This is a genomic window from Lunatimonas sp., from assembly GCF_020832325.1.
Taxonomy (GTDB): domain Bacteria; phylum Bacteroidota; class Bacteroidia; order Cytophagales; family Cyclobacteriaceae; genus Lunatimonas.
Genome location: NZ_JAFIEU010000037.1, coordinates 1 through 57,671, shown reverse-complemented (window position 1 = coordinate 57,671; position 57,671 = coordinate 1). Strand labels below are relative to the sequence as shown.

Below are 57,671 nucleotides of genomic sequence, written 5' to 3'. Positions count from 1 at the left end.
CACGGATACAGGCACTCGGATGACCGAAGAGCAAATAGCACATATACAGCAAGGGACCGAGCAAACCACCCAAGGGACAGCGGGCGAAAAGGGGTATGGTTTTGGACTCCCCCTGGTAAAGCACCTGATTGACAGCATGGGGGGTTCCCTGAAGATCGAGTCGAAGTTAGGGGAGTATTCCCGTTTTGAGGTGCGTCTATCGATCTGATACGAGCTTTCGTTCTGTGGAGTGATACCACCAACTCCCGAAAATCTTCTCAGTAATTGCGGGAATGGGGATAAAACCCTATCTTAATCGCTTACTTTCCCGTTCGAGCAAAATTAACTTTATCCCTTATGAACAAAAAGCTACTTACCGCCTGTCTCTTCCTAGTATCTGTTGGAATATCTTTCGGTCAGGCCCTGCCTACGGGCAATCCGGCTGACTTTCGGGTCAAAACCTGTTTGCATTCTATAGGCTACTCCGGGCTGTGGCGGGGACAGGCCACCTTATCGGTGGACGAGTTTTTGGTGAAAGCTAAGGAGCTAGGGTACGACGGGGTTATGCTCATGGCAAAGGCTCCTCACCTGTCAATTTTGGAATACGATAAAGATGCCCGCAGGAAGCTCAAGGCCCGCATTGCCGAGTTGGGACTGACCTTGGTGGGCCTCGCTGGCTACTCGGATTTTACAGCAGGGATCGACAAGCCAGGTATTCCTCACCTGGAGATTCAGGCAGCCTACATCGGTCAGATGGCCGAGCTGGCCAATGATCTAGGCACGAAAATGATCCGAATCTTTACGGGTTACGAACGCCCGGGGATTCCCTACGACCGGCAATATGCCATGGTGGTGGAGGGCATTACCCTAGCAGGAAAAGAAGCCCAAAAGCACGGCGTGACCTTGGTGGTGCAAAACCACCACGACATTGCCATTCACCACGATGCCATGTACTGGATGCTTCAAGAAATCAACCTGCCCAACGTGCTTTCGGGCTGGGATGCTTGGTCACCTACCTTGGAGGGGTTGTCCAAAGAAGAAATCAGAAACTCCGTACGGAAGATGAAGCCCTTTTTGGCCAATACCATCCTGGCTGACTATGTGGCGCTTCCCCGGTATCAGTACGAGCATGCGTTGACCAACTACCGGGAGGAAAGACCCGTAATGCGCGCCACGGTGGTGGGTGAAGGGATCATCGATTACGAGAACTTCATTGGTGCGCTCAAGGAAATCGGCTATCAGGGGTACTTGGTCTATGAAATGTGCGAGGTACTGGAGGGCGGCGGATCGATCGAAAACCTGGATGCTACCGCCCGGAAGTTTTTAGAATATGTGAAGCGGTTTGAATAGGTGGAATAGAAAATCGATGGGGTGAAGGTATCTGCGTGGTCGTGTAAAACGATATCGCCGGAATACCTATGAATGTAATTTAGGTAGTAGCCTGTGAAATAACCGCATAAGAAAAAATTGTATGAGTCGGTATGGGTTGAAAATCCTGTTAACAGCGGCAATAGCCCTGACGGTGGTTGTTAGGGCCATTCGGAGGGAGTCTGTCCTACCGTTTTCGGAGGAGGTGGAGGCGGCGCTTCCCGAGGAGATCGACTTTAACCTGCATATCAAGCCGATCTTGTCGGACCGCTGCTTTGCCTGCCACGGACCGGATGAGAACAAGCGGGAAGCAGGTCTTCGTCTGGACGAGGAAGCCTTTGCTTTGGCCGCATTTGGGGAGGGGAGGAGACAGTATGCCCTCGTGCCCGGCAAACCCCATAAAAGTGCCGTGTACCATCGGATAGTCTCCACCGATCCAGATCTGATCATGCCGCCGCCGGAATCGAACCTTGCCCTGTCCCCAATCGAAATTGCCCTGATCACCCGGTGGATTGAGCAGGGAGCGAAGTATAAGCCCCACTGGTCCTTTATCCCTCCCACCAAACCGGACCTTCCGCCTGATAGCCGCGAAGGTTGGGCGGCCAACCCCATTGACCGATTGGTTTACGCCAAGATGGTTCAAAAAGGACTGGAGCCTTCCATACAGGCTTCCAAAGAGACACTGATACGAAGGGTATCCTTTGACCTCATCGGCCTGCCGCCCTCCGTGGAGGAGGTGGACGATTTCTTGAGAGATACTTCCCCTGACGCCTACGAAAAGCTGGTAGACCGACTCTTGCAATCTCCCCATTATGGCGAGCGCATGGCCTCGGAATGGCTGGATCTGGCCCGGTATGCGGATTCCCACGGGTATCAGGACGATGGTATGCGGAATATGTGGCCCTGGCGGGACTGGGTCATCCGTTCCTTTAACGGCAACCTGCCCTACGACGAATTTATCACTTGGCAGCTGGCCGGAGACCTGCTGCCGTATGCTACAAGAGATCAAGTATTGGCCACCGGGTTTAACAGAAATCATCCCCAAAGCCAGGAAGGTGGAGTGATACCGGAAGAATACCGGGTAGAATATGTGGCGGACAGGGCCAATACGCTGGGCAAGGCCTTTCTGGGGCTGAGCACCGAATGTGCCCGCTGCCATGACCACAAATACGACCCGCTGTCCCAAAAGGAATATTTCCAGCTATATGCCTTTTTCAATAGCATAAAGGAAACCGGACAAGTGCCCTACATGGGCGAGCCAAGCCCTACCCTGATTCTCACCGACGACGAGGTGGAGGAAAAGCTCGCCTATATCCGCGAAAAAATCAACGAGCGGGAACGCGCGCTGGACCCCAGTCTGGACGAGTACAGAAAGGGATTTGAAAAATGGCTGACGGAAATACAGGCCAACCCACCTGCGCCAAAGGACATCCCAGGCCGAGTAGGACATTACCCCCTAGATGCCCCCGTCGATAATCAGTTCAAAAACCTGGCGAACCCTTCCAACCCCGCCAACATGGTAGTGATCCAAACGGATAAGGACCTACAGGTGGTGGCAGGGAAGTTCGGTAAAGCGGTTAAGCTGGTAGGGGACAGTTACGTAGACCTGGGCAACCAAATTGCCTATTTTGACCGCCATGAGCCATTTTCCATCAGCCTATGGTACCAAGCCTTGTCCGACAGCCTAAAAGGGCCGATTTTTTCCAAGACCGGCGGCTTTGCCAACGGTTTCCGTGGTTACGAATTATTGGCTGCGGGAGATGGTACCCTAAGAGGCCTGATCACCCATACCTGGCCCGCCAACGGCATCGAAGTACATACCCGTGATAAGATACCCGTGGGCGAATGGGTCCACCTGGCCATGGTGTATGATGGGTCCAGCAAAGCCGAAGGGCTGGAGATTTACCTCAATGGTCGGTTGGCGCCTACCGTAATCGAAACCGACAACCTACACAGAAGTATACTATCCTACGGCAGAGAAAAGCGAAGCATTGGTAGTCCGGGCAACCTGCAGATCGGAAAGCGGGGGACCAATTTTGCTGAAACGCTGGACCGATCCCTAGTAGATGAGTTCAGTGTATTTGACCGCAGGCTCTCGGCGTTGGAAGTCGAGGCCCTATATACCGCCTCGCATCCTGCTCCCGGCCTTGTTGCCCAAAGTAACGGTAAAGCGAAAGAACTATTTCAACACTACCTGCTGACTGTTGACGTGGACTACCGGACCCGGTACCGTGAGCTGACCCGTCTCAGGGGAGAGGAGAATGAACTCCTCAGTGCCCAGCCCGAGGTGATGGTGATGCAGGAGCGGCAACATCCACTTCCCACCTTTATTCTGGCCAGAGGGGCGTACGATGCGCCCACCGAAGAAGTGTTTCCGGGCACGCCCCGCGCTGTGATGGATTTTCCGGATGACCTTCCACCAAACCGGCTGGGTCTCGCCCAGTGGGTGGTCCACCAAGACAACCCACTGACTGCCAGGGTAGCGGTAAACCGGTACTGGCAGTTGATCTTTGGAAGGGGCATCGTGTCTACGGTGGATGATTTTGGCAATCAGGGAGCCTTCCCTTCCCATCCGGAACTACTGGACTGGCTGGCAGTCCACTTCATGGAGTCCGGGTGGAACGTCAAAGAGCTGTTGAAGTTGATGGTTACCTCGGCCACTTATAAGCAGACATCGGATTGGAGCGACGAGCTGCGGGAAAAAGATCCCGACAACGTTTGGCTTGCCCGGGGACCCAGCTACCGCCTTCCCGTAGAAATGATCCGAGACAATGCGCTTGCCGCAAGTGGCTTGCTGACCAGAGAAATAGGAGGAAGAAGCGTCAAGCCTTACCAGCCTAAAGGCCTGTGGAAGGAGCTGGCTACCGCCAATGTGCGGGAGTACGTCCAAGATACCGGCAGAAACCTATACCGACGCGGGCTCTATACGATCTGGAAGCGAAGTTCCCCGCCTCCGTCCATGATCAGCTTTGATGCATCCGACAAGTATACCTGCACGGTGGAGCGCCAAAAGACGAATACTCCCTTGCAGGCATTGGTATTGATGAACGATCCGCAGTACGTGGAGGCTGCCAGGGCGCTGGCCGAGCGGATGATCCGGGCGGATGCCGATCCTCAGAAGCAGATCGGCTTCGGATTCAAAGCCATGACCAGTCGAAGTCCCACCCAACGGGAACTGGGCGTGCTGGTGAGGCTATACGAAGCGGAGCTGGAGGACTTTAGGTCGGCACCGGATACCGCCGTTGGCCTACTCGGTGTGGGGGATTCTCCCAGAGATTCGAGCCTTCCCCCCGAGCAGGTGGCCGCCATGACCCTGGTAGCATCGACTTTGGTTAATTTCGATGAAGCCGTGTACAAACGCTGATACGTTCGGCCTACCGATCCGACAGCTATTGATCCGAAGAATATATAGAAACCTACCGCTACAGAAAATGAGCCTACTGCATCACCTACACATGGACCGCCGGCAGTTTTTGACAAAGACTAGCCTGGGATTGGGGGGCGTGGCCCTTGCCTCTCTGTTGACCCCGGGACGTCTGATGGGCATGCTGCCCTCGGAGACAAAGCAAGGGGAGGGCAGTTTGGGCGGCCTGCACCTGGTACCCAAGGCCAAGCGTGTAATCTATCTGTTCCAAAGTGGCGGCCCTTCCCAGATGGAGCTTTTCGACTACAAGCCCTTGCTGAACGAACGCTTTGGCCAGGAGCTTCCGGAGTCGATCCGTGCCGGGCAGCGCCTCACGGGCATGACCTCTAGCCAAAACTCATTTCCCCTGGCCGGGTCGGTATTTGACTTTGCCCAGCATGGACAGAGTGGTGCTTGGGTCAGCGAACTGATGCCCCACACAGCCAAGATTGTGGATGAGCTGTGTTTTATCAAATCCATGCATACGGAGGCGATCAACCACGATCCGGCGATTACCTTTTTTCAGTCCGGCTCCCAGCTCGGAGGCAGGCCCTCTATGGGCTCCTGGATCAGTTATGGGCTGGGCAGCGACAACAAAAATCTTCCCGATTTTACCGTACTGCTTTCCAAGGGTAGAGAGGGCGATCAGCCACTGTACGCCAAACTGTGGGGTGCCGGATTTTTGCCCTCTCTGCACCAGGGAGTTCAGTTTCGTGCCGGTAGGGATCCCGTATTGTACCTGAACGACCCGGATGGATTGAGCAAAGCCAGCCGCAGAAGGATGCTGGATGCCCTAAAAGAACTCCATGAACTCAAGTATGAGCAGGTGATGGATCCAGAAATCAATTCCCGCATCGCACAGTATGAGATGGCCTACCGCATGCAGGCATTCGTGCCGGAAACCATGGATATTTCCAAGGAGCCTGATTATATATACGACATGTATGGACCGGACTCCCGAACACCTGGGACCTTTGCTGCCAACTGCTTGTTGGCCAGACGGCTGGCTGAAAAAGACGTGAAATTCATTCAGCTCTATCATCAGGGATGGGATCAGCACGGCAATCTGCCGCGGGATATCCGCACCATGGCCAAGAGCGTGGATCAAGCCAGCGCAGCACTGCTGATGGATCTGAAGCAACGGGGATTACTGGAGGATACCTTGGTGATCTGGGGCGGGGAGTTCGGCCGCACCAATTATTCCCAAGGGAAATTGACCCGGGAAAACTACGGACGTGACCATCATCCCCGCTGCTTTACCATGTGGATGGCCGGTGGAGGTGTGAAGAAAGGTATCACTTACGGCGAAACCTGCGAGTTTGGATATAACATTGTCAGGAATCCCGTACATGTGCACGACTTCCAAGCAACCCTCCTCCATCTGTTGGGTGTAGACCACGAAAAACTGGTTTTCAAACACCAGGGAAGGCGCTTTAGGCTTACCGATGTCAGCGGCCACGTGGTGCGGGATATCATAGCCTGATAAGCTGTGAGAAGTAGATACACAGTCGGTACCTTGCTGTATAGTCTTCGCGACCGTCAGTTTTGCTAGCCTAGCGTTTCGCCATGTAGCATTTTCGCCAATTTTTAAAACCCAAGAAAATAGCCATGATTGTAATCCATACCTACACCACCGCCGTGATTATGGTGGTCATCACCATGCTCTGCTGGGGTTCCTGGGCCAATACCCAGAAGATGACTACCCATAAATGGCCCTTCCAGCTTTATTACTGGGATTACGCCTTGGGTGTATTGCTGCTAACCTTGTTACTCGCCTTTACCGCGGGAAGTATGGGAACCGAGGGCCGTCGTTTTTTGGCCGATCTACGGCAGGCAGAAACCATGGCCTTGGGCTCCGCTTTTTTGGGAGGAGTGGTCTTTAACATTGCCAATATCCTACTCGTGGCGGCGATTTCCATTGCAGGGATGGCGGTGGCATTTCCCATTGGCATTGGACTGGCATTGGTATTGGGCGTATTGATCAACTACATCGCCACCCCACTTGGAAACCCGTTGTTGCTATTTACAGGGGTGGCCATGGTGACCACGGCTATTGTGATCAATGCGCTAGCTTACCGTAAGATACCTGCCACTACCAAGGTTACTACGGTGAAAGGGGTGGTGATTTCTTTGATTGCAGGTTTCTTGATGGCATTTTTTTATCGGTTTGTTGCGGCGTCCATGGCGACAGACTTTGTGAGTCCTGAGGTTGGAAAACTCACTCCCTATACGGCTGCGGTGATCTTTGCCCTCGGTTTATTGGTTTCCAATTTCCTATGGAATACGATTTTTATGTACAAGCCACTCGCGGGCGAAAAGGTAACTTACACGGATTATCTGACCAAAGGCAATGCCCGACTGCATCTGATCGGTGTGTTGGGTGGGGTGATTTGGAGTATTGGCATGACCTTCAATATAATAGCGGCTGAGCAGGCAGGATTTGCCATTTCCTACGGGTTGGGACAAGGTGCCACGCTGGTAGCCGCCCTTTGGGGAGTGTTTATTTGGAAGGAATTTAAAGCAGCAAAGGGCGTCAATGGCCTCCTAACAGCCATGTTTCTTTTCTTTGTGGTGGGGTTGACATTGATTATCATTTCCAGAATCTATTAAAATAGGATCATGCAAGCAAAAATTCTAGTAATAGGCAGTTCGAATACCGATATGGTGATACAAGTCCCAAGGATCCCTGCCCCCGGAGAGACCATCCTAGGAAGCCATTTTTTCATTGTTGCCGGTGGCAAGGGGGCGAATCAGGCCGTTGCAGCGGCACGAACGGGAGCGAATGTTACCTTTGTCACCTGTGTGGCAGACGATGCCTTCGGAAGGCAAGCCATTGAAAACTACCGCAAAGACGGCATCCATACCGAATATATCAAGGTGCAGGCCGGAACCCACACGGGTGTGGCGCTGATCAATGTCTCTGACGAAGGGGAAAACAGTATCTCTGTTGCGTCAGGGGCAAACAATCACCTGTTGGCAGTGGACATGGAAGGTGTCGCGGACGCTTTTGACGGCGCCAAGATTGCATTGGCACAGCTCGAAACACCCATGGAAACCATTGAGATGCTAGCCCGGATGGCGGAATCCCGAGGGATACCCTTTATCCTGAATCCCGCACCGGCTGCCAATCTGTCGGATGGGTTGCTGCGAAAAATCAGTATATTGACCCCCAATGAAACCGAGGCGGCGTTACTTACCGGCAGAAAGGAAGTAAACGAAGCAGAAATTGCAGCCATTGGCGGGGAGCTGTTGGCCAAGGGAATCCAAACCGTTATCATCACCCTAGGCAGCAAAGGGGTTTACCTTTGCGATAAGGAGCACAGGGAAATGATTCCTGGGTATCCGGTTAAGGCGATTGACACCACGGCGGCAGGTGATGTATTTAATGGGGCCCTTGCCGCGGCGTTGGCGGCAGGACAGACCATGCGGGAGGCGATCGATTTTGCCCAAAGAGCTGCCGCGATCTCGGTAACCCGTCGGGGAGCACAGCCTTCTGCTCCGTTTTTCCACGAAGTCATCAATTTCCTCTTGTAGCCTGCAAGTTCTGGTAGACAGGGCTACTAGGTATCAGACAAATAAGAAGGCTATGTGCTAAATTCATACACTTATGCAAAAGATCACCGCATTTCTGGCTATGCTTCAGTTTTTTGGATGTTCCTCTCCTCAATCCGATCAAGCCAAGTTGTCCTACGTGCTGCCGGTTAAAATCATTCTAGATACCGATATGGGGTCTGATTGTGACGATGCCGGTGCTTTTGCGGTGCTGCACCGCTACGCAGATCTTGGTATGGCCGAGATTATCGGCTGTATCTTCAGTTCGGGCAAGGTTCCCTTCGGGGCGGGGATCGTGGAGGCGATCAATACCTACTATGGGCGACCGGATATTCCGATCGGCGCGTATCACGGCACCGATGTGGGCGATCCGGTGGATAAGATGACCGCGGAGAAGTTGGCTCGCGATACGGCAGCCTTTAAAAACCGGATCATCTACAACACCGATGCGGAGGAACAGACCCGCTTGAACAGGCGGCTGCTTGCCGTTCAGGAGGATCATAGCATCACGTATGTAACCATCGGGCATACCAAAGGCCTGTACGATCTACTGGTTTCAGAGCCGGATGATGTTTCTCCGCTTACAGGCTATGAATTGGTTAGTAGAAAGATTGACCGTTGGATAGCCATGGGCGGGGTGAATGCCAATAACGAGGTGCGGGAATATTTTCCGGACTGGAACCTATTTCGGAATGGTACCGCGGCATATTCGGCCTATTTGATTGCGAATTTCCCAAGGCCGGCCTTTTTTTCGGACGGAGGTTCTCAGGTGATGACCGGAAAGTCTCTACTCCAAACCCCCGGTGGAAATATTGTGCGGACAGTCTACCGGGACTGGCTTTGGAATATGTTTGGTCACACATTGACCGATCAGCGTCCTAGTTGGGACTTGATCGCGGTTTATTTTGCGGTGGAGGGAATGGGAGAATTTCTGAAAGACACCGGCACGGGGCGGATGGAGATAGCTATGGACAAGGGGGTACGTTGGATGCCGGACGATAGTGTCAATGATCGCACCTTGATCCAGCAGGTGGAGCATACGGATGAGCGTTTTGCAGCCTACCTCAACAACCTCTTGGGAGCTACGCCAAAACATTATCAGGAGTAGCAGGTAAGGTGTCGTTGGGGGTGGTTTAGATTAACAAAAGAGAAAAAACAAGATAAATAGATGAAGAAGATTTACCAGTTGACCACAACGTTATTTTTCATTGCCCAATGGAGCTTTGGCCAGGGTGATACCAAGCCCAACGTGCTGTTTATTATTTCGGATGACCTCACGAATACGGCCGTTTCTGCCTATGAAAATGCAGCCGGACACACACCGAACATTGACCAATTGGCGGCGGAGGGTACCCTTTTTACCCGAGCTTATTGCCAGTTTCCCGTGTGCGGACCCTCCCGGGCGTCTATGCTTTCGGGATACTACCCCCATGGGAGCGGGACCTTCGGATACGTGTCGGGCAGGGAACAAATAGGTCCGGATCGTCAGATGTGGCCGCAATTGTTTAAGGACAAGGGATATTATACCGCCCGGGTAAGCAAGATTTACCATATGGGCGTGCCGGGAGATATCGAGAAGGGTTCCGACGGTACCGACGACCCCGCATCGTGGACAGAACGGTTCAATAGTCAGGGACCGGAGTGGCTGGCGGAAGGAGAGAGTGAATTGGTGCAGAACAATCCTTTCGGCCTCAAACCCAAGCAAGGCGGAAATGTGATGACCATCGTGAAGGCTGAGGGGGATGATTTGGTACATTCGGATGGAAAGACGGCAGAGAAAGCATCCGAACTCATCCGGCTACACAAGGATCAGCCCTTTTTTCTGGCCGTAGGCTTTGTTCGTCCGCATGTACCCTTTGTGGCCCCCAAAGGCTATTTTGATCCCTTTCCGTATCAGGAAGTGGTACTGCCCCCCAAGGTAATCAACGACTGGGACGATATTCCGGAGCGGGGAATCAACTACGTCACCACCAAGCATGCCAAGATGTCGGAAGAGCAAGAGAAAAAAGCGGTGGCGGCCTACTATGCGTCGGTTTCCTATATGGATGCCCAGGTCGGCAAAGTACTGAAAACGCTGAAAGAAGAGGGACTGGAGGATAATACCATTGTAATATTCACCTCAGACCATGGATTCCATCTGGGAGAACATGGATTTTGGATGAAGGTGAGCTTGAGGGAAGAATCTGTCAGGGTGCCGTTAATCATCAAAATCCCCGGTCAACAACCGCAGGTTTGCCATTCTCTGGTGGAGCTGTTGGATCTATACCCCACGGTGGCCGAACTCGCAGGCTTGCCCACTCCGGAACACGTACAAGGGAAAAGCTTGGTAAAAACCCTAGAGAATCCGGAACATCAGGTCCGGGATATGGCGTTTTCGGTTTCCGTTAGGGGTCAGGGGCATTCCTTTTTGCTCCGATCGGAAAAGTGGGCCTATATCCAATACGATGAGGACGCCGGTGGAGGGATGGAGCTTTTTGACATGCAGCACGATTCCAAGCAATACAATAACCTAGCGTACCTTCCAAAATATCAGCCGATTGTAGCTTCCTTTCAAAAGGCTCTACGGGATAAGCTCGAAGAAGTGAGAAACAATGACCTCAGGTAAACGAATGTACCCAGACATTTTCCAATTAGATACCGATCCAATGAGGTCGTTGAAATGTTTCACTGCAATAGAATTTACGGGGGGTGTCTACCAATACCTCGGCAGCAGAATCGGTTTGTTGTTTGGTAAATTTTAAAAAGTCCTACTTTTTATTTCAGTTTTCTTTGGCAAAATAAGCATATATTTGAAAAGCACTCTTTGGTGGTGTTTCATTGGTACATTGAAGTAGACTCGTTATCAATCTCCCTTAGTTTATGAAAATAATCTGCTTATTCGGTTTGCTTTCGCTGTTTTTAGGTCACTTGGGTTTCGGTCAGCACAATGCCAAGCCGAATATCCTTTTGATTATTTCCGATGATCTGAATACGAAAATCGGTCCCTATATGAATGTGGACCAGTACACACCAAACCTCGATCGACTTGCTGGGGAGGGGATTCGCTTTTCCAGAGCCTTTAGTCAGTTTCCACTTTGTGGGCCGTCCAGGGCATCGCTGATGAGTGGACTATATCCGGAATCCAATGGTGTCGTTTCAAATAATGACCAGCCCGGCAGCTACCGCAAAGGGACGCCGGCTTTGGCAAATCACCCTTCAATGGTGGGCTTTTTTCGTGAGCGGGGGTATTTCACAGCCCGCGTATCTAAAATCTATCACATGGGTGTTCCCGGTGGTATAGAACGGGGTGAGCCGGGAGGCGACGAGCCTGACTCTTGGGATTATGCCTACAATGTCATGGGACCTGAAACCATGAGTCAGGGGAGTATGGAGCTGTTGTCTCCGAAGAATAAACACTATGGCTCTAATTTCGCCCAGATGGTTCTGGCAGACAGTTTGGCCGGGACGCAGACCGATTACCTAGCGGCAAGTCAAGCGATCGCTATTCTGGAAAACCGCGCAGGAAAGATCCCGGAGGGCGCCACCAATATGCAGCGTATCAAGCGGGACGAGCCTTTCTTTTTAGCGGTGGGTTTTGTTCGTCCCCATGTCCCCTTTATCGCGCCTCAGAGCAGCTTTGCCCGTCATCGCCCAGAGGATGTAACATTACCCACCTACGTGGTCGGCGATAATGTACCTGCACAGGCATTGACGAGGCAAAATGAGAAGGTCTGGGGCATGGATGAGCTTCAGCAGAAAAAGACTGTTGCAGCCTATATGGCCAGTGTGCGGTTTATGGATCAACAAGTAGGACGCTTGTTGGACGCCTTGGACCGACTAAATTTGAAAGAAAAAACCATCGTCATCTTCATGTCGGACCATGGATATAACTTGGGCGAGCATGGAAGTTGGTCCAAAACGAGTCTTTGGGAGGGAACCGTTGCCGCGCCCCTGATCATCTCAGTACCCGGAGAAGATTTCGAAGGTGCTCGTGGCAGTACCTATTCAGGGATTACCGAGCTCATTGATCTTTATCCTACTTTGGTCGATCTAGGCGGGTTTGCGGGACAACAACCGGGTATCCTTCAGGGCCAAAGTCTCGCCGCGATACTGCAAGGGATGCGTCCCGAAAAGCAGAAAGATCACGCCTATTCCATCACCGTTGGTGGAGGAGCAACTGTTCGGACAAGCGAATGGCGATACACACGCTGGGGAGAGGAAGCGGAGGGTACCAATGAGGAACTGTATCATCACGTGACCGATCCGGAGGAGCATGTCAATTTGGTTGATAAACCGGAAATGCAGCAAGAAGTTGCCGCATTGAGACGAATCTTTGAAGCCGTGCGCACGGATGCCCGAAGCGGACCGAAACATCTGTTATAAGGCTCCTTTTCTGCTAACCACGTAGGTGGCTATGCTGCGTGCTTCCGATTAGTTAGTACATTTGATGTCAATAAGGCTATAAACTCCGATTCCTATGCTAGTCCGAATTTTGCTTAGTTGTTTATTTCTGTTTTTCCTCACGTCTTCTTTTTCACAGGATGTAAACAGACCCAACATCATCCTGATCATGGCAGATGATATGGGGTACGAGTGCTTGGGAAGCTATGGAAGTGCCGCATACCATACTCCCAATTTGGATCGTATGGCAGAGGATGGCGTCCGGTTCGAGCATTGTTACTCTCAGCCATTATGCACACCGTCACGGGTTAAGATCATGACGGGGAAATACAATTTCCGAAACTACATGGCCTTTGGATACCTCGATCCAGAAGAAAAAACCTTCGGAAACCTCCTACAGGATGCCGGATACAGCACCTGTGTGGCAGGTAAATGGCAACTCAACGGCATATCAGGCGGAAAGCTGCCGGGTTGGGACGATACCAGCCGTCCCCATCATTTCGGCTTCGACGAATATTGCCTGTGGCAATTGCACAATACCCGCGCAGAGGGTGAACGATATGCCGACCCGCTGCTGGTTCGAAATGGGCAGGCCCTGCCAAGAGATGCTAATGGGTACGGCTCGAAGGTTATTTCTGATTTTATCCTAGACTTTATAGACCGGAAAAAGGACCGCCCCTTCTTTGTGTATTACCCCATGAATTTGGTTCACGACCCCTTTGTTCCGACACCGGATAGCAGGGATTGGGCTGATCCGGACAAGCGCCACCTACAGGATACCAGTTATTTTAAAGACATGGTGGCCTATACGGATAAAATCATAGGCAAAATCATGGATAAACTGGAAGAAACCGGAGTGGCAGACAATACTTTGGTGATCTTTACCGGAGATAATGGCACCCATGTGAACATTTATTCGAAGATGAAGGATGGCCGCGTGATAAAGGGTGACAAAGGGAATATGACAGACGGCGGGACCAGAGTGCCACTGATAGCCTATTGGAAAGGCCACTCATTGAGTGGGGTGGTGAACAGTGATCTGGTTGATTTCAGTGATTTTTTGCCCACCTTGGCAGAGGCAGCGGGTATTGCCTTAACCGACTTGCAGCAGTTGGATGGTCGGAGTTTCTTGCCTCAGGTATTGGGTAAACCAGCAAACCCCAAATCCCATATTTACATGTATTACAACCCCAAGTGGGGCCGTTTTTCCAACGGGGTCTTTGTTAGAAATCAGCGGTACAAGCTATACGACGACGGTCGCTTTTTTGATATCGAAGCCGATGTACTCGAACAGCATCCACAATACCTGGCGGATCTTACGGGAGAGCTTCTCGAAGTAGCCGTTAGTTTTCAGCGGGTTATGGAGGAAATTCATTGAATCTTACGTCTTGGTTCTTACGTCCTACATCTCCGAAATATGCCTTCGTCGAGATTAAAATGATTTATGCTATGCGATGTAGGTGGAAATATGCGTTCGTCGATATGTTGGGTTGGGTTAAGGATGCTAGTTTCGTGATGTCCGATGAGGTTTTTTGAGTCCTGGCGGTTTGCTGCTGGGTGTAGTGTTTACTATACCCAAAGAGATTTCTCCGGTACCGGTGCAGACTCGTGCATTATGCTTTGTTTTATCTCCAATTTCACATATTCTATCCACTATCTATTCCCAAATTTTTCCGTTTTCGTCGATTTGAAACTCCAGCCTTTCCCGACCTTTTTCCATCCGGACGGCAAAAACTGTGGTGCTACCTTCTTTTCTGGCACTTACCCTGGTAATGGCATGATCTGGATACCGGTTTTGAAGGATCCGATGTAGGTGATCCGGCAAAGGGTCTTGGTAGGGGATCGTGTTAGCAAAACGCCTTTCAGGGATCGCTTCGGATTTCCGCTCCGTAAAGATATTTGTGCCATCGGCTTGCTTCTTCAGATCGAAGGCATCGTACAGTTCGCCAACTGCTGTGTAGGATTCGAAACTTAACTTATCTCCCGCGATACGAATAACCTGAAACAGTTGGGTGTTTTCCGCAGCATGATCCCGATCCGCTTCGTAATCGTTCCACCCGTTCTCTTTTAGTTCGTACATCTTTCCACCACTCACCGAAACGACGTATACGGTACCTGTTTTATCGCGGGCATTGACTCCGTCCAACACGTTGTCACCGGGTGATACTCGGCCCCGGGCATAGGTGTGATCGTGGCCCTGTAAGGCCAGGTCTACCTTATACTTGTCAAATAATGGTTTCCATGCCTCCCGAAGACGTGTATTATCCCTTCCTTCGGATGCAGAGAATAAGGGGTGGTGATACGTGACGATCGTCCATTTTTGTGGGTTATTAGCGAGGATTTCTTCCAGCCAAGGGATTTGCTCGGCTTGCATCACATTGCTATTTAGGGAAATAATCCGGGCATTTTGGTAGTCTGTATAGTACACCGTCTCGGCTAGTTCGTCGACCCCTTCAGGTCCATTTTCCGGAAAGGTGAATTGTGGCCTCCAATGAACCGACAGCCTGCGGTCCGCATCTGGTCCGTCCCACTCGGGGATGCTGCGGTATTCGTGGTTTCCAGGGGTAGAGATGGAGGGTACCATGCTGTGAATAAATCCTCCCGCGGTAAACCATTCGTGCCATTCCTGATCCCGGTGGGTGGTATTTACCAGGTCGCCGGCATGGATGATAAACTTGGCATCGGGAGCTTTTCTATACCCTTCCCGAATCAGCCTAGCCCAAAGCTCTAAGATGTAGTTTTGTGCGTCACCCACATATAAAAATGCGAAGGGTTCGTCCTTGTCATCGGAGGCAGTGCTGAATTGGATCCATTCACTCCAAGTCGCACCATCTCCTACCCGATAGGCGTAGGTGGTAGCCGGATGCAGGTCCGTGAAGGTCACGGAATGGTAATGGGCCTTCACCCGCGCCAATTCTACCGTGGACGCATCGAATAATTCTGTCTTAGCAGGAATTGTCTTTGCATTTCGCCAGAAGGTAGGTGCTGCATCAGCCACTGCAATTTCGGCAAAGGTCGTACTAATTGTGGTATCGGTTCGCCAGGTAACGCTTGCCTGACTTGCTGCATCCTCCCCAAAGTTTAAGACAATCCGGTCCGGATAATCTGAGGGTTTGCTCCAGGCTTCGCGAAAGGTAGGAGCTTTGTATACGCGGTACTCCTGCGCTACACTCCATTGGAAGGCGGCTAGTAGGGAGAGGGTTACAAGTAGTTTTTTCATGTAGTAAGGTACGAAAAATAGTTGGTTGTTTTGTATTTGCCGAATAGCCCCAAAGTTACGAATCCGAGGTTATGCGTAGGTTAAGAAATTGGTAAGGGATGATGAAGTATTCACAAGATACCTCCCTTCTGGCAGATGCACTTTGTAAAATATGCCGATTTCAACAGGTCGATAGCATTGAGAATGCAACCATTAGGCAATGCAGATGAGCGTAACGAGTTATACCCTACCTTTGCCGCATTTCCTCTGAATTGGGCGTGATTTTATTCAGTAACTACGATCAACTTTTTTAAAAAAATCAAAGGTTTGAGATATAAAACCTAAAAATATTTCTTTTGTGACCAGGGTTTTTTATTTTTGATTCCATCAACCAACCTAACATATCTATCATGAATGCTTTTTATCACAAAATTGTCTCCCTAGTAGCTATGGGGACTTTGGCACTGTTCACAGCAGCCTGCTCTGGGTCAGGTAGCGAAGGAAGTGCGAAAAAACTGCCCCGCGTGGCAATCGCTGGATTGGCCATTGAGTCAAGCACCTTTTCTCCTGCGGTAACCCATGAAGATGCCTTTCAAGCACGGGTAGGGGAGGAGATTTTCTCTTATTACCCTTTTATGGCGCCCGACTCAGCCAATCGCCAACGGGCCCAGTGGTTTCCAACCTTTCGGGGCCATGCCATTCCGGGTGGCATTGTGTCCCGGGAAGCTTACGAGTCCATGGTTAGCAAAACCCTGGATATGCTAAAGGAAAACCTGCCCTATGATGGATTGTTTTTTGACATTCACGGTGCGATGAGCGTACAAGGTTTGGACGACCCGGAAGGTGACTTGATAACCCGTATCCGGGAAGTTGTCGGCAAGGAGACCCTGATCTCTACGTCCATGGACCTGCACGGAAACGTTACCCGCGAACTCGCAGGGCATTCAGACATTATTACTTGTTACCGCATGGCACCCCACGAAGATGCGTTGGAATCCAAAAAGAGGGCAATGGATAACTTACTTGACCGGTTAGAGAGTGGTAAGGGAAAGCCGGCCTATAAGGCATGGATCCCCGTGCCCATCTTGTTGCCCGGTGAAAAAACCAGTACCCGCGTGGAGCCAGGTAAGAGCCTCTATGCCAAGGTGTATCCGGCAGCTGAAAGGGATGGCGTGATCGACGCTGCTATTTGGATAGGCTATGCGTGGGCTGACGAGCCCCGCAATCAAGGAGTAGTGATGGTCACCGGAGATGACAAAGCAGTAGTAACCACTACCGCCGAGGAACTGGCACGTGCATTCTGGGAGGTGCGCAATGAGTTTGACTTTATAGCACCTACGGCAACTTTGAAAGAGGCATTGGACCAAGCGGTGAAAAGCGATAAAAAGCCCTTTATGATCAGTGATATGGGCGATAACCCGACGGCCGGAGGTGCAGGTGACGTAACCTGGACCATGCACGAGATCCTAAAGCGTCCGGAGTTTAAGCAGGAATCCGGACCTACGCTGATCTATGCCTCGCTGCCGGGCCCGGAATTCGTAGAAGCTGCGGTACAGGCTGGTGTGGGAAATAGGGTTTCGGCGAAGGCCGGGGCGGCGGTGGATGACCGCTTTGCTCCTCCCGTACTGCTGGAGGGTACCGTCCTTGCCATCGAGCACGGAGACCGAAATGCGGAGACAGAGGTGGTGATAAAAGTGGGCAGTGCCCATGTGATAGTCACCAAAAAGCGAAAACCCTATCACCGGGAGTCAGACTTTACCAGGTTAGGCCTCAATCCCCGGGAAGCGGATATTGTGGTAGTGAAAATTGGATACTTGGTACCTGAACTGTACGATATGCGGGCAGACTGGATTATGGCGCTGACGCCTGGAGGCGTGGATCAGGACTTGGATCGACTGGAATACAGGCGGATCAATCGACCTATGTTTCCCTTTGATAGGGACATGGCAGACCCGGATCTGCGGGCAGTACTTATTCCACTCTCCCATGAAATGTAATGGATGAGCAAATTGGGGCAGTCCTGAGCAATCAGAGACTGCCTTTTTTTTGGATGAAGGTACAGGCAGCTGACGTTTTTTGCTGTTTTTTAGGTCAATTGGCCGTTCAATCAATGCTGGTTGAATCCGTCGAATGAAATACTTTTTCGGATTCATCCCTGCTAATGACCACTTGTCCCATTCTTTTGCTTCGTACGTGTGCACGCCCATTTTTTGAGCATGTATTTTGCAGTGGCTGGTTTTGAATTGAGGGTTTATTTACTTACTTTGTTTCCGTTAATTTGAGATTGTTCAAACCAATACTAGTCGAATTGCCTCAATCCCTTATGAAAATCATTACTACCAGATGGAAAGCTCTTGTTTCCGTTGCAGTCTTCCTTTGGCTGTTTGTTTGGATTGCGTATTCTGTCTCTTTTGAAGATAAGCACAAGTTCCTTCCGGCTTTCGTATTGGGAGAGGAGGTAGACTTCAATACCCATATCCGGCCAATCTTTAATAAGAAATGCATAGCCTGTCACGGTGGAGTAAAGAAATCAGGCGGATTCAGTCTGCTATTTGAGGAAGAAGCCTTGGAAGTAAATGAGTCTGGAGAACGGGCCATTGTTCCCGGAAGTGTGCGCAAAAGTGAGTTGATCAAGCGCATCAGACACCACGATCCGGAGTTACGAATGCCGTTGGAGAGTGACCCATTGGATGAGGAGGAAATCGACCTGTTAACCCGTTGGATCAATCAGGGTGCTAAATGGAAGGATCACTGGGCATATATTCCTCCCCAGCCTAAGGAGGTGCCAAATATTTCCTCCCCTTGGATCCAAAACGACATCGATCGCTTTGTTCTTGCCAAGTTGGACCGGGAAAAGCTGTTGCCCAATCCAATGGCGGACCGCTTTACCCTGCTGCGCAGGATCAGTTTAGACTTGTCAGGATTGCCACCTACCCTGGAAGAGACTACGGCATTCTTAGAAGACGACTCACCGGAGGCCTATGAGCGCGTAGTGGATAGGCTATTGGCATCCCCTGCTTATGGGGAACGTTGGGCCGCCATGTGGATGGATTTAGCTCGCTATGCCGATTCCAAAGGATACGAATCCGACCGACACCGAAGTATTTGGAAATACAGGGACTGGCTCATAAGGGCATTAAACACTAACAAGCCATTTGACCAGTTTGTAACCGAGCAACTTGCGGGAGACCTTCTCCCCACCCCAACCGATGAGCTATATATTGCCACGGCGTTTCATCGTAACTCGATGAATAATGACGAGGGTGGCACTGACAATGAGGAATTCCGCGTTGCAGCACTAATCGATCGGGTCAACACCACGTGGTCTGTACTTCAGGGGACTACCATGGAATGTGTGCAATGCCACAGCCATCCTTATGATCCCATTCGTCACGAAGACTTTTATCGTTCCATCGCATTTTTTAATCAAAGTGCGGATGCGGATATTCCGAGTGAGGCCCCGGTCCTAATCCAATACAAAGAAGAAGAAGATGAAGCAAAACTCGACGCCATAAAGAAGTGGGTCGGCGAAAAGACAGATTCTTCGGTAGCAAATAGCAAGGTCGACTACTTCGAAAAGCTGATTCGAATCGGCGAACCCAAAATACATCCCCACTATGTCGAACAGATTGAAAAGGGTCTGCCGGTATTGGGCACCTCCACCTTTAAAGTGGCGGATAGTGTGTATTCCCGTATCAAAGACCTCCCTTTAACCGGAAAGGATCGGCTAATGCTTCGGTACCGTGCGGACAAGAGCATGGGTAACATGGAACTGCGCCTTGATTCGAAAGACGGAGAGTTGATCGGCACCCTTCCCATAGAGCGCAAGTTCCGTACGGAATACGATAAAAAAGAGAAGAAGAATAAAGAATATACCCTGTACCAAACGGTCTCCTTTCCTGTGGACCCGACAGTCGGCAAGCGGGATCTATACTTGGTGATCAATGGTCCCGAGGGTTCGGGGTGTATCATTGAATGGATGGTATTTCATGAGTCATTGCCTGGCGAAGGTAGCGATGGGTACGAGGAAGTCGCTAGCACCTTATATGACCTACTAAATAGCACCAAGCCAAAGGTTACCACTCCCATCATGGTGGATCTACCGGAAAGCCATCGGAGGGCGTCCCATGTCTTTGAGAAAGGGAATTGGCTGGTTAGAGGGAAGGAAGTTTCTCCCGGTGTCCCGGAAAAATGGAACTCCTTCGAATCTTATCCAAGTAACCGCCTGGGACTGGCACAGTGGCTGGTTTCCACAGATAACCCACTTTCTGCAAGGGTGTTGGTAAACAGGATTTGGGAGCAATTGTTTGGGTTGGGAATTGTCGAGACATTAGAGGATTTCGGTTCCCAAGGGTTTGCTCCTACCCACCCCGAGCTGTTGGACTGGCTAGCACTTCAATTCATGCACGAACATGACTGGCAACTCAAACCATTGATCAAGCAATTGGTCATGTCGGCCACCTACCGGCAATCCTCTCACATGCGGGAGGACCTGGAAACCAGGGATCCGAACAATTACCTGCTGGCGAGGGGACCACGTACCCGGTTAACGGCCGAACAGGTTCGTGACCAAGCATTGGCCGTCAGTGGTCTGCTAAGCTCCAAGATGTACGGGCCCAGTGTCATGCCCGAGCAGCCCGATGGAATCTGGCAGGTCGTGTACAGCGGGGGCGAAAAATGGACAACCAGCAAAGGCGAAGACAAGTACCGAAGGGCACTTTATACCTTTTGGAGAAGGACCAGTCCCTACCCCTCGTTTATTACCTTCGACGCTCCCAGCCGTGAATTCTGCCTGCCGAGGCGGATAGATACCAATACGCCTTTGCAGGCCTTGGTGGGATTAAACGATCCAGTGTATTTGGAAACCTCGCTGTTTTTAGCCAAGCGGGTATTGGAGGGGTCGCAAGCAGGAGCCGCCCCTGCTGATAAGCTGTCTTTGATGTATAGCTTTGCCATGCTGCGGGGCATTGATCCGGAAAAGCTGGAAGCACTGGAAAAATTATATGCGGAAACTCAGGTATACTTTGACAACGACCCGGAAGCCATTTGCCAGTTCACGGGAGAAGAGGACAAGGAATTGGCGGTATTGACGGTCATGGCGAATGTGATCATGAACCTGGACGAATTTGTGATGAAATCTTAATGAAAAGACCCAATGAATTTACTGCAGGAACTGCAATTTAGATCTTTACAGCAACAGACCCGAAGGCATTTTCTAAAACAATGTGCAGCAGGTCTGGGGTCTGTGGCCTTTGGCTCCATGATGGCCTGTGGTCCGTCTCCAAACGAGGAACAAAAGGCCAAGCAGGTTATGGAGGGACTGGCCGCCAAGCTTCCCCATTTTGCACCCAAAGCCAAGCGCATCATTTACCTGCACATGGCAGGGGCACCTTCTCAGTTGGAGTTGTTTGACTATAAGCCCGAATTGGCCAAGCTCGATGGCAAGGATTGCCCACAATCCCTGCTGGAGGGGAAGAAATTCGCATTTATACAAGGAGTTCCCAAAATGTTGGGTCCTCAGGCAGCGTTTCACCCTAGGGGAGAATCGGGCATGATGGTATCTGACCTCTTGCCTCATTTTTCGACGATAGTGGATGATGTCAGCTTGATAAAAACCATGCACACCGACGAGTTTAACCACGCTCCAGCTCAATTGTTGTTGCAGACCGGCGGTCCCAGGCTGGGGCGGCCAAGCATGGGCTCCTGGGTGACCTATGGATTGGGTACGGACAATGAAAATTTGCCTGGATTTATCGTGTTGGTGTCCGGCGGCAATACCCCGGATGCCGGCAAATCGGTCTGGGGGAGTGGTTTTTTACCGTCTGTCTACCAAGGAGTTCAGTGTCGTTCGGAGGGGGATCCAGTCTTGTATGTATCTAACCCCGAAGGCATGAGTGGCGACCTGCGCCGACGAACCATAGATGCTATCAACCAAGTCAATGAAAAAGAATACCAGGAGGTGGGTGATCCCGAGATATTAACCCGCATTTCTCAGTACGAAATGGCTTTTCGCATGCAGACATCCGTTCCCGAAGTGATGGACATCAAAGACGAGCCGGAATACATCCATCAGATGTATGGTACCGAACCTGGAAAAACTTCCTTTGCCAACAATTGCCTCCTTGCCAGAAGGTTGGTAGAGCAGGGAGTGAGGTTTGTACAGTTGTTTGACTGGGGTTGGGATACCCATGGTGTGAGCGAGGGTGACTCCTTGGAAAATGGCTTGGTAAAGAAGTGCGGCCAAGTGGACCGTCCCATGGCTGCTTTGGTGAAAGATCTCAAGCAACGTGGATTACTGGATGAGACCTTGGTCGTATGGGGAGGGGAGTTCGGGCGTACACCCATGCAGGAAAATCGTGGAGGTCGGGTTTGGCCGTTTAAAGGCAGGGACCACCACACCGAGGCTTTCCCCATTTGGATGGCTGGAGGCGGAGTCAAAGGGGGATTCAGTTTGGGAGAGACGGACGAAATTGGCTACTACGGGATAAAAGACAAGGTGCATGTACACGACCTACAGGCAACCATTCTGCATTTGGCAGGTATGGATCACGAGAAGTTTACCTACTTTGCGCAGGGAAGGGATTTCCGGCTTACGGATGTGGCAGGCAAGGTAGTTCATAAAGTTATTGCATAGAAACAAATTACACACATGGAGGAATCAGGCGATTTGCTGCTGTTTTTGGGAAGATTTCACCCGTTATTTCTACACCTACCCATAGGGTTCTTGGTAATGGCGGTTTTATTGGAGTTTGTATCAAAGAAGGAAAAATACCGGGCACTGCGGCCCGCGGTAGGATTTACGTTGTTTATTGGAGCGATTTCTGCCTTGGTGGCGGCTATCCTTGGGCTAATGCTAGCCCGCGATGGGGGCTATAGTGAGGACCTCCTAGGAATCCACCAATGGCTTGGAATAGCATTGGTGATCTTTGCCTTCGGAACCTGGTGGCTACAGCGGCAGTACGAGGAAAAGGGTACCGATAAGCTAAAAAAGGCCTACACCGGAAGTTTGGTTCTAATGATGGTTTTTTTGGGCGGTGCTGGGCATTACGGCGGTTCGCTAACCCATGGAAGTAACTACCTGACCCAAAACATGCCCAATGGCCTTCGTGCCTTGGTAGGCTTGGAGCGATCCAAAGGGCCCAAACTGATCACCAATCTGCAAGAGGCAGAGGTGTTTGGCGATATCGTGCATCCAATTTTAGAAATGCGCTGCAATTCCTGTCACAACGCAAGCAAAAAGAAGGGAGACCTGCAAATGCACACGGTACAGGCCATGCAGCGCGGCGGAGAGAGCGGGGCGGCATTTGTAGCCGGTGATCCAGCACAGAGTTTGCTGCTCCAGCGGATTCACCTGCCCGAGACCGATGACGAGCACATGCCCCCCAAGGGCAAGACCCAGCTTACCGATCAGCAGGTAGCCCTTTTGGAGTGGTGGATTTCCGAGGGTGCTCCCTTTGACAAGAAGGTGGCTGAAGTAAATGTGGACGGTTCGATCGACGAAATTTTGCAAACATTGGTGGATCCCAATGCCAACAAATCCGAGGTGGAGATCCTATTGGCTTCGGAGCCACCTGTACCCAGTGCAGAAAAGATCAAGGCGTTTCGGGATCAAGGCGTTATGATCAAAACCTTGGCGGCGAATTCAAATTGGCTTCAAGTAGCCATTGACAAGAAGCTACCTGTGGAGGATCTGTTGGCGGGACTGGCAGAGAGTTTTCCCGAGCAGATCACTTGGCTGGACCTAAAGGAAAGTGCAATCTCAGATCAGGGGCTTGCTCCTGTTGGGAAGCTAAAAAACCTCACCAAGCTTAGGCTCGAAAAGACACCGATCTCCGATTCGGGAATGGATCATTTAAAAGGGCTGACTTATTTGGAGTTTTTGAATATTTACGGTTCTCAAGTAGGAGATCAGGGCATCGCCAAGCTCTCGGACCTGAGAAACCTCCGAAGCTTATACGCATGGGAGACCCGTGTAACTGCCGCCGGGGCAAATCAATTGGAAGGCCAACTTGCAAAGCTGACAGTTAATCTGGGGTTTGAGGTAAACGTGGTCGATTCTCTCACCGTGGAGGTGTTGCCTGTCGGTAACAAAACGCCTTGATTGCTTTGTAGAATGGCAAGGGTATGGCAGAGGTTTGGGTAAATAGTGACCTAATTCAAGGAATGGTCGAACCTTAGACGTTTAAACGATGTATGTACGCCACGTCGGTATCTGGTTGGGCCCGATTGTTTTTGGAGTTTTTTGGCTTATTTCTTCCCTCGGGCTATTGGAGCTCACCGATGGAATGAAGGTAATGGCACTCGCCGCATGGATGGTCATTTGGTGGGTTTCTGAGGCGGTACCCATTCCCGTCACGGCGCTGCTTCCGATCGTAATTTTCCCTTTAATGGGTATTTTTGATATGAAAGGGGCTACCTTGCCCTATGCGGATCCGGTGATTTACCTGTTTATGGGTGGTTTTATCATTGCCTTGGCGATGGAGAAAAACAAGCTGCATCAGCGCATTGCCCTTAACCTGATCCGTGTCACCGGAACCAAAGCAAACGGTATAATCGGTGGATTTTACCTCGCAACCGCTTTTTTGAGCATGTGGATTAGTAATACTGCCACTGCGGTGATGATGTTGCCTATCGCGATGTCCATTGTGCAGTTGATTCTTGCAGCGAACCGGGATATGGTCCACCACCAAGGGTTTGTTCATTTTTCCTTCACGTTGATGCTAGGCATCGCCTATGCTGCCAATATCGGTGGTGTGATTACCTTGATCGGCACTCCACCAAACGTGGTATTGGTGGGTTTGATGCAGCAGTTCTACGGTGTTAGCTTGGATTTTAATCGCTGGCTGTTGATTGGATTGCCGGTGGGGGGAGTGATGTTGCTCATCATGTATGTTTTTTTGGTGCGCGTATTGTATCCCAATCGCCTGGGTCAGATCGCTGGGTCAGATCAGGTCATTCAGGATCAGTTGCGGGACTTGGGCCCCATTTCCAAAGCGGAGGTGAGGGTTTCCCTCGTATTGGTGGGTACGGCATTGTGTTGGATTTTGCGAGAACCGCTCAATTTGCTGTTTCAAACGAACCTGCTAAACGACACCATCATCGCCATGACGGGTGGAATCTGCATGTTTTTGGTGCCTGCCGGCGTTGGGACGGACGCCAAGCTGCTGGATTGGAAAAGTATGAAGGAGTTGCCCTGGGGTATTTTGTTGCTTTTTGGCGGAGGCATGAGTTTGGCCAAGGGAATGGAGGCTGCAGGTATTATTCAGGCGATAGGGGCTTATGTGGCCGGAACCTCTACCATATCCCTGGCGTGGCTGATTCTGGGGTTGATCCTCGTGTGCCTTTTTTTAACCGAGCTGATGAGCAACGTGGCCTTGGTTACGATTTTTCTTCCGGTTGTTTTTGGGATAGCCGATGGGATGGGGGAGGAGGTTTTGCCCTTTGTGATTCCCATTACCATGGCTTCTAGTTTTGCCTTTATGCTTCCCATTTCTACGCCTCCCAATGCCATCCTGTTTTCAAGCGGGTTGATTTCGATTAAGGAGATGATGAAAGTGGGTATCTGGTTAAATTTGGTCGCGGTATTGGTGCTTTGGTTGGTTTCGCTGTCGTTGGTTAGGTGGGTGTTTTAGGGTCTCAATGGCTTGAAGTGGTGTGGGTTAGGGATAATTTTCAACTTTTTATTTGGTAAATTAGCTTCCTACCGTAAATCTTCTATTTTTGTACTGGAAATTTAAATCTGTAAACACTCTATCAGCTAAAAAAATGAAAAAGAAAACATGGATTGAACCAAAGATGGAAGAGGCAACCGTCGAGTCAGGGTATATGGCTGGCTCCTACGAAGGTGGTTTTTACGATGGTCCTTCTTAACAAATAGCGTGATTTGGTGCACGTTTTTAAAAAATTAGCATAGGGGTTATTTTTGTGTGGTTTTCCATTTGCTTTCTAAACGTTAACATTGATAATTCAGGAAAGTCCATTAGAACTTTGTTACCCCGTGAATCTACGGGACGGGAGGTTCTCGGATAGGTGGGTATACAAAGAGATCTTTGAGGAAGAGGCCTATAAATTGCCGGTAAAGTACCCTATTCAGACAGTTGTGGATTTGGGAGCAAATATTGGTCTGTATACTTTATTCACTAAACGGGAGCATCCGGAAGCCCAAGTTATCTGCGTAGAGCCCGATCCAGCCAATTTTGAATTGCTGAGAAAGAATACCAATCCATACAACGGAATCTACCTTGAGCAAGCCGGGATTTGGCATTCGGCGGTCACGCTTGAACTAAAGAATCCCCATGGATATCCCTTCACTATTTATTCGGAAGAAAATTTAGTCTCAGGCAATGTCCAAGCGGTATCAATGGATTGGATCGTAACCAAATACCAACTGAAACGCATCGATTTGCTCAAAGTGGATATTGAAGGTGCAGAGCGGATGCTTTTTTCCAGAGATTACCAAAATTGGCTCAAACGAGTGAAGATTCTTCAGATAGAACTTCACGACCGCCGCTTCCCGGGCTGTGGCCAGGCGTTCTTTAAGGCGATCGTAGAGGTGTTTGGTGTATTCAATTTCTATACGAGAGGCAACGTTACCACAATTGTAAATAAAAGGATTCCGTAGAAAGTATGGTTTGAGGAATACAAAGTTCATACAATCCTTTCAAAAGCCAGTTTCTTTGCCCATTTTTGAGCATTTCTGGTGTACTTTTTGTTTGCAAGCAACTCTTCTAATGCCTGATTGATAGCCTCCAAAGAACTTTGAGAGGAAAGAGATAGACCCACTTGATGGTAGACCACCCTAGCGGCATTTCCTGGATAATCAAAGACGTTCTTAGGCGGTATTACCAGCAGGGGTATTCCCAGTGCTAACGCTTCGTATACCGCTCCTCCACCGCCATGGGTGATTAACAGACTCGATTGCTTTACCAAGAAAAGTTGAGGCAACGATTTCATAAAAATGAGATTAACTGCCGTCTTTTTTACTCTTGAAGCGATGGGGACGGGTAGTTTTGCAATAAAAAGAATACGTTTAAATTTTTCCGCTAGGGCATTCAGTGAATCGAAAAATTTGACCAGGGAATCATCACTAACCAAATCCTTTATCACCGTCCCAAACGATACAGTGATCAGTTTGTTTTCGGGGTTTTTTCCCAGATGATGTGCCACCATGTTTGAAAGTAGAGGCGCCACATCTTCTGGTCTCGAAAGGTCGATGGATGGTCCTCCATAGTGCTCCCAAGGTTTGAGGGGTTGTCCACCAAAGTCAAAAGAAGCATCGTGCAGGTAGATTTTTTTAATGCCTGATACTGCCGGGTGCAGTTTATTGAACGTCCAAATCCGATGTCCCAATTCGACTATATGCTCGCTGAAAAGTGCATGAATGAGCTTTTGAGACGCCGAAATAGACTCTCCTTGTTCCTCTATGTGTTTGGACCATAAAACGGTAGCCTCAGGACCAGGCATGCCGTACCTATCTTGGGGTGGAAAGCCAGAGTTTGGAATCGAAGGGAGAAATGGTGTATGCACTTCGATTTGATCGGCAAAACCTGCTGGTATTAGGCAATGAAGCTCGATGCTGCAAAATTCATCGACAAATAGTTTATTTGGTGCGAAAGCATTTATGGCATCGAGCAGGACCGAGCGACATGTGGCCACTTCCGATAGCACGTCGTTGATAGTTTTTTGTGCTGGATAGTTTCTAAAAGCCGTGTACATAGGAAAAATCCCAAGTACCTGTACCGTGGCACCGGGTAGTTTCCAATTCGGTGGTTTTTTAGCCAGTAGGATATAATTTACTTCGTGGCCCTCTGAAATCAGTTGTTTGGCTAGGCGAAAAGTGCGGTACACGTGCCCTGCAAAAGCGGTGTAAATAAAAAGAATCCTCATACTGGAAATTCCACGATCGCCTGCACGTCTGCTAGCCTCCCACTTTTTTTACCTTGTATCCTTCCGCTGTTAGAAAATCCAAGATCTTGTCGCGAAAATCACCCTGTATCAGAATTTCTCCGTCTTTAACGTTTCCACCGACCCCACATTTGATCTTGATGGCCTTTCCCAGTGCTTTTAAATCTTCCTCAATACCTTCAAAGCCGGTTACGAGGGTGACCTGCTTGCCACCGCGTGCTTTTTTGTCCAATTGGATATGCAGACGCTGCTGCTGAGGGGGAAGGGTTACTCCATCGCCGTCTTTGTTGTCATCGAAGTCAAAATCCTCCGAGGTGGAATAAACCACTCCGTCCCGCTTCTTCCAGTCGTTGGATTTTTTTTTGCCCATGCTGCCTTATTTAAATTTCATCGTCCAAACCGGCCGGATGGCGGCATTTACCACGTCTTCGGCTATGCTGCCCCCCAATAGATGCATGAGGCCTGTTCGCCCGTGTGTAGCCATGGCGATCATGTCTGCGTCTACGTCGTCTGCATATTCCAAAATCCCCTCTTCCTCGCTACCCGAATTGAATATTTCTACTTTTACGTTGGTTAGCTCGTTTGCCTTGATAAAGGCTTGCATATTCTTTTTGGATACCAGCGTGTTTTCAAAGGAATTGGGGGTATTGATCTTAACCAGACTGAGTTCGGCACCCAATAGGCTTTGAAGGTCCTTTAGTTCCCGAATGACTTTTTTGCTGTTTTCACTAAAATCACTGGCAAACACTATATTTTTGATGTCCTCGGCTTTGGTGGGCTGTTTTACTGTGATGACAGGGCACTTGGAGTGTCGTACTACTTTCTCGGTATTCGAACCAATCAGGAGTTCCTCCAGGCCGCTCGAGCCCTTGGACCCCATCACTACCAGATCGGCCTTGATCTCGGTAATTTCAGAAGCGATACCTGCGTAGGGATTTCCAAAAGAAATTTTGGTGCTAAACTGATAAGGCTTAACGGCGTGTAGTTCTTCCAATGCCTTCATCTGTGCCTTGCGTTTGTCTACCATTTCGGCCATGAAGATCTTGTCTACGTAATTCTCTTCCAAGTTTACTTCCCCAATGGTGTTAAAATGTTGGGTGGTGGGTATTTCGACAACGTGTACTAGTTTCAGTTTGCAGGCGGCCTTTGAAGCAAGCTCTTGTGCCAACTCAAAGGCGTATTCTGCCTCTTGGGAAAAATCGTAGGGAACCAGTATGCTTTTCATATGTTTTTAGTTGTTTTTTTAAGTAAGGTCCATCCACAGACCGATAATGGTGAAACAATCACGACCGAATTTGAACGTTACGGGATACGGGAATTAATCTGTTATCCACGGTTTATTTTGATGCAGTAAGCTACAAAAAACTACTTAAAATCCGTAACGGTTGGAAGGAATAGTTTTAGAAAAACAAGTGACCAATCCCAAATGCGATCACCCACAGCAAGGTACTGAGGGCCATTTTTTTTAAATAGGGGTCGGTATTGACAGCCGATTCGGCCCGATGAACGCCACGGCCCACCACCCACATCAAGGGCAGCACTAGGAGGAAGGTGAATCCCCCAAGTGATTTCCCAGAGAGCAGAAAGACAGCCATGCTTAGATTCCCACCGATAATCAATAGCCAATTGTACCGTACAGCCGCCACTCTCCCAATACGAACGGGAATGGATTTTTTGCCGGCGACACGGTCGGATTCAATATCCCGAATATTATTTATGTTTAATACCGCCATGGAAAAGAAACCAAGCGAACAGGCTGGAAGAAGTATCCAGGGGTTAAACGTGCCACTGTGTAAAAAGTACGTGCCCAATACACCGCTTAGGCCAAAAAAAAGGAAAACAGACAGGTCGCCCAAGCCCATGTAGCCATAGGGGTTTTTGCCAGTGGTGTAATTGATGGCGGCGAAAATGGCGAGCAGTCCCAGAGCTAAAAAACCCAAAAACACGATCAGGTCCTCAAAAGCCACGTAGAGCAACCACACCCCACAAATCAGCGATAATACTCCGCAGAGTATCATGGCCTGTTTCATTTCAGCAGGACTGATCACACCAGACTGCACCGCCCGTACGGGTCCTTGGCGGTCCGCATGGTCGGCACCATGTACACTGTCACCGTAATCATTGGCCAAGTTGGATAGTACCTGGAGCAAAACCGTGGTAAGCGAAGCCAACAGCAGGACTTCCCAGCGCAAAGTACCGTCTCCCGCAGCAAGTATGCTGCCAAGAAAGATGCTCGACAAGGCCAAAGGAAGGGTTCTAAGCCGAAAGGCATGCAGCCATGCCTGTTTCTTTGAGGTTAACGTGATTTCCAAATCGGGAGAAATGCTGGGTGGTACTTCATTTTTGAGGTATTCATGGAGGCACTAACCATAAAAATCAACACCCAAAGCCGTGAACGGCCTTGGGCGCTTAGCATCATGTGACCGAATCTCTATGCATTGATCAATGCCAGAATTTCCGCATCCATAGGCTTGGTGGAGGAAGGGAAGAATTTGACCAATTCTCCTTTTTCGTTTACGAAATACTTGCAGAAATTCCAAGATGGTTCTGCATTGTTCCATCCATTCAGGTTTTTATCGGAAAGCCATCGGTAGAGCGGATGCTTGTCTACTCCCTTTACCGAGATCTTCTCGAAAAGCTGAAAGGTTACTCCATAATTTTCGGTACAGAAAGACTTGATATCTTCGTGTGTTCCGGGTTCCTGTCCGCCAAAATTATTGGCTGGAAAAGCCAGTATGGTTACTTTGTCACCGTATTTTTCATTCAGTTCCTGCAAGTCTGCATATTGGGGGGTGTAGCCGCATTTAGAAGCCACATTGACCAGCAATAGCTTTTTGCCTTTGTAACTGGAGAAGTCGACATCGTTTCCATCTATGTCTTTCAGCTTAAAATCGTAAATGGACTTTTCCATAGGGGTGTTTTCTGGATGGTTTGCGTCGTTTGGGGCAGGAGTCAAGCCCACGACCAAGGCTACAGCCAAGGTAGTAAATGAGATAAAGAGTGTGTTCATAGTTACATTTTTTCGGGTACATGTATGCCTAATAACTTCATGCCTTTCCGGATTGTTTTGGCGACTTCGTTAGAAAGAGCTACTCGGAAGGCCTGGACCTGTCCTTTGGTTTCGCTAAATATAGGAAGTTCCGCATAAAATCGGTTGTATTCTTTGGCCAAATCAAATAAGTACTGGGCAATTACTGAGGGGGAATACTCGTCGGCGGCGGTTTGTAATTTTTTTTCGTAGTCCTGTAGTAGGATGATCAGGTTTTTTTCTGTTTCTCCAATAAAGTCTAGGCCAATCAGGCTTTCCGGTCCGTAGTTTAATCCGATCTGATCGGCTTTTCGACGGATCGCTGAGATACGCGCATGGGTATATTGAATAAAGGGCCCCGTATTGCCTTGAAATTCGATGGACTCGGCAGGATTGAAAAGCATGCGCTTTTTGGGGTCCACTTTGAGCAGAAAGTACTTGAGGGCGCCCATTCCCAAGGTTTGATAGAGCTGTTCGGCTTCCTCCTCAGAAAAACCTTCGATTTTACCCAGCTCTTGGGTGTGTTCCCGGGCGGTATCCACCATCTCAGCCATTAAATCGTCCGCATCCACCACGGTGCCTTCACGCGATTTCATCTTCCCCGAGGGCAGGTCTACCATACCGTAGGAGAGGTGGTACAAGCCGTCTCCATAGGGACGGCCCAGCTTGCGCATGATCTTAAAGAGCACGTCGAAATGATAATCCTGTTCGTTGCCGACCACATACACGGACCGTGTGATGTGAAAGTCTTTGTATTTCAGGTCGGCGGTTCCCATGTCCTGTGTAATATACACCGAGGTGCCATCGGCACGGAGTACCAGTTTTTCATCCAGTCCTTCGTCGGTCAGATCCACCCAAACCGATCCATTGGGTTTTTTGAAGAAAACGCCTTTCTCCAGTCCTTCTGCCACGATGTCCTTGCCCAACAGGTAGGTGTCCGACTCGTAATAGGTTTTATCGAAATCCACCCCCATGGTTCGATAGGTGGCCGAAAAACCTTCGTACACCCACCCGTTCATGGTTTTCCAAAGGCTCACCACTTCCTCATTTCCTTTTTCCCATTGGATGAGCATTTCTTGTGCTTCCAGCATCCAGGGAGCCTGCTTTTTGGCCTCCTCTTTGTCCATACCGGCCGCCACAAGTTCCTCGATTTGCTTTTTGTATTCTTTGTCAAAAAGCACGTAGTATTTCCCGGCTAGGTGATCGCCCTTGATGCCGGCAGAATCCGGTGTTTCTCCATTGCTCAGCTTCTGATAGGCCACCATGGACTTGCAGATGTGGATGCCGCGGTCATTTACCAGATTGGCCTTGATCACGTCAAAGCCGTTGGCCTGGAGGATTTCTGACACCGCATAGCCCAAAAAGTTATTGCGAAGGTGGCCCAGATGCAAAGGTTTATTTGTGTTGGGGGAGCTGTATTCCACCATGACCTTCTCGCCGTTGGGTGCAAGCTGGCCAAAATCCGGATTGGAGACGATGCGCTGGAAAACCTCTATCCAGTGCGATTCTTCAAGGGAAATATTTAAAAACCCCTTGATCACGTTGTAATCGGAAACGATCGCTACCTGTTCCTTAAGGTACTCTCCGATGCGTTTGCCGCTCTCTTCGGGGGATAGGCGGGTTACCTTGAGAAAGGGGAACAACACAAAGGTGTAGTTGCCCTCAAATTCTTTCCGTGTAGGCTGCAGCGCCAGTTTTTCCGGAGCCACTTCGTGGTCAAAAAGTGATTTGAAAGCCGATGATATATGATGAAGTAACTGGTTTTCGATATCCATAACGGGGTTTTTGGTCAGTAAGGTGTTAATGCTGAACGTATGTTTGCTTAACCAAAAGCGGTGCAAATATAGCGTTTTCCCGTCATTTGACTGCCTTCTAGCCCACTAAATCACCCATTTGCCAATCCGGGTGGTGTTAGAAATTTTCGACCAGGGAGCGGGTAGTTGATTCCAGGATATCGAAGGCGTTTTCTGCCATGGTATTTTCGGTATCCAACGTTGGGTTGACCTCCACAATTTCCCACGCACATACCCGGCGGTCCTTGATGAGCTCGGTATTCAAGTCGATCGCTTCCTCCACGGATAGCCCGTCAGGAACAGGGGTTCCCGTTCCTTTGGAGATGGCGCTGTCCAAGCTGTCCACGTCGAAGGATATATAGATTTGATCGCAGTCTGACAGGTGTTCCAGTACAACGCGACTGCATTGTGCCACGCCCCATTCCCGTATGGATGCTACGGGGACGCGCATCATTCCGTGGGTTTCGATGAGCTGATCTTCTGGGCTCTCGGTATCACGCAGCGCAATGAAGACGATGTCTTCCGGGGCAATTTTTGGATGGGGTCCGCCCAGGTGGGTGATTTTTTGCCAATAGGCCAAAGTCACCTCATCCGGATCGTTTTGTCGGCAGGGTAGGTTGTCCATACCGAGGCACATGGCTAGAGGCATACCGTGCATGTTTCCAGACGGAGTGGTATAGGGGGAGTGGAGGTCGGCATGTGCATCTATCCAGATCACACCCAGACGTTTGTCCGGGTCAGCGGCCTTGATTCCCATGATAGTGCCAGCGGCCGTGGAGTGGTCGCCGGCAAGCACGATGGGAAATTGCTTTTTTTCCCGGATTGTTTTGATGGTATGGAACACGTTTCGGATTACTTCGTACACACCGTCCACGTACTTGGCGTGGGGAAACTTATTGCCCTTCCAAAGATAGTTGTTGGCATCCGGCACGTTGATTGGCTCAAAGCGGGCAAAGAAATTGGATTGCTTATCCAGACTGGCCACCTTGAGGGCATCTATGCCCATGCTTGCACCACGCGTTCCAGCCGCCAGTTCCGAACGCACTTCCACTAGTTTGATTTGTCGTTTGATCCCTTTCATGTGGTCCGCAATATTTTTTGCATTTCATTTCGTTTGCCATTCCGAATACATTGGGAGAAAATTTACCGGAGCGAAATGGTTCTAACTATTTGGGTTACCTGTGTCACACCCGATTTCCTAAAACAAAAATAGCAAGGAAGTCCGGATTCCTGTGCATCGAGGTAGTGGCATGGATAAATGAGCGCTAAAAAGGCATTGCAGGAAGTTTTGGAGATAGAAATTTTGTGATCAATCGAATAGCTAGCGTATAAAACTTAAAAATACATCGTTCAAGTTATTTTATATTCAAATCAAAAAGTCTATTTTTAGGTGGAGGAGGTTAAAGTAGCGGATGTTTCACTGTAACATAAGAATCGATTTTCAATTTTTTTAACTTTTTGTTATGTAAGCTGGACGAAACTGCTAGTAAGAGGAGTACTAGTTCTAGTATAGTATTTGAAATAGATAATTTTAACACTTAAACATAATAAACTATGAAATGGTATTTAAAAGTTTTAAGACAGTACGCTGATTTTAATGGTAGAGCAAGAAGAAAAGAGTATTGGATGTTTGTGTTGTTCAATATTGTTTTTGCACTTGTCGCAATGTTTTTTGATAATATTTTGGGTTTAACGGTCGCCGAACTCCCTTATGGAGTGTTTTATTTTGCGTATGTGCTGGCTGTTTTCATTCCCGGCCTAGCGGCAGCCGTTAGAAGACTCCACGATATTGGAAGAAGTGGCTGGATGATACTAATTGGTCTGATCCCGATCATTGGCGGTATTTGGTTGTTGGTATTGATGGTGACCGAGGGCACTTCTGGGGAAAACAAATACGGAAGCGATCCCAAAGCGACTTTTGCCTTAGAAATATAATTATAGCGGCTATTTCACTCCAAGGTTCAGTATATGTAGCTTTGCTAGAGGTGCACTGCCTACGTGTCAGGCAGTGCACCTATTCCGTAGGATATGATTGGGAAACAGAATGATCCCAATAACAAATCTCGGAGTTTTGAATCGGCGACTGATAATCAGGTTATGGGGTTTGATACAGTCAATTCTTTCTCCGGTCTTGGAAAATTTTCTTCAGCAAGGTGGTATCCTTAGCCCCTGCATAGGATCCTTGTTCTTCCAAGAAGTCTAAATATTCGTCTATATACCGTTGACTTATCTGGGAATTGTCGCCGTATTTTTCTCTCAGAGAATCTAGCTGCTTGTGGAGCGTTGCTCGAATTTCGGCATACGCTGGATCTTTGTATACGTTTTTTAGTTCATAGGGATCGTTTTGTCTATCGATTAGTTCCCATTCGTCGGTGTCAAAATAATAATGGACCAGTTTGTAATCCTTGGTGATGATCGCGTAGTGTCGCTTCACCATGTGGATGGATGGATACTCGTAGTAATGGTAATAGACAGCGTCCCGCTGCCATTCATCTCCCTTGCCTGTAAGAAAGGGCATAAGGCTTTGCCCTTGCATATCAGTTGGTGCAACTAGATCGGCGGCCTCCAAGAAGGTTTGTGCAAAATCCAGGTTTTGCACCAACGCATCGGAACGAACGCCTTGCGGGGTTTTGCCCGGCCAGGCCATCAGCAGGGGTGTTTTGAAGGATTCGTTGTAAACAAAACGCTTATCGTACCACCCATGCTCGCCCAGGTAAAATCCTTGGTCTGAGGTGTACACAATGATGGTGTTTTCCATCAGGCCATTCTCTTCCAGGTAATCGAGTACTCTTCCGACATTTTCGTCTACCGACTGAATAGTGCCCAAGTAGTCTTGCATGTAGCGCTGGTAGCGCCATTTCATTTGATCCTCTTTACTCATGGAAGGATACGCTTTTTTAAACTCCTCGTTAACCACGCTGTAAGCTGCATCCCATTTAGCACGCTGGGTGGGGTTCATGCGACCTACCTCCCGGTCAAAAGCTCCCTCGTCCCAGTCGGAAGTACCTTTTATGCCCAATTCCTGCATTACCTCGGGATAGATCTTGGAGTCTCCTGCCCAATGCATGTCAGTAAGTAGGTTCATTTCGGCTTCTCTAGCAGGTCTGCCGCGACCGGAATAGTCGTCGAACAGAGTGGGTGGTTCAGGAAAGGTGCGTGTTGTAAAATCCTCAAAATGGCGCTCTGCCATCAGCCATTCCCTGTGTGGTGCCTTGTGCAGGTACATCAACAAAAAGGGTTGGTCTTCCTTGCGGTCGTTTTCCAGCCAGTTTAAGGTCATATCGGTGATGATGTCGGTAACGTATCCTTCTATGCGGACTGTTCCTTCATCCTTGGTGATGAAGTCTGGATTATAGTAGGTACCCTGTCCAGGCAATATTTTGAATTGGTCAAATCCCTTGGGATTGTTGCCAAAATGTAATTTTCCAAACATGGCTGTTTGATACCCGGCCTCATGGAGCAATTGAGGAAAGGTGATATTGGTGGTATCAAAAGGAAAATGGTTGTCTACTTTCCCATTTATATGACTGTGCTTGCCGGTTAGGATGGTCGCTCTAGATGGTGCGCAGATTGAGTTGGTGACTGAGGCGTTGGTAAAAAGTATGCCCATTTTCGCAATTCGGTCGATATTTGGAGTTTCAATGAGTCGGTTGTCATAAGCGGAAATGGCCTGATAGGCGTGATCATCGGACATGATAAAGACGATATTTGGCCTAGTAGGGTGCCGTTCTGTTTCTTTCTGGTTACAGGAAAACTGTGCAATGACGGTCAGCACCAGTAGGGAAAGCGAGACTTTGTGCATGGGATGTAATTTTTTAAACAAGGGTGGTTCGAGGAGCGCAACTGCGTCGGGCAAAAGCAACTTGCATGCTCAGCGAGATTGTTCTAGTTGATTTCGGGCAAAGTAAATGTATTATTTGTGAAATACCACCGTAACTGTATGAAATATCGGTATTTTGGAGGAATCCTTTGATCTGTTTTGGATGATTCGAGAATGGTGGTTACCTTGGACCGTTCATTACCCGAGTATTTTATACCTAATTCGCCCCTAAACGTTCACGTTATCATCACCTTAAGGAATACGCAATGCATTCATCTGTCATTTTTCTTTTATGGGCTTTGGTCCATGGTTTTCTTGTAACTCCCCAGAAAGGGGCTCAAATGCCCAATGTCTTGTTTCTGTTTGCTGACGACCAACAGGCCGATGCTTTGGGTATTTCGGGTAACCCATACATCCATACGCCAAATATAGATCAATTGGCCCGGGAGGGTAGTCGGTTTTCAAATGCATATGTCATGGGAGGGCATCACGGCGCGATCTGTATGGCAAGTAGGGCCATGCTTATGAGTGGTAATAACTTTTTTCGAGTGTATGACCGTCTAAATGGTGTACATACGATGCCGATGGCCTTTGCTGAGGCGGGATATACGACCTATGGAACTGGTAAATGGCACAATGAAAAAGAAGCTTTTGAAGCTAGCTTTCATCATGGAAGAAACGTCTACCTAGGAGGAATGGCGGATCATTACGATATCAACCTCCGTGACTATGGGACAGATGGCAGGTTGGGTGACCCGGTCAAGAAAGGGTATTCGACAGATATTTTTGCACAAACCGCTATCGATTTCTTACAGGAACATACTCAAAGCCATCCTGGCAAGCCCTTTTTTTGTTATGTCTCTTTTACAGCTCCGCACGACCCTTATTCACCTGAGGCTTCCTACATCGATCACTACCCGGATGGTTCACTGCCGCTGCCTGGAAACTACATGCCGCATCATCCGTTTGAATTTGATCAGTTGACCGTTCGGGACGAGAACCTTACCGGGTGGCCTCGTCGTCCGGAAGTAATTCAAATGATCCTGTCGGACTATTATGCCTTGGTCACCCATTTGGATGCACAGATAGGCAGGATTATAGCGGCGCTTAAAGCAACCGGTCAGTATGATAATACCATCATTGTTTACGCCGCTGACAATGGTCTGGCAGTAGGTCGCCACGGCCTGCTTGGAAAGCAAAACCTATACGAACACTCGATCAAAGTTCCACTGATCCTCAAAGGGCCCGGAATTGCTGAAAACCAGGTATTGGATGCCTTTGCTTATATTCACGATATTTTCCCAACGCTCGCTCAATTGGCTGGTGTGCCCATTTCCGAAAAGTTGGAGGGGCAAAGCTTGGTGCCGGTAATTCAGGGTACGCAGCAGCAGGTCAGAAATTCCCTTTTTACGGCCTACAGACACACTGTTCGTGCGATCAGGGATGAGCGCTGGAAATTGATCCGCTACCCTGAACGGGATTACACTCAGCTCTTCGATTTAATAAGGGATCCGTTGGAGTTGAATAATCTAGCGCAGTCTGGCAGCCACAACGAGACAGTTGATAGACTCACCCAACTAATGAAAGATTGGCAGTCGGATTATGGGGATGAACATCCGCTGACTGCCAAAGAGATCAAGCCCCTGGTCTACGATCCCGACACTTTGGTCAGAAAGCCGGATCAGTGGCAGCCGGAATATATTCTTAAGCGCTATTTTGGAGAAAAGTAATATTTGTATCACTTCGGTAAAAAGAAGACGGCATTTGGTATCTATTTGAATGCGAATGTCTAAGGATGACTGATCAGATTGATCACTTTACCGATTAGCGTCACTTTATGACAAAGTCTTATAGCACCATTCGTTTTCGAAGTCAATTGGGTCCAACCATCCGTTGTTGCCTCCGTTTATCCCCGTTTTGGACGGATGCTGGATTCTCGAATCCGTTTGGGGCGCTATTTTTGCAAAAGGTATGTCTTTGGCCTACATTTATTTTTCGATAAGCCCAAAGTTCATAATTTTATTAGTCAACAGCCCTGTTTTTAACCACCTATTTGATCTCTGGACGATGAAACACCACGAAAACCGTCGATCGTTTGTAAAGAAGGCACTAGCTCTCACGGGAGCATTTTCTGCCACCAACCTGTTTACCCAACTCCATGCGGAGGAGTGGAGCAGCATGCAAACCAAACACCAACATACTTCACCTGAAGAGCTTGCCGAAAATGAGGATTATTGGAGTCATATTCAGCGGGCGTACACAGCTAGTTCCTCTCCTGTTATGAATCTGAATAACGGAGGTGTTTCCCCATCGCCTTTGGTCGTGCAGCAGGCTGTGGAGAGGTATAATCTGTTATCCAATCAGGCGCCCTCGTACTATATGTGGCGAATTTTGGACCAGGGACGTGAGCCTTTAAGGGACAAGCTGGCACTCTTGGCGGGATGTGACCCAGAGGAAATCGCTGTGAATAGGAATGCTACAGAGGCATTAAATACCGTTATTTTTGGACTGGATTTACAACGTGGAGACGAGGTGATCGGCTGCTATCAGGATTATCCCAATATGATGCAGGCATGGTCTCAACGTGCGGATAGAGAGGGTATTGTTTATAAACAATTGAGTTTTGATTTCCCCATCGAAGACGAGGACCTTATTGTAGAGAAATTTCGACAAGCTATCACTTCAAAAACAAAAGTTATCCACGTCACCCACGTGATTAACTGGGTAGGACAGATCATGCCTGTAAGAAAGATCTGTCGCATGGCGCATGAACGGGGCATAGAAGTTATTGTGGATGGAGCGCATTCTTTTGGGCTGTTGGACTTTCAAATACCGGATTTAGAGGCAGATTATTTTGGCACCAGCTTACATAAGTACCTTTCTGCTCCGATAGGTAGTGGCATGCTTTGGATAAAAAAGGATAAAATTTCAAAAGTTTGGCCCTTGTTGTGTAACGGAGATCCGAAGAGTGGAGATATCCGAAAGTTTGAAACGTTGGGGACCCGCTCTTTTCCCATTGAGCAGGGTATCGGTGAGGCGTTGAATTTTCACCAGGCCATTGGTACCAAGCGCAAGGAAGCGCGCATTCGCTATCTGAAAAACTATTGGGCCGAAAAGGCCCTGCAAATACATGGAGTTAAGCTTCACACTTCTTTGAAAAAGGAATTTAGTTGTGCCATAGCAGGAGTTTCCATAGAAGGGATGAGTACGTCCCAATTGGGGAATACGTTATTGAACGATTTCAGAATCCACACCACTTCTATCGTGTACCACAACATCGATTGTGTTAGGGTTTCTCCGCACGTCTATACGAGTTTAGCGGATTTAGATCGGTTTGTGTATGCACTAGGTAAGATCGCTGAAGGCGTGAATCTTTCAGGACTATCCACACATAATCCATAGGTTAAGAATATCTCTTAAAGGATATTAGTTTTAAAGTTTCAGCGGAGATGTGTCTCCGATTGCTGGGCCAATTGGGATTATTTCGCAGTTCCGAATCCCTATTACGGCTTCCGTATTTACCAAAACGAAGGTGATGGAAATTTTTGGGAGGCTGGGTTCTATCCGCAGTTTGGAACCGAGCGGTCAGGATGCTGGTGAGATTAGGTAAAAAAAAGCGATTGATTTAACGTAAAAAGCCCTCGAACACATCAGCGTTCAAGGGCTTCCTCCATTCCTATTTATTTTCGAGCGATCGCTTTCTTCGCGGCTTTCACGATATTGGCGGCATTTAGGCCGTATTTTTCCAACAATTGAGTCGGTGTGCCGGATTCTCCGAAAGAGTCATCTACACCGATAAATTCCATTGGTACGGGTTGATTTCGGCTAAGCGTTTGGGCTATGCTGTCGCCTAAGCCACCGTTGTACTGGTGCTCCTCTGCGGATACGGCACAGCCTGTTTTCGCTACGGATTCCAGGATCGCTTCGGTATCCAGCGGTTTGATCGTGTGGATGTTGATCACTTCGGCGGATATGCCTTCTTCTCTTAGCATGGCTTCTGCTACCACAGCCTCCCAAACCAGGTGCCCGGTAGCGAAGATGGTTACATCTTTTCCGTCGATCATCTTCCAAGCTTTCCCAATTTCAAACTTTTGGTCAGCCGGTGTGAAAATGGGCCAGCTGGGCCGTCCAAAGCGAAGGTAAACGGGACCTTCGTGGTCTGCAATGGCAATAGTCGCAGCTTTGGTCTGATTGTAATCGCAGGGGTTGATGACGGTCATGTGGGGCAGCATTTTCATCATGCCCACGTCCTCCAGTATTTGGTGGGTAGCACCGTCTTCACCAAGGGTAAGGCCTGCATGAGAGGCGCATATCTTGACGTTTTTATCCGAATAGGCGATAGATTGCCGTATCTGATCGTACACTCTGCCGGTAGAGAAATTGGCGAAGGTACCTGTATAGGGGATTTTTCCACCGATGGTCATGCCCGCGGCTATACCCATCATGTTCGCTTCTGCTATCCCAACCTGAAAAAAGCGGTCTGGGAATTCCTTCTGAAAAGCGCCCATCTTTAAGGAGCCGATAAGGTCGGCACAAAGTCCCACGACGTTCGGGTTTTTACGCCCCACTTCCAAAAATCCGTCACCGAAACCGGATCGGGTATCTTTTTTTTCGGTATAGGTAAATTTTAAATCCAATGTTTTTTCCATGATCTGTTTCTTTTTGTTAGCCCTCTGATAGGGTGGCCCATCTGCTTAGTAATCTCCCAGGGTTTCTTCCAACTGACCCAAGGCCGACGCCAATTGCTCGTCGTTTGGAGCTACGCCGTGCCACTTGTGGGTTCCCACCATGAAGTCCACGCCATAGCCCATTTCGGTATGTAGCAGGTTCAGAACGGGCTTTCCGTTACCAAGGAGGCTTTTTGCCTTTTCCAGTCCGGCTAGTACGGCTTCTATGTCGTTGCCTTGTTTGGTTTCGATTACTTGCCATCCGAACGCCTCCCATTTGGCTTTCAGGTCCAGCAGGTTCATGATTTTTTCTGTAGGGCCGTCTATTTGCTGACGGTTTAGGTCAATGGTAGCGATCAGGTTGTCCACTTGGTGGTGGGGGGCAGCCATGGCTGCTTCCCATACCTGACCTTCCTGTTGTTCACCATCACCCATTAGTGCATAGACGGTACGGTTATCGCCGTTTAATTTTTTAGCCAGGGCTGCACCAATTGCCACGGATAAGCCTTGACCTAGGGAACCGGAGGCGATTCGGATGCCAGGAAGATGCTCGTGGGTAGCCGGGTGTCCTTGTAATCGACTGTTGATTTTTCGGAAAGTGGCGAGCTCTTCGGTAGAAAAGTAACCGGATCGTGCCAATACACTATACCATACCGGTGAGATGTGGCCATTTGATAGAAAGAAAAGGTCTTCACCCACTCCGTCCATTTGAAAGTCACTATTGTGCTCCATCTGATGGAAATAAAGGGCTACGAAAAATTCCGTGCAGCCCAACGAGGCTCCGGGATGTCCGGAATTTACCCCGTGTACCATACGCAGGATGTCCCTGCGCACCTGGGAACAGATGTTTGCTAATTGTTCAGTTGAAAGCTTTTCCATGAATAGGAATTAATTGATTATTTGATTGGTGTGTTCTTTGGTTTTTACTTTATCGATGATCTGACTGATTTTTCCTTCTTCATCAATCACGAAAGTGGTTCTTGCCGTTCCCATGTATTTGCGTCCATACATGGATTTTTCTACCCAGGTGCCGTACTTTTCGTGCACCGACTTGTCTTCATCGGCCAGTAGGGTAAAAGGGAGTTCGTATTTTTCGATAAATTTTTGGTGGGACTTTTGCGAGTCAGAGCTTACACCAAGCACCACATAACCGGCTTTTTGAAGCGCCTCGTAATTATCGCGAAGGTCACAGGCCTGAGTGGTACAGCCGGGTGTATTGTCTTTGGGGTAAAAATAGAGGATTACCTTTTTGCCTTTGAAATCACTGAGCCTGACCGTATTTCCATTTTGGTCTTTTGTTTCAAATTCCGGTGCTTGTTGACCTACTTCTATTGCCATTTTTCTAAAGGTTTAGGTTCGTCGTTTCGGTTAGGGCCATAAATATCGCAATAAATTAAATCTTTCCCCTATAAATGGCCTCGTTATTTGCCATGTCCCGCACTTTTACCACTACCTCTCCTTTGAAAGGTTTGTTGGATATTTTTTCTGACCAGATCATGGACTGCTTGTGTTCGTAGCGCATCAGTACCCATTCTCCGTCCACATAGGCTTCGAAATCCCGTATGCCGGAAAGGTTGTCCCGTATGGTGAATCTGATTTCGGAGGCGTTGATCCGAATGGGCTGTAAACTGGGAGCTATGCTGTCAGTAGCGATTACAAAGGTGCCTAGGCTTCGGGTTTTAAACCGGATACGGTCACCGTCCCAAGCACCGCCCTGAAAGCTTCGGTAGCCGTTTTCATACCGCAGATATACGTGGCTGTTGGCCCGATCTCCCTCAAAGGTGCCTGCGTCAAAGGTTACCTCGATGGGTTCCCGCAGGTATTCTGTGGGGTCGTTGATGCGGATTCCTGGTGTGCCGTTTTCCCGAAAGGGCTGCACACGGAGGTATAGGTCGTCCAGAAGGGAGTTTTCTTCAAACAGAATCTCGGCAAAGCGATCTTGATAACGCACTTCCTTTCCCAGTGGAATCCGGGCATTTACCGAGGGGAAGAGGGTTTCCGTGCATAGTTGTACCGAGTCAGGCAGCCCAAGGCGCATATCCCACAAATAGGTTTGCTTGTTACTGCCCTTGTAGGAATATGGCATTTCCATCTGGTAGCCATTGACAAAAAAGGTGGCAAAATCCCCTACGCCTGAAACTGGCCCGTGTAGCAGCATCACATGACCATCGAAGTCGACAGCTTGATTGCCCGAGGTGCTGTTAAAGGCCCGAAGCTGTTCGGAGGCCTGTTCGCCTTGCAGGGTAAGCAGCAGACGGCGGGTGTTTCTGTAGGTATCCACCAACCGAACTTCCAATTCCCGCTCCTGTTCGGGATGCAACCGAAGGGCTCCGCTCCACACGGAGTCGGGCCGGTAGAAGTCAAATAGGTTTTCGGGTCGCTTGTATAGGCGGGTGAAGCGGTTCCTATAGGTATGGGAAAGGATGTATCGGCCAAGAGAAAAGTCGATGGAATTAACTGTGCTTTCAAAGAGCTTTGTCCCCTTTTCGTGGATTTCGTAGGTGGGGAATCCATTACGGTTGTACATATCGTCGAGTTGATCGTAGGCCAGCACTTCGAGACCCACCTTTCCGCTAACCGAAATGGGAGATAGAACCTGATAGGAATCACCGACAAAGGCTACCGGGAATTCCCGACGCTGAAACTGTCCGTTTACCCGGGAGTCCATATCTAGGGGACTCACCGCTACCCGCTGTACGAAGGGGGGTATTTGATCGATGATCTCCTCAAACCCAAAATGGAGCGGGTCCAAAGCGCGGTCCAGTGAGTCCCGAATTTCAAAGTGCAGGTGTGGCCCCATCGAGGAGCCTGTATTGCCGGAATAGGCAATAACTTCTCCTTTTTTCACGCGAACTTCCTGTGCTTCCGGAAATAATTCCAGCTCGTTTTTGCGTTCGGTATACATCTTTTCCCGCATGTAGTTCGCGATGTTTGGTGCGAACTCCCTCAGGTGCGCGTAGACGGTGGTGTTGCCGCTGGGATGTTTGACGTAAAGCACATTGCCATAGCCAAAGGAGGAGATTTTCATGCGGTACACATAGCCGTCTGCCGCTGCGTAAACGGGCAGTCCTTGTCTTCCTTCGGTCTTGATATCAATGCCGCTGTGAAAGTGGTTGGGTCGGATTTCCCCCATGGTGCCGGCAAGAAAATTTCGTTCCCCGGGCTTGATCGGAAATGTAAAATATCCCTGCTGTACCTGTGCATATACGGATACCTGTGTCAATAGACCAAGGAGCAAGGCCCAGAGGCTTTGGTTACTTAACTTCGACATCCAGCATTTTTTTTCCCTCAATATATCCTTCCAAGTGATCTCCAATGGCCACCTTGCCCACACCGGCAGGTGTGCCTGTGAAGATAAGGTCGCCTGTTTTGAGGGTGAAGAACTGGGATACGTATTCGATGATCACGCCAAAATCAAACAGCAGGAGGGAGGTGTTTCCTTTCTGGCGGGTTTCGCCGTTGATGTCCAGGTGAAAGTTGATATTGGCCAAGTCCGGAAAATCACTCGCAGGTAGGAAGTCTCCTAGGGGTGCAGATCCGTTAAAGGCTTTGGCAATCTCCCAAGGCAAGCCTTTTTGTTTACACTTCTGCTGTAAGTCTCTGGCTGTAAAGTCGATTCCTAATCCGATTTCGTCGAAGTATTTATGGGCAAATTCTTTTTTGATGTACTTTCCTTCCCGGTTGATTTTTAGTACCAGTTCTACTTCGTGGTGGATGTCTTCGGAAAACTCCGGGTGGTAGAAGGGCGCACCGTTTTTGAGTAGGGCGGTGTCCGGCTTCATAAACACAACAGGTTCGGTGGGTCGTTCGTTGTGGAGCTCCTCGATATGGGCGGCGTAATTTCTGCCAATGGCGATAATCTTCATGGAAACAGCTAGTTTGAGCGCAAATAAACCCAATAACGACGGATTTTAAAAGGGATTTTTCATTTATGGACAAAGTCTGTATATTGGTTAGGAAAATAGCTATAAACCAAAAATAACCATGGAACGGACGACGCAACTTGGCCTGTGGGTAGACTACGGGCAAGCAATTCTTATCGGTTACGCAGAAGGGGAAGTCAGGGAATTTGACCGAATCACCTCTTCTCTAGGCAAGGGACGCCGGGAGGAGGGTGAGGGAAACGATAGTACGCGTTTCACTCCGAACCACGAGCACGCCTCCAACAACGAATATCGGAAGCATCAGACCGAACAACAGGTAATTTCCGAATACCTAAAACAGTTGGAGCAGGAGTTGCTTCGCTATAAAGAGGTGCTGATCTTCGGTCCGGGTACTGCCAAGGAGCAACTGCGAAACCGCCTGAAGGACAACAAAGCCTTTCGCTCCACATGGGTGGCAGTGGAAAATGCTGACAAGATGACCCAGAATCAGTTGATGGCGTTTGTGCGGGACTTTTTTCGCAAAAATGAGCCGGTTTAAGCAGGATAGGTAGTTTTTTCGGTGTGGGGGTGGGTGCTGAGGTACAGAAGATTATCCCTCGGGTCTCAGAACTCGTTCGAAAAGGCTAAAATTTATTAGAGGCTGATTTTGTTTAAGTGCGTATTATTGATTTATATTTGCATCGCTTAAGCGAGCATATCTGATCTTTTTAGAGAGTTGGGTGAGTGGCTTAAACCAGCAGTTTGCTAAACTGTCGTACGTGTCAAAGCGTACCGGGGGTTCGAATCCCCCACTCTCTACTTTAAAATAAAAACCATCCCCGTAAATCAAATATTTGCGGGGATGGTTTTTTGAGGCAGTCACGAATAAGTCACGAGAATTACTCTGAATTTGTGTTTTTTTAAAATTATCCGGTCTTGGAACTACCTAGACGAGTTATATATGGCCATTACCTGTTGATAACATAGAATGGTAAGTTTGACGAGGCAAAGTTCCCGTTACCATCAAATGCATAAACATATAGTCTATATGCACCTTCATTTTTGGGTGTTTTGAATTCTATTTCGGCTTCAAAATCTTCCGGAAGCAGTTGTATCATATTGTACTGATAGGGATTGACTTCATAAAACTTAGATTCTTCTTCTCTTATTTCCCATCGAAAGGTAATAGGATCGTTTTCTCGATCTTCGACTATTGCTTCAGCGCTGTAACTGGAGTCTGCGGTTAAATAGGTATTCAGAGAAGGAACCTGACCATCCAGTAGTAATTGTTCAATCCTAGGTGCAAAGTTACCAGGCTCTTGTCCGGTCCAGGTCCATCTTAAAAATTGAACGGATTCGGATTCATATCCCTCTTCTGAAAATAAACTAAACCATGTTGGGGTAATTTCGAATTTGTTGCCCCAGTAAAAAGCGTAGGTTCCAATCAGGGCCAGAGAATCTTGGCTTATTAGTTCCCAATACTGATTTTGATATGCTGTTTTCAAAGAGTTGCTCATCTCCAAAGGTGCCCCCCATTCGGTATCCTGTACTTCCCAGTGTCCGGGTGGTCCCCACTCAGAAAGTATATAGGCCTTGCCCCATCCTTTATTGCCATAATTTTTATTACTGGCGTAAAATGGTACTATTTCACTGAACCCGTTATAGCCCAGTACGTCTATATGGGGCATTAGATACCTGGTACGACCAAAGGTCTGCATATTAATAGCCGTCATGGTAGGATGATCCGGGTCAACTTCTTTGACCATTTTGGCAATCCTATTTAGGATATAATAGACCAAATACCTTGGGCCACCCTTAAGGCTTACTTCATTTCCTACACCCCACATCAACAATGCAGGGTGATCTTTGTATTTCTCGATAGAAGGACGCAGTTCGTCAATTTTTCTATCCACAGCCCAGAGGTTCCAATAGTTAAAATCCTCTCCCCAATACGGAATGCCTACTTCAAGCCCCAAGGTAACCGTTAACCCATTTTTATGCGCCTCGTCTAGAATTTCCTCTGCGTTGTGCAGACTCCATGTTCGAATGGAATTACCTCCATAGGCAGCAAGTTTGTCAAGATGCTCCGTTCCGGCAGCGCCCTTTATTCGAAAAGGCACCCCCTCTCTGTACAAAACCGCACGCCCTTCTAGGTATTTTATTTCCACTTTAGGTTTTTTTTCAAAACTTTCGTTATTTTCGCAAGACACTATACTAACCGAAAGTAACAGCAGGAGGAGAGAGAAAAAAAGCCTCTCAGTGTAAGACTGATTTATCATTTTTAGTTACAAAATTTATCTGGTAGAGAAAAAGGGAAAATCGTACCGTGAAATTATCAAATCAAAATCAAAACTGCAAAAAAAATTAATAAATATAAAAATTTGTTCTTTAAAATAATTTTAATGTATTTTGCAACAAGTTTTTAGAAATATCTTTTAAGACTATGGGGAAGGATTTGGTTATTCAAAGGACACTTAATTTTGTGTCATTTGTGACGTTGGTGGTTTTTATATTAGGGTTTGTGTTGGAAGTGGGGATAGGGAATAAGGTACTTTACATACTTCTAACCATCTCCCTGATTTTCAAAGTAATTGAAGTGGTGTTCGAGTGGTACCACTTTTCTGCGCTTACTCCTCGAAAAAATTTGGATCCACCGCCGCGACCCCAGAGGCAATATTCGGTAGATATGTTAACCACAGCATGTCCGGGCGAACCCTTTGATATGATCGCCAGATCTTTGAAGGCTATGGTGGCTGTTAGGTATCCGCATACCAGCTACCTTTGTGATGAGGGGGACGATCCCAAGTTAAAAGCACTATGCGAAGAACTGGGGGTAATCCATGTGACGAGAGAAACGCATGAACATGCCAAAGCTGGCAATATAAATAATGCACTGAAACAGGCTACGGGTGAGCTTTGTGTGATCTTGGATCCAGACCATGCGCCATATCCTGAATTTCTCGATTATGTGGTGCACCATTTTGACGATCCGGAAATTGGGTATGTTCAGGTCGTTCAGGCCTACAAGAATCAGCCGGAGTCTTTGGTTGCACAGGCGGCCGCAGAACAAACGTACATGTATTATGGACCCTACATGGAGGCCATGAGTAAGTTCGGTACTGCCCAGGCTATTGGAGCGAATTGCACTTTCCGAAGAGAAGCCTTGGATTCGATTGGGGGACATGCTCCGGGTCTAACTGAAGATATGCATACTTCCATGTTGCTGCACGCGAAGGGGTGGAAGTCGTTGTATGTGCCTAAGATTCTCTCTTTAGGTTTGGTTCCGAGTAGTTTAGCCGCCTATTATCAACAGCAATTGAAGTGGAGTAGGGGCACCTTTGACCTTTGGGTAAATCTTTTACCCAAGTTGTTTTCTAAGTTTACTTGGAGACAGAAGATTCATTACCTGCTATTGCCCGTCTACTTTCTTTTTGGTGTAATCGGCATTATTGATGTGGTCGTGCCTGTTTATTCACTCGTCACTGGAGAGTATCCATGGCTGCTGAACCCAACCACCTTCTTTGCCTTTTTTACACCATTTCTCTTAATGAGCTTTGTGCAGCGCTTTTATGCGCAGAAATGGTTACATAAAAGAGATGAGAAGGGGATTCATATTCTTGGAGGAGTATTAAGAACTAGCACTTGGTGGGTATATACCCTTGGCTTTGTATATACCTTGTTTAACGTAAAGGTACCTTATATCCCCACGCCCAAGGAGCATTCCACAAAGGGGGATTTCGCGCTTGGATTGCCTAATTTGTTTTTTTCCTTGCTCTCATTTGGCGCGGTTTATTATGGATTAAAGGTCGATTGGCAACCCTACAGCATGTTGATGGCATTTTTTGCTTCCATAAATGGAGTGATCTTCTTTTTGGCTTTTATTTTAGGTCAGTCCGTGATGGTGAAGAGGGTACGGAAGGCTTGGTACAAGTTCAAAACCATGGTCTATATCGAAAAGGCCGAACTGACCTATGTGAAAGTAAGTAGGTATGCCATACCCATTGCTATCATCGTCCCATTGGTATTTTCGGTTTATTTTATATTAGATGCATCTAACTTTAAGCTAGAAAACCTTCGTGCTGAGAGGGGTTCTGCCCCGCTTGATAAAGAGCTGGGAGGCTTTTATTTGGGGATCTATCTTCCAGAATTCGTGGAGGCAAATGATAGGAAGCTGATCGTTGATACGGAAGAACAGGTAAACCGAAAATGGTCCATTATATCGACCTATTTATACTGGTCAGACGGGGCTTTACCTGTGGAACACTGGGAGGCCATCCTCGAACACGGGGCTATTCCTATGATCACATGGGAACCTTGGAGCAGTTATTTTGAGGGACTCAGCGACGTTGAAGATCTCGCAAATGAAAAGAAGGTATTTAAGTACATTGTTGAGGGGTACTTTGACGAATACATAGAAGCTACCGCTATTGCCATTCGGGATTTGGATGCTCCCGTATTTCTTCGGTTTGCGCATGAAGTTGATAACCCCATGTATCCTTGGTCAGCGACCGGTGGAAATACAGCTGAGGAATTTATGGAAGCCTGGAAGTATATTCATTACAAATTTGAGTTTGCTGGTGCCCAGAATGTAAGTTGGGTATTTACTCCTTGGTCGCCAGATGCGATTGAATCCTACTTCCCATATGGTTCGGATAGTTCCATATCAGAATTTGTGGATTGGATAGGGCTTACAGCATTGAATTATGGTGCTGCTGCTGCCGATGGGCAAGCGGTAGATTTCGATCAGATCTATCTACCCTATCAGGAAAAGATCCAAGCGTTATCGTTGGAATTACCGGTGATGCTTGCAGAGTTTGGGTCTACATCTTATGACACAGATGGAGTGGAGTGGGTAAATAACTCGCTTGCGGTCGTAAAGCAAAAGTATCCGGAAATAAGATCAGCGGTACTGTTTTACAGTGATGTGGATCGAAACTGGATCACAGATTGGAGACCAAGTGAACATAGTGAATTTATTGATTGGACTTACGAGCTTTCTTCGGTTTCTAATTCCTTTAAGCCTTTTCGTACAGTAGACCTGCCTGTATTAACCTCACCTGATTTTCACAGTGTACCCACTAAAAGTACTTCAATCATTGGGGAACCGGCCGACTTTACGTTTCTGGTCGACGGACAGCCGTTTTATATGAAGGGCGTGTGTTATAATACGGGACATGATTGGGAGGAGGGTTTTATACCCTTGAGCAGAAAACAGGTCGAAGGAGATTTTAAAAAAATGAAGACGATGGGTGCCAACATCATTCGAAGGTATGAGCCCAGTATTTACGATAGAAATATATTTAGGGAGGCCAATGAACAGGGCCTCAAGATAATGTATGGCTTTTGGTTTGATCCAAAGGTTGACTATGCAAATGATCTAAAGCGACTAGCCTCTTATGAGAGAAAAGTCCTGCAGTATGTGGAGAAGCATAAAAATGAACGCTCCATAGCTGCTTGGAATATCGGAAATGAAACCTGGGGTTTGTTGAAGAAGAAATATGGGCAGCCCTATCTCACAGTGGTCAGAAAAGGCTATGTGGATTTCTTGGAAAATCTTGCTCAAAAGATTCATGCAATTGACCCAGTCAGGCCGATATTTTCGTCAGAAGAGCATGACAATGTTAGACTTTTGGGTTCCATTTTTGATTTTAGGCAACGGGCACCATCGCTGGATGCATTGGGGGTAAATTCGTACTATGAAAGCAATATCAGTGTTTTGCATGATATTTTCGCGGAAATGGACCCTGATAGACCTTACGCGGTTACTGAATTCGGTCCAAAGGGCTATTGGAACCGAGAACTGGGGGATTTTTGGAGAGATAGCATTCTAATAGAACTTTCCTCGGTATCCAAGGGACAACTTTATAAAAGACAATGGACCAATTATATCGAACCCAACAAAGGCTCGAATTTGGGAGGATTTGCTTTCAGCTGGCAAGACAGGTTCGAAGGTACAGCAACCTGGTTTGGAATTACAGATTTCAAAGGAAATCCAAAGCCTGCTTACCATTACTTGGCAAGCGCATGGGGTGGAGTACCTTTGGACGAAGATAGTTTTCCAGACCTTTCGATTGTGGGACATTGGCAGGGTGCAAAACCCAAAGAAAAAATATGGTTGACAGCAGCAATTACAAATGGATATGAAGGTTCCTTAAATTATCACTGGGAAGTATATGAAGAGGAAACATGGAAGAGGTCTAGCCCGGTGGTTAATTCGTTGGGAGAAGACCAAAAATACGTGGAAATTAAAGTCCCGAAAAGGCCCTCCAGGATTTACGTACATGCTTCCGATTCTCTTGGCAATGTCATCACAGCATCCAGACCATTGATTATCTTAGACTAGGCAAAAGGAATAGGCAATATTTAGTCAAGGAATACCTAACGCTAGAATTGCTAGGGGCTGATTTCTGCATAAACCGTGTTGTTTTGAAATCATAACGGATACGTTCGAATATTAATTTCACATATGAAGCACATAGAATTGGCTGTATTTGACATGGCGGGGACTACCGTAGACGAAGACAACGTGGTCTACAAAACCGTCACGCAGGTAATCATAGACGAGGGTTTTCAGGTTACCCTAGAGGAGGTTTTGAAATTTGGCGCAGGAAAGGAAAAGCACCAAGCCATCAAGGATGTCTTAACGGCCTCTGCCCTAACTGCCGATGTAAATTCCGTCGCCGCACGAGCGTTCGAAAATTTTGTACCTAAACTTAAGGACGCATATAAAGTGTTGGAAGTGAAGACTTTTCCGGGAGTAAAGCAAGCCATTGATCAGCTTCGGTCAAACGGTATTTTTGTCGTATTAAATACTGGGTACGATAGAAATACAGCTTCGTCTTTGCTTTTTAAGTTAGGTTGGGAAATTGGCAAGGATATAGACGGATTGGTGACAAGTGACGATGTAGATCATGGTAGGCCCGCCCCGGATATGATTTTTAAAGCCATGGAATTAACGGGTTTGAATTCGCCCTCCAGCGTATTAAAAGCGGGAGATTCCTGTATCGATATTGAGGAAGGAAAAAATGCAAATTGCGGCCTTACAATTGGAGTTTTAACTGGGGCCCAAACCAGGGAACAGCTTTCTTTGGCAAGTCCGGACTATATTTTGGAAAGTTTAGCGGATTTGCCAAATATACTATTAAAGTAAAGTTTGGGGTTCGCTTCTACTTATGTCAAAATTGCATTCAGAAGTACATCTATTAAAAACAAATTAGGGCAAGCAGATCATGATTTACATGTTGCTTGCCCTTAATTTTTTACAATTTTTTGTATGACCGATGAGAAAACTACATATCAGATCTTTTAGAAGTATCGAATCAGTCTTACTTTTTTTCTTTGGTGTTTTGGAGCTGACATGGCCGCTCCTGTAACAAAAGAAAAAACGCATGCGTTTGTGGCGTTTGATTCACAAGAACTCCAATACTCTTCTTCAACGAATCCACCAATTGCTTCTCTGTTTTCGTACAAGATTCTCATTTCTTCCCGGCTAGGCATATACCAATCGTCGTATCCATTTACGTTAAAAAGGTCTGCCAATTTTGCTGCGACAGTTCCATCATTTAACTCGCTACATTGCGTTGGATTATTGTAGTAATCCGGCAAGTTGTCATGGAAAGCAATAACCAGTTCGGTATTGGTTTTACCTGTTCCCACACCAGTTGAGGTTCCGGTAACTGCAGTACCAAAGCAACCCCATTGTGATTCAAATACTTCTACCTCGGGTGAAACAATGATACCGTGTACCTCTCCTTCTACATATCCTGGATCTGATGATCTGAGTATGTACCCTACAGAACCTCCTTCTTTGGTTTCTCCAATTTCAGGAATTTCAAGTTCTATTTCAGCAATCCTTTCACAGCTGGCACCGATTACCACCAGTCCTAACAACAACACAAAAACTCCAAAGCGATTTAACATAGTTTATTTATTTTCAGTAAATATTAAATTTTCTTGTTTTTGACTAGGTGTTTTTTCGGATATTCCCGAAATGCCCAACATCCGATTACTATAATAGTCACCACAAAGATAACTAAAGAAACCAACTATTTGAAATATTTCGTTCTAGCCCAAGGGCTTAAATACATCCTGCCAATAAATATGCCAATTTTCAGTTTTCACCCATGTAACTACAGCCTTCAAAGATGGTTTGTGCAAAAGGCCTGTACAGATAAAATTTACCTGCTTGTGGGCAGCACGAGACCCGTACCCCGATGGCTATGGGGAGTGGTGTGAGAGCATCAACCTGAGCAATTTAGCTCAGGTCAGGCTACTCATTGTAGCCTTTGCTATTTTCTTATTAATGTCTATAAATCAAGTTAATCTCAGAAAGCTCCTGTCCGATTTGGTGTATTCCATACAATATTTTTTTCGTCTGTGTTTCAGATGGCTTTTTATGTCCCTGTACATATTGTGATAGAAGTGTTGGATTCATACCAATTTTGTCAGCAAGAAACTTTGCATTTAGGACTTTATAATATTGAAAAAATTGTTTAAAATCTATTTCAAATTTCAAGTTTTCTTGACTGATTAGAATGTTTTCTTCTTCAAAATTTAGATTTGCAGCTTCTAATGCATTAATCATTAATTCGGGAATAGTCTTTCCAGTGGTAAAAATTGGATATTCTTCGGAAAATGCAGAAAATCCTGTGTCAGTTTTCTCTATGATCAATATTATTTTTTTTCTTAAAAAATTCACATCAAACAGATTTATTAATCCAATATTTTTATTCCCGCGTCCTTTAAAATCTTTTTCTCTAAGCCTTTACACATTTCTTGACTGCCATGATTAGGGAAAATTATAATTCCCTTTTTTGGTCATGCTTTAGTTTTACATGTGAACCTTTGTACGATATTGGATACCAACCATCTTTAGTCAATATTCGGTATAGTTCAGAACATTTCATCAGAAGCATTTAAATATTAATCACGATGTAAGAGTAAATTATTATTTACCTAAATGCAAGTGTTTTTCAATTCATTTTTCTGGAAGTCTTCGTCCTGCATTGGCTACAACGGTTCGCAGCTACCGGAATGTGGCGATTTCGAAACACTTCACTGTCAACCAAGCACAAACTTTGATAGATAGAAGCACAAAGCTTGATTTAACCACTGAACCGCCACTTTTGGGTAGGTGCTGTGTGTGCCCGGCATGGGCATCTGGTATCGAAGATACCATAATATTCCAGAGGGTGTGCTGATTTCTCAGCATCCCTTATCCCGAAGATCGGGACAGGCTGTGCGGGGGTAACCCTGACCTTGTCAGGCAAGGCTGCCCCGAAGCGTTAGCCCCGCTAAGGCGGGATTTCCACTTCGTTCCAACAAGTCCCCTGTTTTTCACAGGGGTGGTTTGCCGTGAGAGGACCGAGCGCAAAGAAATCTTCCAGTGGAAGATTTTAGCGAGGGGCCAGGCTGTGGGGGAGGAACCCGAAAAAGGGGATGGGCAGTCGCCCAAATGCTAAGCATGCATGAACACCGCTGAAAAATAAACACGTAGTGAATAAAGCCCGAATATGATTACTACTATCACTTTGTCACGCCTAAGACGAAAGGGTTACGAATCTATGCTTTAAAGTGTATATGATTGTTTTTAATTGCCACAACTTGTCCCGGTTTATCGGGATTGAATCTCGCATCGTTGGTTAGGAGGTCTCCGAATGATGCTTCGGGATGCTCGATTTCCTATTACCTCAAATCGCAACCTACAATCCAGTGAACTGGGACTGAGCGTTAAGAAATAATCCGCCGAGGCGGATTATTTTAGCGAAGGGCCAGGACGTCGGGGAGGTACGAGACCCGTATCCCGATGGCTATCGGGAGTGGTATGAGAGGCGCACCTCGTCAGAGAAATCTGACGAGGCTGTCAACTCGATTGGGGGCAGTTTTTTTTTAAATTAGGTTTTCAACGAGGTTTCGTCCTTGTTCTGAAAATTTCAGACTATCTCCTTCAAACCAAATAATTCCGATTCCGCGGTCTTTGCAGACATAATCTTCAATCCAGTCTATTTCATCTGGTTTTTTAGGAAATACTAAACATAGAGAAACATCATAACCGATTTCTTCTTGATACCTAAATCGATATTCATAGAGTTGACTCACTCCCTTTCGCGTTTGAGACAGTAAATTTGTGTTGCTCATGCTCTTTACTTCGAACAGAAACTTACCATCTCCAGGAATTTGGGCGAATAAGTCAATATGATCATTTTCTAGTGGATCACAGCCTTTTGATTCCAAGTACTCTTCAAGTTGTTGTAAGATCAGCTTATGACTTAGATTGCTTTTTTGTCTTTTAATTCCTGTTAGTTCAGGATCAGTTCGAGTTTGAGGAGTGGAATATGTGGAATAGCTATCTTCATCTTGATTTCTTTTCCTAAAGGCATAGGTTAGTGGAACTGAAATGGGAACTGTAGTTTTTTCTGTTGGTGTCGTTAGGTCGGTTATGAGTTCAATAGAGGAACCTTGTAAAATACCTTCTTCCTTGGTAAGAGTATTCACCACATCTGAACTAAGTGAAACTATTCCATCAAAATATCTACCCCAAGTGCCATCTACTATGGGTTTCAAAAGGTCGTTTGAGTCTTCTGCGTCATCAAAGCCATTGAAAGAGAGATTAATGCTATTTATTGCGATGAGTCTTTCTGAAAGCTCATGAAAGTCAAGTGAGTTGATGGGGTTTCTAATTCTTACACCCGATTTTTCAGGAATAAGAAAGTCTGTATGTTTTAAAATGTGGAATCTGCTTTCAAATGGTTTTGGTGGACTAATTAGGTTGTTTGAAAAGTCCACCAATGATTGCTTTACTAATTCAAGTGATGGATTTGCGTGAATGTTGATCCGTGGGTCGTTTGCCAGCGCAAAGATTTCATCGTAAGTGAGTGAAATATTGAAAATTGATTCTTGATTTAAACTGCTTTTTGCTTGAATGCCCTTGCAAATAAGCCTAAATGGAGATAGATGAATACCGTTTTATATAAACTCCAAGGTTCTGTCTCTGGTATTTGCTTGGATCCTAACCTTATCTGAATCAGAGTAATAAGCCACCCCCATGCCATTGGGATATTGGAAAAGAATAAGTTGAAGAAGCATGAAGGCTGGAACATTTGGTTCCTCAGTAACAAGAAACTTCTTTGCTGTCTCGCTAAGTATAAAGTGCCATTTACTATTGATTAACTCCACACGGTATAAACCAAGATACGCAGGATAAGCACTTATCTCATCCCTGAATTTTGAAGGGTCTCGTGCGACTGTAGAAGCTCTAGGACTAATCCTTGAAAGCCTTTCTTCTAATTCTTGTCGATCAAAGGGTTGCCTGTCAAATTCTGAAAACACAAAGGCAAGATCAATCAACTTGTTCGCCCATGATTCACTTGATGAGTGAATTTTATGACTGAATAAGTCTCTCATTTCCATTTGACAAATATTCTATTTCTAACAAATGGAGTAAATCGTGATAAGATGCCACTAACTCAGATTTGAAAATGTGCCTTTTAATATGTTGGGCTAGCAAAGCGCCAAATAAAGGTGGTACAGCGTTTCCGACTTGACGTATTATATGACGGCCAGTTCCCGAAAATTCCCACCAATCTGGAAAAGTTTGAATCCTTGCACTTTCTCGCGGTGTAACTTCCCTTGATTGGAATGGGTGGACGTGACCTTTACCTCCCCCTTTGTCAGAACCAACAATAATTGTGTAGCTAGGTCTATTTGGGTCAAGTTTGTTAATTCTTGTGTGGTGGTCACGTTCTCCGTGCACAAGAGATCCATACCTGTCAATTATTCGTTGGCTATGCTTTCTGCCAACATGCCCATTAATTGGCGGCTCCTGTTTCCAATTTGTAATCGGTTCCGGCATATTTGAAAGCACTTCTCCAACTGTACGGAAGGCACCATGAGCATTAAATAAGCTTTTTGGACTAGTGTGGGTTGGTTCCATTTGTGGAATTTGATGACCGTCACTAGAGCCAATGAAGAATACTCGACGCCTAAATTGAGGAATCCCAAAATCTGCTACCTCATATTCATGTGCAGTTACCGCATATTTACCATTAATCGATAATGTCTCGAGTAAACTTGAGTAGAGTTCGCCACCATGAATGGTTTTTAAACCAGCCACATTCTCAAATAGAAAGCCCTTAGGGTTTAATTCCTTAATTAATCTGGTGTATTCGTAAATTAAGTTTCCCCGTGGATCTTCTAATCCTTTTCTTTTCCCAAATACGGAGAATGATTGACAAGGAGGCCCCCCAATTACGAAGTCAACTTTCTCTCCAGTTTTATTTACAATCTCTTTTCCTGTTAGTTTCCGGATATCGGCACATTCAACTATATGCTCATTCAGATATGGCTTTTTTGATTGATTGTTTCGAAGTGTTTGGCATGAATATGAATCAATATCTGATGAATATATCAGATTGTAACCGCTTGCCGAAAAACCTAAGTCAAGTCCACCCCCTCCAGAGAAAAGTCCAACGGTGTTTATCTCATTTTTCATGTCTGTAAAGATCGTTAATTTTCATTGTTTTCAAATTGCCCCCAACTACTGGCTAACCGCAACCCCTTGCGGTTAGCTGCCTTATGTACCCAGTGGGTTAGGCTTCTAAATTTAGCGAAATTCCGATTATAGGCAACTAGCTTTTTCATTTTAATACCTGTTAGCTATCCAGCAAATCACCTGGTGAAGTGATCTGACCTAGGTGGCGGCGACTGACGTGGGTGT

Annotated in this window: 42 protein-coding genes, 1 tRNA gene and 1 pseudogene (1 of these 44 running past the window's edge); 23 read left to right on the top strand and 21 right to left on the bottom strand. The window is 47.4% G+C overall.

The window, feature by feature from the left end:
• From JJU34_RS13285 to JJU34_RS13240, 10 genes are all read left to right on the top strand, one after another.
• Positions 1–208, top strand: partial view of a GAF domain-containing sensor histidine kinase gene (locus JJU34_RS13285; protein WP_228692866.1) — the 3' portion only. It extends 995 nt beyond the left edge of the window; the window shows 208 of its 1,203 coding nt (coding positions 996–1,203); the start codon falls outside the window, past its left edge; it ends in the stop codon at positions 206–208.
• A gap of 128 nt (positions 209–336) precedes the next feature.
• Positions 337–1,329: a sugar phosphate isomerase/epimerase family protein gene (locus JJU34_RS13280; RefSeq protein WP_228692865.1), complete on the top strand. Its 993-nt coding sequence runs from the start codon at positions 337–339 to the stop codon at positions 1,327–1,329.
• 121 nt (positions 1,330–1,450) lie between these two features.
• A complete protein-coding gene (locus JJU34_RS13275; protein WP_228692864.1) occupies positions 1,451–4,711 on the top strand; it encodes a DUF1553 domain-containing protein in 3,261 nt (1,086 codons plus the stop codon).
• 67 nt (positions 4,712–4,778) lie between these two features.
• On the top strand, positions 4,779–6,233 hold the full coding sequence (locus JJU34_RS13270) for a DUF1501 domain-containing protein (RefSeq protein WP_228692863.1): 1,455 nt from the start codon (positions 4,779–4,781) through the stop codon (positions 6,231–6,233).
• Positions 6,234–6,358: 125 nt separating this feature from the next.
• Positions 6,359–7,360: a GRP family sugar transporter gene (locus tag JJU34_RS13265; protein ID WP_228692862.1), complete on the top strand. Its 1,002-nt coding sequence runs from the start codon at positions 6,359–6,361 to the stop codon at positions 7,358–7,360.
• A gap of 9 nt (positions 7,361–7,369) precedes the next feature.
• The gene (gene rbsK / locus JJU34_RS13260; RefSeq protein ID WP_228692861.1) at positions 7,370–8,284 is read left to right on the top strand and encodes a ribokinase; all 915 of its coding nucleotides are present in this window, start codon (positions 7,370–7,372) and stop codon (positions 8,282–8,284) included.
• Positions 8,285–8,357: 73 nt separating this feature from the next.
• Positions 8,358–9,410, top strand: a complete 1,053-nt coding sequence (locus JJU34_RS13255; RefSeq protein ID WP_228692860.1) for a nucleoside hydrolase — start codon at positions 8,358–8,360, stop codon at positions 9,408–9,410.
• Positions 9,411–9,470: 60 nt separating this feature from the next.
• Entirely contained in the window at positions 9,471–10,907 is a 1,437-nt protein-coding gene (locus tag JJU34_RS13250) for a sulfatase (RefSeq protein WP_228692859.1), read from the top strand.
• A gap of 254 nt (positions 10,908–11,161) precedes the next feature.
• On the top strand, positions 11,162–12,664 hold the full coding sequence (locus tag JJU34_RS13245) for a sulfatase (protein ID WP_228692858.1): 1,503 nt from the start codon (positions 11,162–11,164) through the stop codon (positions 12,662–12,664).
• Between the two features lie 94 nt (positions 12,665–12,758).
• A complete protein-coding gene (locus JJU34_RS13240; RefSeq protein WP_228692857.1) occupies positions 12,759–14,060 on the top strand; it encodes a sulfatase-like hydrolase/transferase in 1,302 nt (433 codons plus the stop codon).
• A 279-nt stretch (positions 14,061–14,339) separates the two neighbouring features.
• Here the strand turns inward: JJU34_RS13240 and JJU34_RS13235 are convergent, their stop codons facing one another.
• Complete coding sequence (locus JJU34_RS13235; protein ID WP_228692856.1) at positions 14,340–15,902, bottom strand: metallophosphoesterase family protein; 1,563 nt, start codon at positions 15,900–15,902, stop codon at positions 14,340–14,342.
• Between the two features lie 428 nt (positions 15,903–16,330).
• Between JJU34_RS13235 and JJU34_RS13230 the strand changes: the two genes are divergently transcribed.
• The 6 genes from JJU34_RS13230 to JJU34_RS13205 all read left to right on the top strand — a co-directional run bounded on the left by JJU34_RS13230 (position 16,331) and on the right by JJU34_RS13205 (position 26,502).
• Positions 16,331–17,878 (top strand): M81 family metallopeptidase, encoded by a 1,548-nt coding sequence (locus JJU34_RS13230; RefSeq protein ID WP_301005374.1) that lies wholly within the window; start codon positions 16,331–16,333, stop codon positions 17,876–17,878.
• Positions 17,879–18,204: 326 nt separating this feature from the next.
• On the top strand, positions 18,205–21,024 hold the full coding sequence (locus JJU34_RS13225) for a DUF1553 domain-containing protein (protein ID WP_228692854.1): 2,820 nt from the start codon (positions 18,205–18,207) through the stop codon (positions 21,022–21,024).
• A 12-nt stretch (positions 21,025–21,036) separates the two neighbouring features.
• The gene (locus JJU34_RS13220; RefSeq protein WP_228692853.1) at positions 21,037–22,515 is read left to right on the top strand and encodes a DUF1501 domain-containing protein; all 1,479 of its coding nucleotides are present in this window, start codon (positions 21,037–21,039) and stop codon (positions 22,513–22,515) included.
• Positions 22,516–22,530: 15 nt separating this feature from the next.
• Positions 22,531–23,982 carry a c-type cytochrome domain-containing protein gene (locus tag JJU34_RS13215; protein WP_228692852.1) on the top strand — a complete coding sequence of 484 codons (1,452 nt, stop codon included), beginning with the start codon at positions 22,531–22,533 and terminating at the stop codon, positions 23,980–23,982.
• Between the two features lie 88 nt (positions 23,983–24,070).
• The gene (locus tag JJU34_RS13210) at positions 24,071–25,513 is read left to right on the top strand and encodes an SLC13 family permease (protein WP_228692851.1); all 1,443 of its coding nucleotides are present in this window, start codon (positions 24,071–24,073) and stop codon (positions 25,511–25,513) included.
• Between the two features lie 365 nt (positions 25,514–25,878).
• Positions 25,879–26,502, top strand: coding sequence for an FkbM family methyltransferase (locus tag JJU34_RS13205; protein WP_228692850.1), 624 nt, complete (start codon positions 25,879–25,881; stop codon positions 26,500–26,502).
• A 26-nt stretch (positions 26,503–26,528) separates the two neighbouring features.
• On the opposite strand, the gene JJU34_RS13200 is transcribed toward JJU34_RS13205, so the two are convergent.
• The 7 genes from JJU34_RS13200 to JJU34_RS13170 form a co-directional block, all read right to left on the bottom strand.
• Positions 26,529–27,767 carry a nucleotide disphospho-sugar-binding domain-containing protein gene (locus JJU34_RS13200; RefSeq protein WP_228692849.1) on the bottom strand — a complete coding sequence of 413 codons (1,239 nt, stop codon included), beginning with the start codon at positions 27,765–27,767 and terminating at the stop codon, positions 26,529–26,531.
• A gap of 31 nt (positions 27,768–27,798) precedes the next feature.
• Entirely contained in the window at positions 27,799–28,155 is a 357-nt protein-coding gene (locus JJU34_RS13195; protein WP_228692848.1) for a translation initiation factor, read from the bottom strand.
• A gap of 6 nt (positions 28,156–28,161) precedes the next feature.
• Entirely contained in the window at positions 28,162–29,010 is an 849-nt protein-coding gene (locus JJU34_RS13190; RefSeq protein WP_228692847.1) for a universal stress protein, read from the bottom strand.
• A 175-nt stretch (positions 29,011–29,185) separates the two neighbouring features.
• Positions 29,186–30,097, bottom strand: a complete 912-nt coding sequence (locus tag JJU34_RS13185; protein WP_228692846.1) for a 1,4-dihydroxy-2-naphthoate polyprenyltransferase — start codon at positions 30,095–30,097, stop codon at positions 29,186–29,188.
• Positions 30,098–30,216: 119 nt separating this feature from the next.
• Entirely contained in the window at positions 30,217–30,696 is a 480-nt protein-coding gene (locus JJU34_RS13180) for a glutathione peroxidase (protein WP_228692896.1), read from the bottom strand.
• Between the two features lie 101 nt (positions 30,697–30,797).
• On the bottom strand, positions 30,798–32,588 hold the full coding sequence (gene argS, locus JJU34_RS13175) for an arginine--tRNA ligase (RefSeq protein ID WP_228692845.1): 1,791 nt from the start codon (positions 32,586–32,588) through the stop codon (positions 30,798–30,800).
• A gap of 136 nt (positions 32,589–32,724) precedes the next feature.
• Positions 32,725–33,687: an arginase gene (locus tag JJU34_RS13170; RefSeq protein WP_228692844.1), complete on the bottom strand. Its 963-nt coding sequence runs from the start codon at positions 33,685–33,687 to the stop codon at positions 32,725–32,727.
• Positions 33,688–34,160: 473 nt separating this feature from the next.
• Here JJU34_RS13170 and JJU34_RS13165 point away from each other — a divergent pair, with 473 nt between their 5' ends.
• A complete protein-coding gene (locus JJU34_RS13165) occupies positions 34,161–34,541 on the top strand; it encodes a DUF805 domain-containing protein (protein WP_228692843.1) in 381 nt (126 codons plus the stop codon).
• A 178-nt stretch (positions 34,542–34,719) separates the two neighbouring features.
• On the opposite strand, the gene JJU34_RS13160 is transcribed toward JJU34_RS13165, so the two are convergent.
• A complete protein-coding gene (locus JJU34_RS13160) occupies positions 34,720–36,408 on the bottom strand; it encodes a sulfatase (protein ID WP_228692842.1) in 1,689 nt (562 codons plus the stop codon).
• 359 nt (positions 36,409–36,767) lie between these two features.
• On the opposite strand from JJU34_RS13160, the gene JJU34_RS13155 reads away from it, so the two are divergent.
• A complete protein-coding gene (locus JJU34_RS13155; RefSeq protein ID WP_228692841.1) occupies positions 36,768–38,156 on the top strand; it encodes a sulfatase-like hydrolase/transferase in 1,389 nt (462 codons plus the stop codon).
• Between the two features lie 337 nt (positions 38,157–38,493).
• Positions 38,494–39,828, top strand: a complete 1,335-nt coding sequence (locus JJU34_RS13150; RefSeq protein ID WP_228692840.1) for an aminotransferase class V-fold PLP-dependent enzyme — start codon at positions 38,494–38,496, stop codon at positions 39,826–39,828.
• 278 nt (positions 39,829–40,106) lie between these two features.
• On the opposite strand, the gene JJU34_RS13145 is transcribed toward JJU34_RS13150, so the two are convergent.
• Genes JJU34_RS13145 through JJU34_RS13125 form a run of 5 tightly spaced genes read right to left on the bottom strand, consistent with a single transcriptional unit; the run spans position 40,107 to position 44,959 of the window.
• The gene (locus JJU34_RS13145) at positions 40,107–41,075 is read right to left on the bottom strand and encodes a transketolase C-terminal domain-containing protein (protein WP_228692839.1); all 969 of its coding nucleotides are present in this window, start codon (positions 41,073–41,075) and stop codon (positions 40,107–40,109) included.
• 45 nt (positions 41,076–41,120) lie between these two features.
• Positions 41,121–41,972 carry a transketolase gene (locus tag JJU34_RS13140; protein ID WP_228692838.1) on the bottom strand — a complete coding sequence of 284 codons (852 nt, stop codon included), beginning with the start codon at positions 41,970–41,972 and terminating at the stop codon, positions 41,121–41,123.
• 9 nt (positions 41,973–41,981) lie between these two features.
• Positions 41,982–42,431, bottom strand: a complete 450-nt coding sequence (gene bcp, locus JJU34_RS13135) for a thioredoxin-dependent thiol peroxidase (protein ID WP_228692837.1) — start codon at positions 42,429–42,431, stop codon at positions 41,982–41,984.
• A 55-nt stretch (positions 42,432–42,486) separates the two neighbouring features.
• On the bottom strand, positions 42,487–44,364 hold the full coding sequence (locus JJU34_RS13130) for a M23 family metallopeptidase (RefSeq protein ID WP_228692836.1): 1,878 nt from the start codon (positions 44,362–44,364) through the stop codon (positions 42,487–42,489).
• The gene (locus JJU34_RS13125; RefSeq protein ID WP_228692835.1) at positions 44,348–44,959 is read right to left on the bottom strand and encodes a fumarylacetoacetate hydrolase family protein; all 612 of its coding nucleotides are present in this window, start codon (positions 44,957–44,959) and stop codon (positions 44,348–44,350) included. The genes JJU34_RS13130 and JJU34_RS13125 overlap by 17 nt, the downstream gene beginning before the upstream one ends.
• A 118-nt stretch (positions 44,960–45,077) precedes the next feature.
• Here JJU34_RS13125 and JJU34_RS13120 point away from each other — a divergent pair, with 118 nt between their 5' ends.
• Positions 45,078–45,515, top strand: coding sequence for a hypothetical protein (locus tag JJU34_RS13120; protein ID WP_228692834.1), 438 nt, complete (start codon positions 45,078–45,080; stop codon positions 45,513–45,515).
• 171 nt (positions 45,516–45,686) lie between these two features.
• Positions 45,687–45,775: transfer RNA gene (locus tag JJU34_RS13115), tRNA-Ser, on the top strand.
• A 149-nt stretch (positions 45,776–45,924) separates the two neighbouring features.
• Here the strand turns inward: JJU34_RS13115 and JJU34_RS13110 are convergent.
• Positions 45,925–47,124 (bottom strand): glycoside hydrolase family 2 TIM barrel-domain containing protein, encoded by a 1,200-nt coding sequence (locus JJU34_RS13110; RefSeq protein ID WP_228692833.1) that lies wholly within the window; start codon positions 47,122–47,124, stop codon positions 45,925–45,927.
• Positions 47,125–47,399: 275 nt separating this feature from the next.
• Between JJU34_RS13110 and JJU34_RS13105 the strand changes: the two genes are divergently transcribed.
• Positions 47,400–51,299 carry a glycosyltransferase gene (locus tag JJU34_RS13105; RefSeq protein WP_228692832.1) on the top strand — a complete coding sequence of 1,300 codons (3,900 nt, stop codon included), beginning with the start codon at positions 47,400–47,402 and terminating at the stop codon, positions 51,297–51,299.
• Positions 51,300–51,422: 123 nt separating this feature from the next.
• Positions 51,423–52,106: a phosphonatase-like hydrolase gene (locus JJU34_RS13100; protein WP_228692831.1), complete on the top strand. Its 684-nt coding sequence runs from the start codon at positions 51,423–51,425 to the stop codon at positions 52,104–52,106.
• Positions 52,107–52,261: 155 nt separating this feature from the next.
• Here JJU34_RS13100 and JJU34_RS13095 read toward each other — a convergent pair whose 3' ends face one another.
• The 6 genes and pseudogenes from JJU34_RS13095 to JJU34_RS13075 form a co-directional block, all read right to left on the bottom strand.
• On the bottom strand, positions 52,262–52,876 hold the full coding sequence (locus JJU34_RS13095) for a DUF1566 domain-containing protein (RefSeq protein WP_228692830.1): 615 nt from the start codon (positions 52,874–52,876) through the stop codon (positions 52,262–52,264).
• Between the two features lie 379 nt (positions 52,877–53,255).
• Positions 53,256–53,654, bottom strand: a complete 399-nt coding sequence (locus JJU34_RS13090) for a hypothetical protein (protein ID WP_228692829.1) — start codon at positions 53,652–53,654, stop codon at positions 53,256–53,258.
• 14 nt (positions 53,655–53,668) lie between these two features.
• A pseudogene (locus tag JJU34_RS21725) lies at positions 53,669–53,862 on the bottom strand (type II toxin-antitoxin system HicA family toxin).
• Between the two features lie 982 nt (positions 53,863–54,844).
• Positions 54,845–55,741 carry a hypothetical protein gene (locus JJU34_RS13085; RefSeq protein ID WP_228692828.1) on the bottom strand — a complete coding sequence of 299 codons (897 nt, stop codon included), beginning with the start codon at positions 55,739–55,741 and terminating at the stop codon, positions 54,845–54,847.
• 180 nt (positions 55,742–55,921) lie between these two features.
• Entirely contained in the window at positions 55,922–56,365 is a 444-nt protein-coding gene (locus tag JJU34_RS13080; protein ID WP_228692827.1) for a hypothetical protein, read from the bottom strand.
• Complete coding sequence (locus JJU34_RS13075) at positions 56,337–57,446, bottom strand: DNA cytosine methyltransferase (RefSeq protein WP_228692826.1); 1,110 nt, start codon at positions 57,444–57,446, stop codon at positions 56,337–56,339. Before JJU34_RS13075 ends, JJU34_RS13080 begins: the two co-directional genes overlap by 29 nt.
• Positions 57,447–57,671 lie beyond the last annotated feature (225 nt).

Excerpts from the sequence above, each read along its gene's own strand:
- JJU34_RS13280 (WP_228692865.1), top strand. The coding sequence starts at position 337 with ATGAACAAAAAGCTACTTACCGCCTGTCTCTTCCTAGTATCTGTTGGA.
- JJU34_RS13275 (WP_228692864.1), top strand. The coding sequence starts at position 1,451 with ATGAGTCGGTATGGGTTGAAAATCCTGTTAACAGCGGCAATAGCCCTG.
- JJU34_RS13270 (WP_228692863.1), top strand. The coding sequence starts at position 4,779 with ATGAGCCTACTGCATCACCTACACATGGACCGCCGGCAGTTTTTGACA.
- JJU34_RS13265 (WP_228692862.1), top strand. The coding sequence starts at position 6,359 with ATGATTGTAATCCATACCTACACCACCGCCGTGATTATGGTGGTCATC.
- rbsK (WP_228692861.1), top strand. The coding sequence starts at position 7,370 with ATGCAAGCAAAAATTCTAGTAATAGGCAGTTCGAATACCGATATGGTG.
- JJU34_RS13255 (WP_228692860.1), top strand. The coding sequence starts at position 8,358 with ATGCAAAAGATCACCGCATTTCTGGCTATGCTTCAGTTTTTTGGATGT.
- JJU34_RS13250 (WP_228692859.1), top strand. The coding sequence starts at position 9,471 with ATGAAGAAGATTTACCAGTTGACCACAACGTTATTTTTCATTGCCCAA.
- JJU34_RS13245 (WP_228692858.1), top strand. The coding sequence starts at position 11,162 with ATGAAAATAATCTGCTTATTCGGTTTGCTTTCGCTGTTTTTAGGTCAC.
- JJU34_RS13240 (WP_228692857.1), top strand. The coding sequence starts at position 12,759 with ATGCTAGTCCGAATTTTGCTTAGTTGTTTATTTCTGTTTTTCCTCACG.
- JJU34_RS13235 (WP_228692856.1), bottom strand. The coding sequence starts at position 15,902 with ATGAAAAAACTACTTGTAACCCTCTCCCTACTAGCCGCCTTCCAATGG.
- JJU34_RS13230 (WP_301005374.1), top strand. The coding sequence starts at position 16,331 with ATGGGGACTTTGGCACTGTTCACAGCAGCCTGCTCTGGGTCAGGTAGC.
- JJU34_RS13225 (WP_228692854.1), top strand. The coding sequence starts at position 18,205 with ATGAAAATCATTACTACCAGATGGAAAGCTCTTGTTTCCGTTGCAGTC.
- JJU34_RS13220 (WP_228692853.1), top strand. The coding sequence starts at position 21,037 with ATGAATTTACTGCAGGAACTGCAATTTAGATCTTTACAGCAACAGACC.
- JJU34_RS13215 (WP_228692852.1), top strand. The coding sequence starts at position 22,531 with ATGGAGGAATCAGGCGATTTGCTGCTGTTTTTGGGAAGATTTCACCCG.
- JJU34_RS13210 (WP_228692851.1), top strand. The coding sequence starts at position 24,071 with ATGTATGTACGCCACGTCGGTATCTGGTTGGGCCCGATTGTTTTTGGA.
- JJU34_RS13200 (WP_228692849.1), bottom strand. The coding sequence starts at position 27,767 with ATGAGGATTCTTTTTATTTACACCGCTTTTGCAGGGCACGTGTACCGC.
- JJU34_RS13195 (WP_228692848.1), bottom strand. The coding sequence starts at position 28,155 with ATGGGCAAAAAAAAATCCAACGACTGGAAGAAGCGGGACGGAGTGGTT.
- JJU34_RS13190 (WP_228692847.1), bottom strand. The coding sequence starts at position 29,010 with ATGAAAAGCATACTGGTTCCCTACGATTTTTCCCAAGAGGCAGAATAC.
- JJU34_RS13180 (WP_228692896.1), bottom strand. The coding sequence starts at position 30,696 with ATGGAAAAGTCCATTTACGATTTTAAGCTGAAAGACATAGATGGAAAC.
- argS (WP_228692845.1), bottom strand. The coding sequence starts at position 32,588 with ATGGATATCGAAAACCAGTTACTTCATCATATATCATCGGCTTTCAAA.
- JJU34_RS13170 (WP_228692844.1), bottom strand. The coding sequence starts at position 33,687 with ATGAAAGGGATCAAACGACAAATCAAACTAGTGGAAGTGCGTTCGGAA.
- JJU34_RS13165 (WP_228692843.1), top strand. The coding sequence starts at position 34,161 with ATGAAATGGTATTTAAAAGTTTTAAGACAGTACGCTGATTTTAATGGT.
- JJU34_RS13160 (WP_228692842.1), bottom strand. The coding sequence starts at position 36,408 with ATGCACAAAGTCTCGCTTTCCCTACTGGTGCTGACCGTCATTGCACAG.
- JJU34_RS13155 (WP_228692841.1), top strand. The coding sequence starts at position 36,768 with ATGCCCAATGTCTTGTTTCTGTTTGCTGACGACCAACAGGCCGATGCT.
- JJU34_RS13150 (WP_228692840.1), top strand. The coding sequence starts at position 38,494 with ATGAAACACCACGAAAACCGTCGATCGTTTGTAAAGAAGGCACTAGCT.
- JJU34_RS13145 (WP_228692839.1), bottom strand. The coding sequence starts at position 41,075 with ATGGAAAAAACATTGGATTTAAAATTTACCTATACCGAAAAAAAAGAT.
- JJU34_RS13140 (WP_228692838.1), bottom strand. The coding sequence starts at position 41,972 with ATGGAAAAGCTTTCAACTGAACAATTAGCAAACATCTGTTCCCAGGTG.
- bcp (WP_228692837.1), bottom strand. The coding sequence starts at position 42,431 with ATGGCAATAGAAGTAGGTCAACAAGCACCGGAATTTGAAACAAAAGAC.
- JJU34_RS13130 (WP_228692836.1), bottom strand. The coding sequence starts at position 44,364 with ATGTCGAAGTTAAGTAACCAAAGCCTCTGGGCCTTGCTCCTTGGTCTA.
- JJU34_RS13125 (WP_228692835.1), bottom strand. The coding sequence starts at position 44,959 with ATGAAGATTATCGCCATTGGCAGAAATTACGCCGCCCATATCGAGGAG.
- JJU34_RS13120 (WP_228692834.1), top strand. The coding sequence starts at position 45,078 with ATGGAACGGACGACGCAACTTGGCCTGTGGGTAGACTACGGGCAAGCA.
- JJU34_RS13105 (WP_228692832.1), top strand. The coding sequence starts at position 47,400 with ATGGGGAAGGATTTGGTTATTCAAAGGACACTTAATTTTGTGTCATTT.
- JJU34_RS13100 (WP_228692831.1), top strand. The coding sequence starts at position 51,423 with ATGAAGCACATAGAATTGGCTGTATTTGACATGGCGGGGACTACCGTA.
- JJU34_RS13095 (WP_228692830.1), bottom strand. The coding sequence starts at position 52,876 with ATGTTAAATCGCTTTGGAGTTTTTGTGTTGTTGTTAGGACTGGTGGTA.
- JJU34_RS13080 (WP_228692827.1), bottom strand. The coding sequence starts at position 56,365 with ATGGAAATGAGAGACTTATTCAGTCATAAAATTCACTCATCAAGTGAA.
- JJU34_RS13075 (WP_228692826.1), bottom strand. The coding sequence starts at position 57,446 with ATGAAAAATGAGATAAACACCGTTGGACTTTTCTCTGGAGGGGGTGGA.